Genomic DNA, 55290 nt, shown 5'->3' with positions numbered 1-55290 from the left:
ACCACGTGCACGGCTGCTGGACTCGCAGCGGTGACCGGGCCCGTTTCGAGAACGCGTTGAACGAAGCCAACACCGAACCGATCGCCGAGTTCGATTCCGGCTTCGACACCCAGCTGGGGTTCGCCGTCCGCGCGCACTGCGCGCCGCTGCTGGGCTTGAGCGCGCATGTGGCTGCGGAAGAGTACTGGCAGCGCCGCAGCGAACTCAGCGAAGCGGACCTGGCCCGGGTTTTCCTGCCCCGCGCGGGAGTGTCGGATTGGCTTGTCGATACCGGACTTTCGGGTGACGTGACGGGCCTCGACGACCTGGCCGCGCTGTCCGGCGGCCGTGCTCACGAAGTGGTGCGGCTCGAAACGGTCGCCGAGGAAGCTCGGGCTGCCGGTGGCGGGTACGCCGACGCGTTCGACGAGCAGCTGCATCGGCGGGCGGCCGGCGCGATCGCGACCAAGTCGATCTTGGCGTATCGCGGCGGTTTCGACGGGGACCTGTCGGAGCCGTCCGCCGCCGAGGTCACCGACGCGGCCGCGCGGTGGCGAGACAGCGGCGGCCGGCTCACCGACCGCGTGCTCCTGCGGTTCGGGCTGCACCGCGCGCTGCGGCTGCGAAAGCCGTTGCAGCTTCACGCCGGTCTGGGCGACCGCGATTGCGACCTTCACAAGACGAATCCGCTGCTGCTGCTGGACTTCCTCCGCGCCAGTGGCGATACCCCGATCATGCTGTTGCATTGCTATCCGTACGAGCGGGAAGCGGGCTATCTGGCGCAGGCGTTCAACAACGTCTACGTCGACGGCGGCCTGTCGATCAACCACCTCGGGGCCCGTTGCCGCGGAGTGGTCGGCCGGCTGCTCGAACTTGCGCCGTTCCGTAAGATCCTGTACTCGTCGGACGGGTTCGGACCGGCCGAGCTGCACTATCTCGGAGCATCCCTGTGGCGCAACGCAATTCGCGATGCGCTGCAGGGCTTCGTCGACGCCGGGCAGTGGAGTCAAGCCGACGCGATCCGGGTGGCCGAGCTGATCGGCTTCCGCAACGCCGCCCGTGTCTACGGCTTGCAGCTCAATCGCGCAGGCGGCCCAATTGCTGGCTGAGCGCATCGGCGAGTCGCGGATGGCGGAACCGGTGCCCGACCTCGAGGAGGCGGCGCGCAGCGACGCGCTGGCTGGCTCCAGCCAGCTCGCGGGCGCCATCTGCGCCCAGTAGCAATCGCGGCCCGAACGCCGGGATCGGCAGCAGCGTGGGGCGGTGCATCACGCCGCCCAGCGTCCGGGTGTATTCGGAATTCCGAACGGGGTGTGGCGCAACGGCATTGACGGGTCCGGCTAGCCGGCCATCCCACAGGGCCCGGTGGTAGACGTCGGCCAGATCGTCGATGCCGATCCACGATACCCACTGCGTGCCGGCGCCCAGCCGGCCACCGAGGCCGCTGGCGAAGATCGGCCGTAGCAGCCGCAGGGTTCCGCCGCGGGCGGCTTGGACGATGCCGGTGCGCACCGTCACCACCCGCAGGCCGGCCGGTGCTGCCGCTGCGGCTGCGGCCTCCCAGTCCGCCACGACGTCGGCCAAGAAGCCCTCGCCGGGCTCGCTGTGTTCGGTGAGCACCTCGTCGCCGCGGTCGAAACCGTAGAACCCGATGGCCGAGGCGCTGACGAACACCGACGGTCCGTTGTCGGCTCTTTGGGCGGCTTCGGCGAGCAGCCGGGTGGGCTCGACGCGGCTCTCTCGGATCGCGCGCCGATGTTCAGCGGTGAACCGACCGGCGATCGATGCGCCCGCGAGGTGGACCACGGCATCCACACCGTCGAGCAGATCCGGCGCCGGATCGCCCGGGTCCCAGTAGCGCTCATCGCGGCCGGCGGCCGGGCGTCGTACGAGCCGGATGACGCGATGGCCGCCGCTGGTCAAAAACGCCGACAGCGCAGAGCCGACGAGGCCGGAGGCACCAGTGAGGGCGATGGTTCGTGCGGTGAAGCCGTGCTCGGCTGCGGTGCGGTGAGCGGTGAGGTCGTCGGCAAGTTGGCGGTGCCGGTAGACGAACATCGGACGCAACACCCGCGCCGGGACCGGCGTGTCGACCCGGTCGCGCATGAGCGTGTGGCCCGCGCTTGTTTCGCTGAACTGGTGGGTGTGCCGCCACCCGCCGATGGCCAGCGCGTCGACGAATTGTCGTTGCGGCACATAGCTTTTCGGGTCGTGGACAGCGACCCAGCGCAAACCACCGGGAAGACCGAGCACCGCCCGCCCGTCGGCCAGTGATTCCGCCTCAGACAGCGGAGTCAACGGTTGCCACGGCGGCATCAGCCGCGGCATTGCTCCGGGCCGGGCGTGCCACGAAAACACCTCCGGTAGCGGGTGAGCGATCACGCTCGTGTGCTCGATGCTCATCGATGGCCCTTCCGTGGCAAACCTGTGATTCTTATTCGACACCGCACGGGCTGCGGACGGTGACGGAATCGGTCCGGCCGCCAACGGGTTGTCGGCGCCGTCGCCTCGTTTCGTCGCCCAGGGTGCGGGTAGTCCCGTCCAGCGGAAAGGTGCAGCGATGAGCGGCGGGCAAGCGGTGTCGGAGAGCGCCGGGCTCGCGGCAGCCACGGCAAGCGCGTCGCTGACTGGCGGAGCGATACCCCTCGCCGTGCAGGCCGTAACGGTCGTCGCACTGTGGCACGCGATCGGATGGGGGCGACGGCGCAGCCGCGGTGTGCCGGCGGCGGTGGCGCTCGGTGTGCTGGCCGGGGCGGCGGCGCGCTGGTGGTTCGCCACAGCGGGCCTCGCCAGTGAGATGCCGCCCTGGTCGCTGTGGCTGTGGGTGTCACTGACCGGCATGGCAATGGCCGTCGCGGTATTCGGCTGGTCGGGCGCCGACTGGTGGCGCCGCAATGTCCTGGTGTTCGCCGTGTCGTTCTGCCTGCTGAGTGCCGGAGTGACCGTCAACGGCTGGATCGGCTACTTCCCGACGGTCGACGTCGCGTGGAATCAGCTGACTGGTGGGCCGCTGCCGCACCAGACCGACCTGACGACCGTGCGTGCGATGCGGGCGCGCGCCGCCGCGCCCCGCACGGGCGCCGTCGTCAGGGTCGACACGGGAACTGCCGGCTCTGGCTTCCGACACCGCGACGAGTGGGTGTATCTGCCGCCGGCCTGGTTCGACGGCAATCCGCAACAGTTGCCGGTGCTCGTGTTCGTCGGCGGTCAGTTCCACACTCCGGCCGATTGGCTACGCGCGGGAGATGCGGTCAGCACCCTCGACAGGTTCGCGGCGGCACACGACGGCGTTGCGCCGGTGGCGGCGTTCGTCGACACCGGCGGTGCGTTCACCGTGGACACCGAATGCGTCAACGGCCCGCGCGGCAGGGCCGCCGACCATGTCACCAAAGACGTTGTGCCACATGTGATCCAGACGTTCGGCGTGAGCAGTGACCCCGGTGCCTGGGGCATCGTCGGGTTCTCCGCCGGAGGCACCTGCGCGGTGGACCTGACCGTGATGCATCCCGATCTCTTCACCGCTTTCCTCGACGTCGCAGGCGATCTCGCCCCCAACGCGGGCAACCGGGCACAAACCATCGAGCGGCTGTTCGGCGGCGACGCTGACGCGTGGGCCTCCTTCGATCCGACCACCGTCATCACCCGGCACGGGCCGTACCGGGGGGTGGCCGGAATCTTCGCCGTTCCCGACAACGAAGGACCCACCGTCGCACACGGTTCCGACGCGGGCGCCGCCGCAATGAGTCCAGGAATGGCCGCTGATTCGCTCTGTGCAACAGGCGCCGCGAACGGCATCTCGTGTGCGGTGGCCCGATTGCCGGGCAAGCATGACTGGCCTTTCGCCGCGCGCGCATTCGCCGCGGCGTTACCGTGGCTGGCCGCCCGACCGCGCGACGATGCCCGGAACGTCACTTCCGTGCGTTGCGGAACGTCGCCCCGATAGCGGGCAGGGTATCCCGCTACACCGCACGGCTGCAGTCGCGCACTGCGGCCGCCAGGGCGTCGGCGATCGCATCGAAGGCGTTGTAGGCCCGCAGTTCGCGGGAGAGTTCTTGTGCGGCAAGTCGATACGAGTCGCGGCTGAGCAGCCGATGCACGGCGTGGGCGATTGCGGCGGGTTCGGGGCGTGCAGTGCCCAGGTCGATCCCTGCCCCGGTATAGGCCACCCGCGCCGCCACTTCGGGTTTGTCGGCGGTGGCGCCCGCGACGATCAACGGGATCCCGTGCACCAGCGCATGATGCACACCGCCGTACCCACCGTTGGTGATCATCGCATCGACGTGCGGAAGCAGCTGATGGTACGGCGCGAAGTCGGTGAGGTAGGCGTTGCGAGGGATGGGTCGGCGAACCGTCGAGGACCCTGGGCGTCCTGTGGTCGCAACCACGACGAGGTCGTCGCGATCGGCGAACGCGTCGAGAGTGGGATGTATCAGTTCGCTCAAATCGCTGTTGTCCCAGGTGCCTTGAGTGACGTGGACGACGTTGCGGCCACTGCGCGCCAGCTTGGACCACGGCGGGTCCCATGGGCGGTGTCGGCGGGTGGCGGGCGTGATCACCGGGCCGGTGAACGTCACCGACGACGGCAGATCGCTGCGCGGATACTCCGTGCGCGGCACGGTGAATTGCAGAACGCGCTCAGCCAGCAAGGGCCAGTCGGTCAGAAACACCGGCGAGCCACTCAGTCCGATGGTGCGCAGCGCCGCGTCGAGGTGCGCCTGGATGTCGGCGAACAGGATGTGCTGTACGACCCAGGTCATCGCCCGGTAGTTCGTCTTCGGCCGGGGGTGCCAGCCGATGCCGAACGGTGGGGTGTCGACACTGGAAAGTGTCAACGGCCCGACCCCGCCGACCAACACCGGCGGACGCGCTCGCCGGTCCACCAGCAGTGGCAATGCGCCGGTGAAGGCCACGTCGCACAGCACCGCGTCGACGCGTTCGTCGTCGAGTGCTCGCTGCAGCGCCCGGTACTGCGCGATCAGCGGGTCGATGAAGATCGCGCGCATTTCCGTACGCCCGCAGTTCCAGCGGTCCACGATGCGGGGGACGGGAAGCGAAGAGGTACGTCGGTGGTGCCGGCGGGGATGGGCGCGAGCGGGCAGGGCGACGGCACGCATGCCGTGCGCCTCGATGGCCTCGCGGTAGTGCGCTGCGGTGAGCATGCTGACCCGGTGACCGCGGCGGCGCAAATCGGCGCCGATCTGCAGGAGGGGGCTGACATGCCCGGGAATCGGGCTGGCAGCCAACAAGTATCTGGCCATCGGCGCTCACCCGTCAGCCTATAAGAGCGGTTAGGTAACTCGCAGGGCCCAGAAGGTACACAACGGTGAGCCGTGGGTACCCGCGCCGGGTGACCGCTTCCCGTGCGCCCGCTGTGCTGTTCGACATCGACGGCACGCTCGTCGACTCCAATTACCTTCACGTGCACGCGTGGACGCGTGCGTTCCACGACGTCGGTATCGCAGCCGATGCGTGGCGAATCCACCGCTCGATCGGGATGGACGGCTCGACCTTGATCGGCACGCTGGCCGGAGACGTCGACGACGAGGTGAAGCAGCGGCTCAAAGAGCTGCATTCGCGCTATTACAAAGAGCTGACTCCGCTGCTGCGGGTGTTGCCGGGCGGGCAGGAGATCCTCGAGCGGGTCGCGGCGATGGGTCTGCAGGTGGTGCTGGCGACGTCGGCGCCCGACGACGAGCTGGCGATCCTGCGCAAGGTGCTCGACCGCGACCACCTGGTGTCTGAGATGACGTCGTCGGCCGACGTCGACACCGCCAAGCCCAAGCCCGACATCATCGAGGTCGCGCTCGAGCGCGCCGGCGTCACCGCCGAGCAGGCGGTGTTCCTCGGCGACTCGGTGTGGGACGTCGAAGCATGCCGGCGCGCCGGGGTGCCCAGCATCGGTGTGCTCAGCGGCGGTGTCTCTCGCGACGAGCTGACCGCCGGCGGCGCAGAGGTGGTGTTCGAAGACGCCCGCGAACTCGTCGAGCACATCGCCGACACCCGCATCGCCAAGCTGGGCTGACCGCAGGGTTTCAACACCCAGCGCCCCGGGCACGCTCTTGCCTACCGACGTCTACGTCAATTAAGGAGCGGTCATGAATGCCGTGGGCTGGCTAATCATTGCTGTCGTCGTGGCGATTGTGCTGATCGTCGCCGTGGTGCTGATCGCGCGGCAGAACCGCATGAAGCGGCGCCGCGTGGAGGCGGAGCGCATCCGCGGTGAGGTCCGCGAGCAGACCGCAAAAGTGCAACGCCGCGAAGCGCTGGCCGAAGAGACCGCCGCCAAGGCGCGCGCCGCGCAGGCCGAAGCCGAGGCCAAGGCCGCCGAGGCAGCCCGGCTGCAAGAGCGAGCCGCCGCGCATCAGAGCGACGTCGCGTCAGCGCGCGACGACCTGAACAAGCGCGCCGAGCACGCCGACCGCCTCGACCCCACGGCCCGCGAAGAACAGGCCACCCATGAGCAGCGGGCGCAGGGCCAGCGGACCGAGGGCCAGCGGACCGCCGAGCAAGGGCAAGGCACGGCCACCTGATCGGTGGCCCGACGGTCAGAACAACGCCTTCTGAACCTGGTCGGGGCCGCTGAATTCCTTGTCGGGCAAGCGGTTCAGCTCGTCGAGCAGACCCTTGTCTGCGCCGTTGCGCTTGGCAGCGGCGATCACGTCGTCGCGGCGCGCCGGATAGTTCACGCCGGCCAAATGCTTCTGCACGTCGATCGGGTTGGCCATGCCGGTCCTCCTCGTTGAGGCTCTTGTGGGTTCGCCGACGATTACCCCGCGCTCTGATTACGCATTCGTTTCACGGGCTGCCATTGTGATTCGGATGCGCTGATCCTGGGAATGACGCGACTATGGCAACGTATCGAGTGCTGGATCCCAAGGGCGAGGTCGTCGAGACCCGCGACATCGCGAGCGCCGACGACGCGCACGCCTGGTTCGTGGACAAGGCTTCGCACAACGACGAACTGGGCTGGCGCATGGAGGTCAAGGTCGACGACGAGTGGCGGTTCTTCGACAACACCGACGGCACGCCCGCCTGATCCGACGACGCGGTGAACCTTTCGCCTGCGGTGTCGTGTCTCTTGTATGACGACACGAATCGGACTGGCTGCTTTGTCATGCGCGACGGCGATCGCCGTCGCCGCCTGCGGGCACTCGAACGTCACCCAGGACAGTGCCCCTGAACCGACCAGCACGCCTGCGCCTGCATCGTCGCCGGCCGCGGCGGCGGCGATCACCATCGAAGGGATGCGGTACACCGATTTGACGGTGCCGGCGGGCGCGCAGGTGACTGTTGTCAACAAGGACGCCGCAGAACACACCGTCACCGCCGACACCGCCAACGCGTTCGACGTGGAAGTCGGTGGAGAAGCGACGGCGACGTTCACGGCACCGGCACAGCCGGGCAGTTATCCGTTCCACTGCACCTACCACCCGGGCATGCACGGCGTGCTCACAGTGCAGTAGCCACACCGGTCATACGGCTCAGGTGCTCATGTCCGGGGGGCGTACCCCGCCGCCACAGCGGGTATGCGCCCCGCATGACCAGTACCGACCACCGATCACCGGATGTTCGAGAACAAGCCCAGCAGTTCGCCGACCAGGCACGCGAGCAGATGGATCGCCGGCGTGCGAAGCAGGAGGGCGGGGTCAGCGGCTGGGTGGCCCAGCGTGCCGGCGAATGGGAGCTCAGCGGGCCCGATGAAGCCACGATGCAGCGCCAGAAGTACCTGTGGAATTCCCTCGTGGACTATTGGTTCCGGATGGAGATGGACGGCTGGGAGAACCTGCCGGAGCCACCGGTGCTTCTCATCGGCATCCACTCGGGCGCGCCGTTTGTCTGGGACGCGTGGACCGTCGGCGTGCAGTGGTGGCGCCGGTTCGGCCAGGACCGGCTTCTGCACGGCACAGCGCACGACGCGCTGATGGCGATTCCGGTCATCGGCCGCTACTTCCGAGCGATGGGAGTGCTGCCGGCCGCGCCCGACTCGATCGCCACGGCATTGGCCGAAGGACGCGACGTCGCGTTGTGGCCCGGGGGAGAAGTGGACTCGCTGCGGCCCTGGCGCGAGCGGGACCGGGCCAACCTCGCCGGCCGCACCGGATTCGTCAAGATGGCGATCCGCGCCGGCGTGCCGATTGTGCCGATCGCGACCGTCGGTGGTGCCGACGCCATGCCGGTATTGATTCGCGGCGACCAGTTGTCGCGCACGTTGCGGCTGGACAAGATCTTGCGGCTCAAAGTTTTTCCGCTCGCGGTGTCGTTGCCGTGGGGTATCGCGCCGGCCGCACTGCCGCAGTTCCCCTTGCCGGCCAAGATCCGGACACGCCTGATGCCGCCGGTCGAAGTGGATCACGACCCGTCGCTGGCAGAGGACGACGAGTACGTGCAGCGCAAGTACCAGGAGGTGCAGGACACCATTCAGGCCGGCATGAACGCGCTGGCCCGCAAGCGCGCGCTGCCGCTGTTCGGCTAAGCCCCGCAGTAGGAGCGAGTGGCGAACCCGAGCGCCTGCCGATACAGCGCGTCGAGGTGATGCGCGTCGGCGACCTCGCCGACGGCTTGCTCGCGGGCGGCGCCGCAGTCCGGCGACTGCAGCAGCAGCCACTGTGCGGCGATCTCGCCGACAATCGTGTGGTTGAGCGAGTCGATCGCCGATCGCGTCGCCGAAAGGTCGGGGGCAGAGGCTGGCGCTGCGCTGGGATCGAGCTTCCACTGGGAGAACCGTCCGTACTCGACGCCTTCTGTGGCGGCGATCTGGTCGGCGAAGAGGCGCTGCACGTAGTCGGCGTCGATGCCGGCCGCAGCCGCGTCGGCTGCCACCGCAGCCAGCACCTGTTCCGCCCGAGCGGAGTCTTCGACGCTTCCTTTCGTCAGCCATTTCGCCCCAGCCACCGCATCGGCGGTCTGCAGCCGGGCCGTGGCGGCCTCCACCAACGGACTCAACGGGCTGAGCCTGGCCGCATCAGCGGCGGACGCCGGCAGCACCGCGCATGCGGTGACGACAACGCCGATCAGTCCCAGACGTAATTGCAGCACCGAACAGTTTTAACAGCAGCAACAAATTGGCGCGGTGTGTAACCGCGGACTCGCGACAGCCGATAACTCGGTAAGACAACTGCAGGGGTGGGAATCATGCACACATTTCGAGCAATGCCCTGGCCGCGCCGGTTGGCGGCGGCCTTCCTCGCGTCGGTGTTCGCGATCGCGATGATCGGTGTCGCGGGCAAACCAGCGACCGCCAGAGCCGACGCACCTGAGACCGTGATGGTGCCGTCCGCCGCGATGGGACGCGACATTCCGGTGCAGTTCCAGGGCGGCGGCCCGAAGGCCGTCTACCTGCTCGACGGCTTGCGCGCCCGCGACGACCGCAACGGTTGGGACATCGAGACCGGGGCGTTCTCGTGGTTCAACGGCTCGGGGCTGTCGGTCGTCATGCCCGTCGGTGGAATGTCGAGCTTCTACACCGACTGGTACCGGCCGGCGGTGGGCAACGGCCAGACCTACATCTACAAGTGGGAGACGTTTCTGACCTCAGAGCTGCCGGCCTGGCTGGCGGCGAACCGGGGGATCAGCAGCAGCGGCAACGCCGTGGTGGGGCTGTCGATGTCGGGCAGCTCGGCGCTGATCCTCGCCGCGTTCCACCCGAACCAGTTCATCTACGCCGGCTCCCTGTCGGGTTTCCTCAACTTGTCGGCCGGTCTGTGGCCGGTGCTGGTGGGCGTCGCAATGGCCGACGCCGGTGGCTTCAACGCGCTCGACATGTGGGGTCCCTACGGTGGCGCGGCCTGGCAGCGCAACGACCCGATGAACCAGATCGGCCGGCTCGTCGCCAACAACACGCGGATCTGGGTGTACAGCGGCAACGGCAACCCGACTGACCTGGACGCCGGTCTTGGCAACGCACAGATCCCCGCGCAGTTCTTGGAGGGACTGACGATCCGCACCAACAAGGAGTTCCAGCAGCGCTACCTCGCGGCCGGGGGCAGTAACGGTGTGTTCAACTTCCCGCCCAACGGCACGCACAGCTGGGGCTACTGGGGTGGTCAGCTGCAGGCGATGAAGCCCGACATGCAGCGGGTGTTGGGCGCCAACCCGACCGCTTGACACACGGTGGTTTGGTCTGTACCGGTTCGGGGCAGTCCGTGCAGAACACCGTGTGACGCGATGTCGAAATTGGAGTTCATCATGAGCGAACAAGGCAGCTCCCAGCAGACCGACCGCGAGCAAAACACCGACCGCGAACAGGGCGGCGAGCAGGAGGCCACCGGCGACGGCGAGGATGTCGAACGCTACGAGTCCGGTCAGATCGCCGAGAAGCCGGAACCCACCGACAAGCACAAGGAACACGCCAAAGAGATGGCGAAGTCCTATACGGAGGAGCGCCCGACGACCGTGCTGCCCGGATCCGACGCGACCGTTACGGGAACGGCAGTCAACGACTGGATCGACGATGAGGGCAACCCGGTGCACGGCGAGATCAGCGACGAGCGCAGCGAAGCAGCTGAGCGCGACCGCGAACGCAACGAGCGCGCCCAGGCCCAACACGACGACGACCAGAAGCGCGACGACGACGAGGGCGGCGGCGACGGTTCCCAGGTGCCCGAAGAAGAGAAGAAGGCACAGGACGGCTGACCGCCCTCCGCAAACTCGTTCGGTCGCCGATCTCGTACCATCGGTGACGACCATCCGCAACATCTCCCGGGTCGGCTCCGACATGGGAGTCGGCTAGCAGCCGCTGAACAGGATCGACATTGCCAGAAACGCCAGCTGACCTGACGCCCCACTTCGAGGACGTCCAGCACCACTACGACCTGTCCGACGACTTCTATCGCCTGTTCCTGGATCCCACGCAGACCTACAGCTGCGCGTATTTCGAGCGCGACGACATGACGCTGCAAGAGGCGCAGATCGCCAAGATCGACCTGGCGCTGGGCAAGCTGGGTCTGCAGCCCGGCATGACGCTCCTGGACGTCGGCTGCGGCTGGGGCGGCACCATGATGCGCGCACTCGAGAAGTACGACGTCAACGTCGTCGGGCTGACGCTGTCGAAGAACCAGCAGGCGCACGTGCAGAAGTTGTTCGACAATTCGCCGAGCCCCCGGTCCAAGCGTGTTCTGCTGCAGGGCTGGGAGCAGTTCGACGAGCCCGTCGACCGCATCGTGTCCATCGGCGCCTTCGAGCACTTCGGCCGCGACCGCTACGACGCCTTCTTCAAGATGGCCTACGAGGCGCTACCCGCCGACGGGGTGATGCTGCTGCACACCATCGTGAAACCCGACGACGAGGAGTTTGCGGCCCGCAATCTGCCGGTCACCATGCGGCATCTGCGGTTCTTCAAATTCATCATGGACGAGATCTTCCCGGGCGGCGATTTGCCGCAGCCGGCGACGGTCAAACGCCACGCGACCCAAGCCGGCTTCAACGTCTCGCGCGTACAGCCGCTGCGGTTGCACTACGCACGCACGCTGGACACCTGGGCGGCCAACCTGGAGGCCAACAAGGAGCAGGCGATCGCGATCCAGTCGCAAGAGGTGTACGACCGGTACATGAAGTACCTGACCGGCTGCGCGGATCTGTTCCGCGAGGGCTACACCGACGTCTGTCAGTTCACCTGCGAGAAGCGCTGAGCATCAGCGACCCGGGATCGCTGGTATCTGCGGGATAGCCGGTGGCGCCGGGATCGCCGGCGGCGAGGGAATCTCGGGAACCGGCGGCACGATGGTCACCGTCGTGTCGCCCGGTGCCGGCGACACGGTCACTGTGGAGTTCGTGGGCGCACAGCACGGCGTAGGCGTCAACACGGTGGTGCTCGTCGGCGACGTCGTGGTGCTGCTTGTGGTGGTGCTGGTTGTGGTCTTGTTGTCCGAACTGCTTCCGCCACAAGCGGTTAGCAGCGGTAGAAGGACGGCAGTCGCGGCCGCGGCGACAGCGGCGGGCCGGATAAGCGCGCAGTGAGTCATGTCGGGTCTCCCTTCGGCGCACGCATAGCCATTTGGCAGACCCGCCAAACGGAGTCGCCGATCATGGCCACGTCCGTGCGCTAGCCCGCGTCGCCGACAGTTCCCGAATCCCTCTCAATCTCAACGGCTTTGGCGCTGAGCGTTAGCAATCAGCGCGCCTCCACCACGGTCTTTATCCGCTCGAGCGTCTTACGCATGTCGCGAAGATTGCGCCGTCTGCGAAGCCGGCCGATGCTCGCGGTGTAGATCCGAAGCAGCGGCGAGGGCTGCAGCCGAAACGACTCGGTCACGTCGGTGCCGTCGCCGCTGGGTGCCATCTCATAGCGCCAGTGGTTGGCAGGCTTGTCGCCGATCAACACGTCGAATGCGAACACCCGGCCGGGTTCGCAGTCGGTGACCCGGCACGTCGTCCAGTACACGGGGCCGATCTCGTTGCGGCGGACATGTCCGCGGAATCGGGCTCCCACAGCCGGGCCGGTGGCGCCGTCGAGCCATTCGGCCTCGAACGTCTCCGGCGAGAACTGGCCGATGTTGCGTACGTCGGCCACGAGCTCCCAGATTTTCATCGCGGGTGCGGACATGTGCACCGTCACTGAGCCGTCCATGCCGCGATTCAACCAGAATGGGTGGTGTGGCAGGCCCGAGGTGCGCGACATCGTGACCGGCACGAGAAGCCGAGGCCTGCTGCTGCTCGTTGCCGTGCTCGCAGCATTGGGGATCGTGGGCGCGGGTCTTTTCGTGCTCCGCATGCATGACCGCACGACCGACCATCCCGTCGATGCGCTCACCGACGAGCAGAGCAAAGCCCAAGTGCTCGCCGCTGCGAAGGAGATCGTCGGCACCGCAAGGCTGCGCAACCCGACCGGCGGCTACCTGCTGATGTCATGCGAGAACCAGACTGACCCGCCCTACCAGGGCGCGATCTATCTGACCTTCGACCTACCCTCGAGCGGCTTCTTCGACCAGGTGGCCGACGCAATGACTGCGCGCGGCTGGCAGAAGGGCTTGCCGCCGAACCAATATCTGTACGGCACCACGCTCTTCAAGAACGACGTCACCGCGGTTTTGTACCGCGACCCCGACCGCAACAGCGTCGGTGTCATGCGGATCTACGGCGAATGCCGCAACGTGACCGACCACCGGCGCGACGCCACCGGCTGGGTCGAGATCACCGACCAACTCCGTTAACGTGTGCGCGATGATCACGCCTGAGCGCCCGGCCTGGGTACCCACCCGGCTGTACCCGTTCCAGGATCGCTACCTCGACGTCGACGGCTCGACGGTGCACTACGTGGACGAGGGCAACGGGCCCACATTGCTTTTGCTGCACGGCAATCCGACGTGGTCGTTTCTGTACCGCGAGATCATCGTCGGGCTGCGAAGTCAATACCGCTGCGTGGCAATCGATTACCCGGGTTTCGGGCTTTCGACTGCAGCGGCGGGCTACCGGTTCACCCCGGTCGAGCATGCCGGTGTGGTGCAGCGTGCCGTGCAGCAGCTGGATCTCACCGACGTGACCCTGATGGTGCAGGACTGGGGCGGACCGATCGGCTTCGCCGTGGCCACTCGGCAACCGGACCGATTCACCCGGTTCGTCATCGGCAATACCTGGGCGTGGCCGAAGACCGATCTGGGCACACAGGCGTTTTCGCGTACGCTCGGCAGCCCTGTGGGCCGGTACTTGATCGAGCACCGCAACTTCTTCGTGGAGCGGATCCTGCCTGCAGGGGTGCGCCGCCGTCGACTCACCGATGTCGAGATGGGCGCTTACCGCGGGCCGTTTCCCACCGCAGAGTCACGACGGCCCCTTTCGGTGTTCCCGCGCGAAATACTGGGCAGCAAGAGCTTTTTGGCGGAGGTGGCCGCTGGTCTGCCACGATTGTCCGAGAAGCCCGCACTGGTGTTGTGGCCCACCAAGGATGTGGCGTTTCGCGCGCCGGAGCGGGCCCAATGGCAAGCGTTGTTCCCCACGCATCGCACCGTGCTGCTCGAGGGCGCCGGCCATTACATGCAAGAAGACGCCGCCGACGAAATCGTCTCCGCCATAAGGGATTTCGTTCCGCATTAGCGGACTGTCGTGGCACTCTCGACGATCGCGCCGATGACCGGCGCCAGCGTTTGGGCGTACTCGATGGTGACGTGGTTGTCGTCGCGATAGACCAGGTTGTCGCCGACGATCACCGGGCAGCGCTCGGCGGTGCAGAACACCGCGGTGAGGTCGTTGTACTGTCCGCCCGCCGCGGTCGTCGCCGCCGCCTCGGCCGCGATGCCGGCGTCCCGCACCGCGTCAGAGCGTCGCGGCGCACACGCCTGCGCGTCGTCGAGGTGAGCCGATACGCACGTCGGCACGGTGCTGCGCGGATCGGGAATCGGGCCGAGTACCACCACCATGGCCCCGGTCGCCCGCAACCGGCTCACCAAGCGGCTCAGGCTGTCCACCCACTGGGGATCGTAGGAAGTGAAGCCGAAGTCTGCGCCGTAGCGGCGGGACATGCCGACGACGACGAGCCGCGGGTGCTCGACCTGCAGCCGGCTCATTACGTCAGTTCGCCATTGCTCGCATTCGGTGTAGCGCCGGCCGAGATACGGGCTGGTGATGGGCAACTGCAGCAGCGGACAGGTGACCTTGCCCAGCGTCTCCAGCCGCCAATGGCGTTGCTGCGCAACGGTTTCCAGTGCGGGGCTCCACATGGCAGCGTGGGAATCACCGACCAGTGCCACCGTGGTGGGCGATGCGGTGTCCCCGGATGCGCACTCGGGCTGGCCCACCTCCCGCCACGACCGCACGCAGCCGTTGAGGAAGACCGTGGGTTTGTCGCCGGCGGCATCGGCCAGCGATGGTTTGAGGTTCGCGGGTACGGCGCGCACCGCAGTGGCGGCTTGCACGGCGGCCGCGACGTGTGCGGTCAGCTGGGCGAGCGGGTCGTCGTGACCGGCGGGCTGCGTCGGCGCGGGTTGGTCGTACGTCACCGCGGCCGCGGCCGCCCCGTGGCCGACGGGAGCCGGGCGCACCGCCAGCAGCATCGTGGCGGCGGTCGCGGCCACTGCGGTGACGGCTGCGCCGAGCAGCAGACTACGCGCCTCTGACCGCCGAACCGCTGCCGCAAAGCGGATCGGGTTCTCGACGAGTCCCAACGTCAGCACCGCCAGCACGAACGACACTGCGGCGGCGACCAGGCGGCCGGCCAGACCCAGCGGGTGGCCGAGCAGCGCAGGCGCGAGCAGCAGCACGGGCCAGTGCCACAGGTACCACGAATACGACGCTCGGCCGATCATCCGCATCGGCGGCCGCGACAGCGCTCGGCCCACCCCGCTGTCTGCTGTCGCACAGCCGGCACCGATCACCAGTGCGGTGCCCAGCACCGGGAGCAGCGCGGCGGTGCCGGGGTACGGCGTCGCACGGTGCAAATCCACACAAGTGACGAGGATCAGCACCAGACCGCCCCATCCTGCGGCCGCGGCGGCGCGGTCGCTCAACGCGCGCCACCGGCTGGCGGTCAGCGCCACCAAGCCGCCGACCGCCAGCTCCCAGGCACGCGACGGCAACGAGAAGAACGCCCACGACGGCAGCGTGTACGTCCACGCCAGCGAGACGACAAACGACGCGGCGGCCAACCCCGCGAGGACCGAAATGTACGGCAGCACCGAGCTGCCGGCATCGGCTCGGCGGCGCGCGCGCAGGAGCACCCAGGCGGTACCGATGATCAACGCCGGCCAGACGAGGTAGAACTGCTCCTCGACGCCCAGCGACCAGTAGTGCTGCACCGGCGACGGCGCGGCATCGGCGCTCAGGTAGTCGGTGCCTTCGATCGCGAACCGGTAGTTGCCGGTGTAGAGCGCCGATGCGATGACGTCGCCGAGCACGCTGCGCGCCTGCAGCGGCGGCAACAGCAGACACGCCGCGACGCCAGTGACGACGAGCACCGCCCCGGCCGCCGGCAGCAGTCGTCGCGCCCGGGCGCCGTAGAACCTGACCAGCCGGATGCCGCCGCGCTGCCTGACCTCTCGCCACAGCAGCCCGGTGATCAGAAATCCCGAGATCACGAAGAACACGTCGACTCCGACGAAGCCGCCTGGGAATGCGGGAAATCCGGCGTGGAAGAGCACCACGGTCAGCACCGCGACCGCCCGCAGACCTTCGATGTCGGCGCGGAACTCACGGCGTCTGCCGGCGCGGGGTGTGGTGCCGCGTCGGGGGGCAGCGGTGGGCGCAACGGTGTTCACTCGAGCGCCGATCTTGCCACGCGCGGCTGCATGCACCCAGCAGGTGAACGGCAGGTCGCCTAGGCAATGACTAGGCAATGCAATGACTAGGACGCCAGCCAGGCCAATTCGTCGGGGAGTTGTCCCCGCCAGAACGACTCGTCGTGGCCACCGGGGGAGAAGCTGCCCGCGACCGGTCGGCGCAGCTGCGCGACGAACTGGCGGGCGGCGGCATAGAACCGGTCTGACACACCACAGTCCACCCGGATCGGAATCGACGCCAGCGCAGGCTGACCGAAGACGGTGTTGCGTTGCCAGTCGCTGTAGCTGTCGAATGCCCCGTCGTCGGTGGCCATATAGGACGTCCACAGCGCAGGACTCACCGCGCAGATTCCCGCGGTCCGGGCAGGGCCGAGCCGGGCGCCCAGCAGCAGCGCGCCATAGCCGCCCATCGACCAGCCGAGAAACCCGACCCGTGACGTGTCGAGGCCTTGGGTGGCCAGCATCGGCAGCAGCTCGGTGAGCACCATCGCGCCGGAGTCGGCACCGGTGGCACGCCTGTGCCAGTACGTGTTGCCGCCGTCGACGCTCACCACCGCGAACGGCGGCAGGCCGGCACTCACCACTCGCGCGAGCCCGTCGGCCACGCCCAAGTCCATCACGCTGGCCGCGTCGCCGTCGCGGCCGTGCAGCGCAATGACCGGCCGAAGCGGTCGGGTTTGACCGGGTGGGCGCGCGATCACCCACTTCGTCTCGACGCCACCCCTGGCCGCCGAAAGGAAGGAGCCGGTGAGAAAGGTGGGTGCCGTCGCTGTCGCCGGCGCGGGTTCGCCTCGAGAAACGGCCGGTCCCAACAGGTTTGCCAGCGCGTAGGTTCCTGCGGCCAGTCCCGCGGCATGCAAGGCCGCTCGACGTGTCACCGGCGCCATGCGGGCAATCATGGCAGCGTGAAGCGATGCATCATGAAACGTGCTGACACCGAACCGATCACAGTACGGTCACCGGTGCCCAGAGCGCTCCGTTTGGGACCGCACAATCGCGCGGCACGGCGCGCGGGCGCAGAGATCAGGCGGGTAAGCGGTGGGCGTGCAGGTTCTTCGCCGTGGGCGATGTGGCCACGGTGGCCGGGTCCGGAGACGTGCGTAGCACGCGGTCGGCCGTGCCCGCGCTGGTGACGGTGAACCAGTAGTGCTCGTTCTTGAAGTGGTGCAACCGGTGGTGACGCCAGATAGCCCGGTACACACCGGTTTTGGGCTTGTAGTCACTGTGGATCAGAAAATGCGTCCACTCGTAGGCCAGCCCGAGCACGGTGAGGAAGACAAGGTAGCTCAACCCCAATGCCAAGCGCGGGAACGCCAGCACCGCAATCGCGATTGCCAACGGCAGCACCCACAGCAGCGACTGCCACGGAATGAAAACCAGCGGCACATCGCGGGGATCGACGTGGTGTTCGCGGTGCTTGCGCGCCAGCAACGGGTCCACAGTGACTGCGCCGACGCGTCGCGGCCGCCAATGCAGGATGCCCACGTGAACGATCCACTCGAAGAAAGGGAAGACGGCAAGCATCACCACCGGTACCAGCGCGTCGGTGACGCGCCACTCACCGACGGCGGCCCGCGCAGCGCCCGCGGCGAGCAGGGCGGCGGCAATCATCAGCGGCGACGGATGCTTCCAGAACTCGCGCGCGGCGTCAGTGAGCGTGAATGTGCGGCGCGTGCGCGTCATCGTTGTTTCTCCAAGCCGTCCAGCGCGTCGAGCAGCGCAGTGGTCGCGGGCTCGAGCAGGTCACGCGCGGCCCGCAGCGCACGTTTCGCGTCGCCTGCCGTAATGGCGTCGGCAAGTCGCCGATACAGGTCGGGGCGGCCGACTTCGGCCTGCATCACCGTCGCGAGCGCACCCAGCGCTGGCTCGTAGGCAGCGCGCAAAGTGTTGTACATCAACCGGAACACGATCGACTCGGCACCGTCCACGACGTGGTCCCAGAACGCCAGCGCGCACCGCTGACGCTCGACCGGATCCGCCTCGTCCTCGATCCGGCGAATCGAATCCTCAAGTGCCACAGCAAGTTTCGAACCAGCACGGAGTGCAGCCAACTCCGCAACCTTGGGTCCGTTGTGTAACCGGGTCTCGAGAACGCTTCGCACGACGGCAACGTCGAGCTCACCCGCACGCATCAGCAAGCTCGGCAGAAGATCCAGGCCGGCATGGCGCTTGAAGTCGCGAATCGTCGTCGAATCGCCTTGGCGAACCTCGACGAGACCGGCTGCAGAAAGCCTTTTGAGCGCCTCCCGGACCGCGGGCCGGGACACCCCGAGCACCTCGGCAAGGCGGCGCTCGCTCGGCAGCGCCTGGCCAGGCCGCATCTCACCGCTGAGGACGTCGGCGACGATCTGTCGGAACACATCCTCGGGTACCGAGCGTCGGTTCACCGGCTGAAGGGCCATGTCCGCCAGCATTGCCGAAATGTCGCCAGACGTCAAGTGGTCAGACCAACTGCGGCACAGGCCGGTGAGAGGGTTCACAGAACGGCTTGGGTAGGCTCGGCCGACGTAACTGGAGGCCCGACCCTGTCTGCGCGTGTCGAGCATCGGCGACGCCGGACATGAGGAGTGCGAACTGGATACGGTACTCGGACTCTCGATGACCCCGACCGCGGTCGGACTGGTGCTTGTCGAAGGCGAAGGCGCCGACGGCGAGATCATGGACCACGACGCGTTCGACGTCCCGACCCGACGAGGCGCCGCCGCGATCAGCACCTCCGAATACGTGGCCGGCGCGATGTCTCTGACCGCGGCCATGGCCGGCGGCCATCGCCCGCATGCCATCGGCGTGACGTTCAGCGATGACTCCGAACTGCACGCCTCACTGTTTTTGAAGTCGCTGTCTGAAGCCGGATTCGACAACGTCGTCGCAGTGCCCTGCGCGGAGGCCGGCGAGGCCCTGGCCCGCGGGATCGGCCGCACCGCAGGCTACGACGAGACCGCGGTCTGCCTGCTCGAGCCGCAGTCCGTGGTCGTGTCCATGGTCGACACCTACGACGGCGCCGTGCAAACCATCTCGCATCGCGCTCACGACACCGATGCGCAGCTGATCGACTGGCTGATCCGGGTCTTCGACGTGAACGACTGGCACCCCGAATGTCTGGTGCTCGTCGGCCCTGACAGCGAACTCTCCACGCTGGCAACGCAACTCGAGCAGGCCCTCGATCTCCCAGTGTTCGCGCCACCGGAGGCTGACCTTGCGCTTGCCCGCGGTGCCGCGCTCGCCTCCGCGCAGCCGCCGGAGGTGCAGCTCGACGACGACGCAGCGGCTCGGGAAGGCACCCGACGGTCCTGGCCGCTGTCGCACGCCGCGGCGCTGGCCATGCTGGGCATCGGGCTGCTGACGTTCATCGTGTCGATCTCGCTGGCTGCCGGCCTGCGGCTGACGTCGAACAGCGACACCACCCCACCCGCGCAGCAGCCGTCGGCCAATCCGCCAGCAGCGGCGCCGGCGGTACCGCCACCCGCAATGCCGCCTGTCGTGGTGCCCTCACCGGCCCCAGCCGCGCTGCCACCAGAGCCCAGCGCAGTCGCGCCGGCCGAACCGTCGTCGGTCACCGACGAGGTCGCGGCCACGGTGCCCGACGAGCCAACCGATGGCGCCGGGCCGTGGGCGGGCGAGGAGGTCCCGCCGGTTTTCGGTCCGCCGCCGCCGGCACCCGACGCGCCGCCACCGACCGAGTCGGCGGAGAAGCCGCCTCTGCTCACCCGGATCCTCTCGCACGTCCCGGGCTTGCACGGCGATCCCAAGCCGCCGGCCGCCCCGGTCCAGCCGCCGGCTCAGCCGTCGCCCTGACAGTTGAGGCAGATGCCTCACGCGCGCAAGCAGCACCCGGCGCGAGCATCGGCCCATGACCACTTCAGCAGCACCGCTCAAGCCCGCCTTTGACCAGCTCGCGCCGCGCGGCGGACGCGTCGACGCCACTGCCGTCACCCGCCATGTCGGCAGGCATCAGATCCTCCAGTCGCTTTCCCTGACCGTGGAAGAGGGCGAGCTGGTCGCCATTGCCGGGGGCAGCGGCGCCGGTAAGAGCACGCTGCTGGAAGTTCTCGCGGGATTGCAGCCGCCGTCTTCCGGCCAGGTCCGACACGACGGCTGCGTGCTGGCGACGGCGGCCGACCGCAGCATCGGCTATGTGCCCCAGGACGACATCATCCACCTGGAGATGCCGTTGCGGCGGACGCTGCGCTACGCAGCACGGCTGCGGTTGCCGGAGGGCACGTCGGCGGCCGAGGCCGACCGGGTCGTCGAGGAGACGATGCACGAACTCGACCTGACCGATCGGGCCGACGTGCCGGTGCGGTCGCTGTCGGGCGGGCAACGCAAGCGGGCCAGCATCGCGGTGGAGCTGCTGACCCGGCCACGCCTGTTCTTCCTCGACGAACCGACCTCGGGGCTCGACCCGTCGACGGCCGCCGACGTGATGCGGCTGCTGCGCCGGCTCAGCCGCCACGGCGTAACCGTCGTCTTGACCACGCATGAGCCGGCCGGCATCGACGTGTGTGACCGGGTGGTGTTTTTGGCACGCGACGGCCATCTGGCCTTCAGCGGCAGTCCCGCAGAAGCTCGGCGGTACTTCGGGGTAGGTGACCTCGCGCACGTCTACGACAGGCTGGCCGAGCACACACCCGAGACATGGGCGAACCGGTTCGCGGCACACCGGGCCGTCGGACCGGCAGCCGGTGCTCAGCCGCCCATGCCGACCCCGCGCCTACAGGTCAAACGCACCGGCGCGATGCGGCAATGGTGGCTGCTGACCCGGCGCAATGTCGACGTCCTGGTACGCAACCGGCTGACCCTCGCGATCCTTCTCGGCTCACCGGTGCTGGTCACCGCGATGATGGCGACGCTGTTCAGGCGTGGCACCTCCGACCCGCACACCGCAGCTGACGTCGGGCCTGCCCAGATCGCGTTCTGGATTGCGTTCGACGGGTTCTTCTTCGGTCTGACCTACGGTCTGCTGCAGATCGTCGGGGAGATGGCCGTGTTCCGGCGGGAACGCCTGGCCGGGCTGAGCGTGGCGGCGTACGTGGCTTCCAAGGTGACCGCACTGCTTCCGGTGCTGGCCGCCGTAAGCGCCGTGCTGCTCGGTGCATTGCGGCTGCTCGGCCGGCTGCCCGAGGCGGGATGGGACGTCTACGCGGTGCTGTTCGTGACGGTCGTGATCGAGGCGACGTCCGCCCTGGCGCTCGGCCTGCTCGCGTCGGCTGCGGTCTCCAACGCCGCGCAGGCCGCGCTCGCCCTGCCGATGCTGTGCTTCCCGCAGGTGTTGTTCGGCGGCGCGATCGTGCCCGTCGACCAAATGGCCACCCCCGGGCGGTTGATGAGCTATGGGCTGGCCAACCGCCACGCGTTCGAGGCGCTGGGCCGCGAGCTGGATCTCGACCGGTACACCCCGGCACTGCCGGCCATGTCCGCCTACCGCGACAGCTTTCACGGCGGCACAGGTGCGAGTCTGATCGCACTGGCCACATTCGCCGTCGCGCTCATGCTCGCGACCGTGTGGTTGCTGCAGCGCCGGTCCCGGCCCGGCTGCGCCCGGCGATGACGCCAACCCTCGCGGTTCAGAGCGCCCCGCCCACGACCGATCTGCGCCAGAATCGGCAGATGACCTCGCCGGTCGGGCGCTCACCCGAGTTACCCACCCGCGCCGAACTGCTCGCCGCGCTGTCGGTGGCGATCGATCTCGGCCTCGGGCAGCCGGCCGAGCACATGCTGCGGTCCGCGCTCATTGCGACGCGAATCGCCGATCGCCTGGGCCTGCCTCGAAGCGAGCGCGACACCATCTACTACGCGACGTTGATCATGTGGATCGGCTGCCACGCCGATTCCCACGAATACGCACGCTGGTTCGGCGACGACATCGCCGTGCGCCACGACGCATATTTGGTTGACTGGTCGGGCTTACCGTACTGGAACTTCGTGCTGCGCAACGTGGCTCGGGGAGAGCCGCTGATCCGTCGGCTCACCGTCATGGCCGCGCTCGTGCGCAACGCCCGCGGCCATCTCTCCAAATTGATCCATTCGCACTGTATGTCGGCGGGACTGCTGGCCGAGCGGTTGGGCGTTGGTCCGGATGTGCAAGCCGCGCTTGCGTTTACGTTCGAGCGTTACGACGGCGGCGGACTGCCCGGCGGTGTGCGAGGTGACCAGATCCCCATCGCGATCCGGGTTGCACAGCTGGCCGACATGGCCGAGGTGCACCAGCGCAGCTACGGCACCGAAGGCGCGGTCGCGATGGCACAGAGCCGCCGCGGCGGCCAATTCGACCCGCAGGTGGTCGACGTCTTCGTGCGCGATGCGGACCGCATTCTGAGCGGTCCGCCGGCCGGGGACGTCTGGCGTGCGGCCCTGCGGGAGGCGCCGGATCGCCACCAGCAGCTCGACGCGCGGACCCTCGACGGTCTGTTGTCCGCTTTGGGTGACTTCGTCGACCTGAAATGCCCGTTCACAGTTGGTCATTCAGGTGCGGTGGCGCGGCTCGCCGCGGATGCGGCGCACGCAGTGGGGCTCGATGCCGACACCGTGGCGTTGATCAAGCGTGCCGGCCACGTCCACGATCTCGGCCGGATTGGGATCTCGAACCACATCTGGTCCAAGCCCGGACCGCTGACTTCCGCGGAGTTCGAACGCGTCCGGTTGCACCCGTATCTGACGGTGCGGATCCTCAGTCAGGTGCCGGGCCTGCGCCAAGAGGCGCAACTGGCCGGCAATCACCACGAGCACGTCGATAGCTCCGGCTATCCGCGCGGGCTCGGCGGGGCAGCGTTGACCATGCCGGATCGTCTTCTGGCGGCTGCGGTGTGTTATCAGTCGGCTCGCGAGCCGCGGCCGTACCGAGAGCAACTCGGGCCGGACGCGGCGGGGCGGCGGTTACGGGAACGCCTGCGCGACCGCGCATTTGATCCGGTGGCTGTCGATGCGGTGCTGCACGCGGCCGGCCTGAAATCGGAGCGGCCGAACCCGCGCCCGCACGGCTTGACGCCGCGCGAGATCCAGGTGCTCACGCTGGTGGCGCAAGGTGCATCCGACAGGCAGATTGCGGCGGCGCTGGTGATCAGCCAGAAAACCGCACGCAATCACGTCGAGCGGATCTACAGCAAGATCGGCGTGTCCAACCGGATCGGCGCGAGCATGTACGCGCTGCGTCAGGGGTTGATCGCGAACGCGAACGCCTAGCGGCCGTTTAGACTTGGGCAGCCGTCTTACCGGTGTAGTCCACGTGCCAGTGTTTGATTCCGTTGAGCCAGCCGGACCGCAGCCGCTCGGGCTTCGAGATGGGTTTGAGGTCGGGCATGTGGTCGGCGATTGCGTTGAACATCAGATCGATGGTCATCCGGGCCAGGTTGGCGCCGATGCAATAGTGCGCGCCGGTGCCACCGAAACCCACGTGCGGGTTGGGATCGCGCAGAATGTTGAAGGTGTAGGGGTCGTCGAAGACATCTTCGTCGAAGTTGGCCGACCGGTAGAACATGACCACCCGTTGGCCCTTCTTGATCTTCACGCCGCCCAGTTCGGTGTCGGTAAGCGCAGTGCGCTGAAAAGACGTGACGGGCGTGGCCCACCGGACGATCTCGTCGACCGCGGTCGTCGGGCGCTGCTGTTTGAACAACTCCCATTGGTCGGGGAAGTCGGTGAACGCCATCATGCCCTGGGTGATCGAGTTGCGGGTGGTCTCGTTGCCCGCCACGGCCAGCAGGATCACGAAGAAACCCAGTTCGTCGTCGGAGAGCTTGTGCCCTTCGACGTCGGCCTGCACCAACTTGGTGACCAGGTCTTCGCCGGGTTTGTCGGCGCGTTCGGCGGCCAGTTGCATGCCGTAGCTGATGAGTTCGACCGATGCCGTCACGGCGTCATTGTTGGCGAACTCCGGGTCCATGTCGCCCACCATCTCGTTGGACCAGTGGAACAGCTTCATCCGGTCTTCCTGCGGCACGCCCATCAGCCCGGCGATGGCCTGCAGCGGCAGCTCGCACGACACCTGCTCGACGAAGTCGCCACGGCCTTGCGCCGCAGCGGTCTTGACGATGTCCTGGGCCCGTTCGCTCAGCTCTTCGCGCAGCCGTTCGACCGCGCGAGGTGTGAACGCGCGGGAGATGATGTGACGCAGGTGGGTGTGATGCGGTGCGTCCATGTTGAGCAGCACGAACTTTCCGCGGTCGATCTGGTCGCCGACGGCGCCGTCCTGGTAGCGCGGCAGCGCAGTCTTCTTCTCGCTGGAGAACACGTCACTGCGCCGCGAGATCTCCTTGACGTCTTTGTGCTTGGTCACCACCCAGAAGCCGCCGTCGTCGAACCCGCCTTTGCCGATCGGCTGCTCGTTCCACCAAATAGGCGCGGTGCGGCGCATTTCGGCGAGTTCTTCGACGGGCAGGCGCTCGGCATAGATGTCCGGATCGGTGAAGTCGAATCCAGGCGGGAGGTTCGGTGTCGGCCCCGAATTACCCATGACGCGCATCCTCGCTACTTGTGTGACGCTTATCGCATTGCTACACCACGTTGCGGGGTCTCGTCACGGCCTTGAGGCAAGGTGGCAGAGCCTGTCGGGTCAGCGACCCTGCGGCTCGCGGTATTCGACCACCGATTCCCGGCGGATGACGGTGTCGCCCTGACTGATCACCAACTGCTGCGACGACAGCGAATAGGTGACGCCGTTATTGCGTGCGACGAACTCACGCTCGGCGATGTTTTGGGCGGCCACATTCAGCGCTGCGCCGTCAGTGAGCCGGACCGCACGGTACTGGTCGTCGCCATGCTGATCGGAGCAGATCGCCACGAGAGAGCCCTGAGTACGCGCGAACGCGACGCCGGTCCACGGGCCGTCGCATCGGGCAGGGCTGTTGAGGAACCCCCTGGCGTCAGACGGATACGGCGAATCTGTCTGAGGCACTGCGGATTTCGGTGGCGTCGGCGCGGCGGAAGACGGCAGCGAACGAGCCGTCCATGACTTCTTCACCACTGCGTTCACGAACGCCAACGTGGCCACCAGCGCCGCGACTGCGGCCAGCAGCAGAAGCGTCGACACCGCGCGAGATCGCCAGCGACGCACCGACCATTCCCTCCGCGTACGTGGGTTCCTGCGGCCGTGAAGCCTTTACCGGTACGTGGATACCGCGCGGGTGTGCGCGTTCGATCACGAACACGACACGAGTTGGTGCCGGTCTCAGACGCAGCCGCTCACGCTGATCCGGCGCCCGACGTTCGCGCAGACGTTGACGTCCGGTGCGGGCGGAGGCGGAGGTGGAGCGGCGTAGTCAGGCGGCGGTTCGTCCTCGGGCATCGGCGCGTAGTACGGCGGCGGCGGGACGAAGTCCGCAACGGTGTCAGCGATGTTGGCGCACCCGCTGACCGAGACTCGCCGTCCCACGCTGGCACAGACGTCGGCTCCCGCGACTGCGGGAGAGCTGACCACGATCACGCCCGGAATCGCTGCGGCGCCCAGCACGGCGGCGACGGCGGTTTTCCATGAGCGGTTCCACCACGCCATCGCAACTCCTCACCCGCCACCACACCGGAAGCCGGAGTATATCGGGATCAGCCCGCGGGCAGAGCTCTTTCGAGACGATGCCGCGAAAGTCGTTGCAGTGCAATCGAATCGGATGAGTAATTCAGACTGCCGCTGCCTCGTTGAGCTCGTTGAGCCGGTTCGTCGCCTCGAGGTATTCCCGCACCCACCGCTCGATGACCGCCGAGGTCTTCTCGACCTTCGTGAACTGCCCGACAACCTGCCCGACTGGGTTGAATGCGACGTCTACGGTCTCGTTGGGGTACTTGTGGGTGGCGGCGACGGCCATGCCGGACACCATGAACTGCAACGGCATGCCGAGCGGTTTGGGGTTCTCCGGCTTCTCCCACGCCTCGGTCCAGTCGTTGCGCAACATCCGGGCCGGCTTGCCGGTGAACGACCGGCTGCGCACGGTGTCGCGGCTGGACGCCTTCGCGTAGGCGGCCTGTTGCACGGGCGTGTTCTCGGCTTCCTCCACCATCAGCCACTGCGAACCGGTCCACGCGCCCTGCGCGCCCAATGCCAGTGCGGCCGCGATCTGCTGGCCGCTGCCGATGCCGCCGGCCGCGAGCACCGGAAGCGGCGCAACCTCCTTGACCACCTGCGGCCACAGCACGATCGAGCCGATCTCGCCGCAGTGGCCACCGGCCTCGCCGCCTTGCGCGATGATGATGTCGACGCCCGCGTCGGCGTGCTTGCGGGCCTGCGACGGCGAGCCGCACAGCGCGGCGACCTTGCGCCCCTCGTCGTGGATGTGCTTGATCATGTCGACGGGGGGAGTGCCGAGCGCGTTGGCGATCAACGTCATCTTCGGGTGCCGCAGCGCGACCTCGACCTGGGGCGTCGCGGTGGCCTCGGTCCAGCCCAGCAGCCGCAGCGCGTCCTCGTCGCTGTGGTCGGTCGGCACCCCGTGGTCCTTGAGAATCTTCTTCGCGAAGTCGATGTGCTCCTGGGGCACCATCGACTGCAGCATCTTGGTGAGCTCTTCGGCCGACAGGTTGGCATCCATCCCCTCGTACTTGTTGGGGATCACGATGTCGACGCCGTAGCTGTGATCGCCGATGTGCTCGTCGATCCAGTTGAGCTCGATTTCGAGCTGTTCAGGCGTGAAGCCGACGGCACCCAGCACGCCGAAGCCGCCCGCTTTGCTCACCGCGACGACCACGTCGCGACAGTGCGTGAATGCGAATATCGGAAATTCGATGCCCAACTCGTCACAGATGGCGGTGTGCATTACCTGCTCCTTTGGCCGCGGCCGGCGAACTGAAACGTGTTCTAGTTTAGTACCCGGCTCTCCGCATGTCGCCAGTAGGGCGCAGCTGGGCCGTCGTGGGCGCGTCACCAGGTCAGCGGACCGATCCCATAACCGCCGCGCGTCGGCCTCATATCGGTTCGGTAATGGTCACAAGTGTCACTTGAGCACCATCAGTAACACACCTAGCTTCGGGGTCAGGTCTTGACATCAACCGGAATAGGGAAAACACATGGCACGGATCGGCACTCGCACCGCCACCATCGCAGCAGCAGCCGGAGGATTCCTCGCGGCGTTCGTTGCGTTCAGTCCAACCGCCGCGGCCGATCCGGCTCCGGCAGCACCCGGAGTTCCCGGGATCGACATGATGTCGCAGCTCGCCAACGCCCCGGCGATGGCATCACAGTTCCTGCAGAGCGCGGCGTCGATGCTGTCCCCGAAGCCGGCCACCAGCCAGCCGAGCATCAGCCAACCGGCCTCCGCCCCCACGCCGGGAGCGCCGACCGCCAGCGCGTCGCTCACTCTGCCGCAGCAGCCGGCGGCGCCGATCTCGGCGCCCATGAATTCGCTTGTCGGCACCGTGCCGCAGGGCCAGCTCAACATGCCGGCCAACCTTCCGGTGGCGCCGCTGCTCAACCAGCTCGGCCTGCCCGGCAACCTGAACGGGCTCGGGATGCCGAACCTGGGCGCCAACCCCGGCGCACCCGCCGCGGCGCCCGCACCGGCGCCGGGGGCGCCTGCGCTGCCGCCGAACCTCAACCCCTTCTCGGCTCTGCCCTGATCGGCACGCTGCACGCCCGCCAATGTGGCGGGCGTGCAGTGCGTTTGCGCTAGGTTCGCCACCGTGGAGGAGCGAGAGTACACGCAGCTCGACGGGTTGGGTCTGGCGTCACTGGTCGCGGCCGGTGACATCCAGCCGGGGGAGCTCCTGGAGGTTGCCCGAGCGCGGGCGGACCGGTTCAACCCGAAGATCAACGCCATCTGCACGCGCCTGGATCAGCGGGCGCAGCAGCGCGCGAGCGGACCGCTGCACGGTCCGTTCGCCGGCGTGCCGTTCCTGATCAAAGACCTGCGCCAAGACCTCGCCGGCACGACAACGACGGACGGCTGCCGAGCGCTGGCCAACCGCACGGTGTTCGACACCAGCACGGTGGTGCAGCGCTGGCTCGACGCGGGGCTTCTTGTCTTCGGCAAGACCACAACCCCGGAGTTCGGCGCGAAGGGGGTCACCGAGGCCGAACTGTTCGGCCCGACCCGCAACCCGTGGGACCTGGACCGCACCCCGGGAGGCTCGTCGGGCGGGTCCGCGGCAGCGGTCGCCGCGGGCATCGTCCCGGTAGCCGGCGCCAGCGACGGCGGCGGCTCGATCCGCATTCCCGCCGCGTGTACCGGGCTGGTAGGCCTAAAAGCCGGTCGCGGGCTGATCCCGCACGGCCCCAATGCCAGCGATCCGCTCAACGGACAGGCCACCCACGGGGTGATCTCACGGTCGGTGCGCGACACCGCCGCGATGCTCGATGTGCTGGCCGGCCCCGACGCGGTGTCGGCCTTCGCGCCGGCCATCCCCGAGCGCCCGTTCCTCGACGACCTCGATCGCCCGCCTGAGCCGCTGCGAGTCGGTTTCACCACCCACTCGGTGATCCGCGGGTCGGCCCACCCGGAAGCCGTGCGCGCCGTGGAGAGCGCGGCGAATCTGCTCACTGAGCTCGGACACCACGTCGAAGAGGTCCGGCCCACGTGGGATGACGGCCAGCTCGCCCGCGACTTCTTGACCGTCTGGTTCGTCAACCAGGCGATCGAGGTGGCCCGGATCAAACGCGACACCGGTGCCGGCGATGACGGCTTCGAACAAGACACCCGGGTGATGGCCGCCCTCGGTCGCGCGGTCAGCAGCGTCGATCTGCAGCAGGCACAGGAGCGCCGCCACCAGCACATCGCCGGTCTGGCGCAGCTGCACGACACCCACGATCTGCTGATGACGCCAACCCTGGGCGAGCCGCCGATCCGCATCGGCGCCCTGGATCTGCCCGCCGTGCTGCGCACGATGGCCGACGCGCTGCTGCGGACCAGAACCGTGCGGGTGCTGCAGATGACCGGCATCGCCGACCAGATCATCCAGCGCAACTTGGGCTGGGTCCCGTACACGCAGCTGGCCAACATCACCGGACGCCCGGCCATCAGCCTGCCGCTGTACTGGACGGGTGCGGGGCTGCCACTGGGGGTGCAGTTCGTGGCACCGCTGGGCGGAGAGCGGCTGTTGCTGCGGCTGGCTCGCCAGCTCGAGCTCGCCGCTCCGTGGGCGCAGCGGCGCCCAGCGCAGTTCGCCTAGCCGCTAAGTGGTTGCGCGACAGCTGATTTCCATGCTGTCGACGTCGCGGGCGCGGAAGCCGACGCTCACGTAACCGTGGGCGGGATCGCGCACGTAATTCAGATACGGCTTGGTGTCGGCCATGTCGGTGTTGTCGGCGACAATCAACGCTCCGGGCGTCAAGAGTGGTTCGAGGAGTTCGAGCACCGGCAGGTACATCTCTTTCCACCCGTCGAGCAACACGAACTCCACCGACCCCGTCAGCGTGCGCAGCGTTGCCAGCGCATCACCTTCGAGGACGGTGATCACCTCGTCCAATCCCGTCTCGGCGAACGTCCTCTTGGCGGCGGCCACCTTTGCGGCACTGAGTTCGGTGGTGACGACGCGCCCGTGGCCGTTGTCGCGCACCGCCGAAGCCAGATGGATCGCGGAAATGCCCAGGGACATACCGAATTCGACGACGGTGCCGGGCCGCGAGGCACGCACCAGCGCATAGAGCAGCCGTCCCGCCTCGGGTGTCACGGGCATGTAGATCTCGCTGAGCGCGTCAGCGCGCTGCTGGGGGCTCGCCGCTGCCAACTGCTGCCATTCGGTGTGCCGTTGGCGCAACATCTCCGACTGCTGGGCGGCCTCGCGGTACATGCGGTCGAGGGCGCGCGCGACCTTGGGATCATCGAGCGTATTCGTCACACGCTCGAGACTAGAGCCAGAGACGCGTGCCGGCCGCTCTCACTGCCTGCGCGTGGTGGCGCTGACGGCGTACCGCATCAGCGCCGCCCAGCCGAGGCTGGCCACCGCGCGCAGGGACCGCGCGCGCGAGCGTCCCTCGGCGCCGGTGACACGCAGCACCGGCCATCCACGCTGCGCCGCCGTCGCGGCAAGCCGGGGCCGCGGATTGACCGGGCGGGGGTGTCCCACCAGCGACATCAGCGCAATGTCCTCGTCGCCGTCGGCGTAGAAGTAACTGTGTTGCAGCTCAATGCCTTTCGCGTCGGACAGCTGCTGCACCGCGGCGGCCTTCTGCTCGCCCCACACCACCGGCCTGACGATTCTGCCCGTCAGCGCGCCGCGCTCGTCGACTTCGAAGTGGTTGCATACCACCGACGTGATGCCCAGATACCGCGCGACCGGCAGGGCGTGGATGGTCAGGGCCGACGAACTCATCACCACGGTGTGGCCGCGATCTTGGTGCGCCGCAACGATGTCGCGCATATGCGGGTAGACCCGTGCGGCGACGTGGCGGGCGAACAGCTGCTCGCCGAGTTGGTCGAGCTCGTCGAGCAGTTCACCGCGCAGGTAACCCGCCGCCCGGACGAGCAAGCGCTCGAACTGCATCCGGCCGAATCGGTATCGCAGCGATGCCTCGAGGATGCCCAGCACTTCGCCGATCCGGGCCTGGCCGCGCCGGATGCGATCACTGGCGTGAACGGTCGCCGTAAAACCGGAGACGAGAGTCCCGTCGAGGTCGAAGAACGCACCGACGCGCGGGCCGTGAAGGCCTGCGGCGATCTCCGCGACCGGGTCTGACAACCGAACATCCACTACTAGCACGGTAGCCGCTGTCGGCTTGTTACGGTGCCGGGCATGGCCATCCGCGTCGCACACATCGGAACCGGAAACGTCGGTCGTCTGGCGCTCACCGGGATCCTCACCAATCCTGCGCTGGAACTGACCGGGCTGTGGGTGTCATCGGACGCGAAGGTCGGCAAGGACGCCGGTGAACTGGCCGGCCTGGACACCGCCACCGGCATCACGGCGACCACCGACCTCGACGCGGTGCTCGCCGCCAAGCCGGACTGCGCGGTGTACTGCGCAATGGGCGACAACCGGCTGCCGCAGGCGATGGAGGACGTGCGACGCATCCTCGCGGCCGGGATCAACGTCGTCGGCTCGGCGCCGGTGGTGATGCAGTACCCGTGGCAGGTCATGCCGGACCAGTACATCAAGCCACTGGAAGACGCTGCGCTGCACAACAATTCGAGCTTGTTCATCAACGGTGTCGACCCGGGATTCGTCACCGACCTCATCCCGCTTGCGTTCGCCCAGACCTGCCAGCGCATCGAGCAGGTGCGCTGCATGGAGATCGCCGACTACGCCACCTACGACGGCGCCATCGTCATGTTCGACGTGATGGGTTTCGGCAAACCGCTCGACGACGTCCCGATCCTGTTCCAGCCCGGCGTGCTGTCCATGGCGTGGGGCTGCGGCATCCGTCAGCTGGCCGCGGGTCTGGGCGTCGAGATCGACGAGATCACCGATTCGTGCATCCGGGAGCCGGCGCCTGAGGCGTTCGACGTCGCGGCGGGGCACATCGCCAAGGGCACGGTCGCCGCGCTGCGCTTCGAAATCCGCGGGATCGTCGGCGGCCGACCGGCAATCGTCGTCGAACACGTCACCCGGCTACGCGAAGACCTGCGGCCGGACTGGCCGCAGCCCGCGCAGCCCGGCGGCTCCTACCGGGTGGAGATTGCCGGCGAGCCCTCCTACAAAGTCGACATCTGTCCGTCGAGCACGCGCGGCGACCACAACCACGCCGCGATCGTCGCCGCGGCGGGCCGAATCGTGAACGCGATCCCCGCGGTCGTCGCCGCACCGCCCGGCATCAGGACGACGCTGGACCTGCCGCTCGTCACGGGCAAGGCGGTGTTCTCCGACCGAATTGCAACAGGTTCTATTTCCTGAGGTACCGTGACGCGTCATGGGACGCGTGGACGACAAGGTTGCACTGATCAGTGGCGGCGCGCGGGGCATGGGCGCGACGCACGCACGGATGCTGGTGGGCGAAGGCGCCAAGGTGGTGATCGGCGACATCCTCGACGACGAAGGCAAGGCGCTGGCCGACGAGCTCGGCGATGCAGCACGCTACGTCCACCTCGACGTCACCGACCCCGAACAGTGGAAGGCTGCGGTGGCCACGGCCGTCGACGAGTTCGGCAAGCTCAACGTGCTCGTCAACAACGCGGGCACGGTCGCGCTGGGCCCGCTCAAGACCCACGATCTCAAGAAGTGGCAGCAGGTGCTCGACGTTAACCTCACCGGCACGTTCCTGGGCATGCAAGCCGTCGTCGAGCCGATGGAAAACGCCGGTGGCGGCTCGATCATCAACATCTCCTCGATCGAGGGCCTGCGCGGCGCACCCTGGGTGCACGGCTACGTCGCGTCGAAGTGGGGAGTACGCGGGCTGACCAAGTCCGCGGCGCTCGAGCTGGCCCCGCAGAAGATTCGCGTGAACTCGATCCATCCCGGGTTCATCCGCACGCCGATGACCAAGCATCTGCCCGACGACATGGTGCAAGCCCCGCTGGGCCGGCCCGGTACCCCGGAGGAGGTGGCGACGTTCGTCGTCTTCCTGGCCTCCGACGAGTCGTCGTTCGCCACGGGCGCCGAGTTCGTCATGGACGGCGGCCTGGTCGCCGACGTGCCGCACAAACAGTTCTGAACCGCCCCCCTTGCCCCGCGAACGTGCGCGTTTGCACGCCGACACGCCGGCGAGCGCTGTACAGGTGTGCACGGTCACGGCGCCTGCGGTAAGCGTTTAACCGCATCGCCAGGCAGGTATCACTGCGCCATGACCGACCTCACCTCGACGGGCGTGGCGTTGATGACGCCAGCGGAGGTGAACGCACGCCTCGACGCCGACGACGGGGCATGGGCCGCGTTCGGCCGGCATTGGGACGAACTCGCGCCCGACCCCTATGCGGCCGAACTCGGCACCCAGCGGCTCCGGCGTTACGGCCACTTCACGTTTCGTGACGGCGCCGCCGAGCTGCTGAGTCACAGCACTTTCGTGCAGCCCGAAGGCTCCAACCCGCTCTACGTCGACCACGCCCGGTGGTTCGAGCCGCTGACCGACGCATTCGCGAAGGATCCGCTGCTGCACGCGGTGCTGGACATGTTGCGGGAGTTCGCAAATACCCTCGAAGACCGTTGCGAGTGGAGCGCGAAAGTGACGCCGTTCCGGGTGCTCGCGACGACGGACGACGCAGGTCAGCCGACGCCCGAGGGCTTGCACCGTGACGGCGTGACCCTGGTGACGTCATTGCTCATCTGCCGGCGCAACGCGGTCGGCGGCCAAAGCTCGGTCTACGACGCCGACGGCAATCACCTTCTGACGACCACCCTTTCGCAACCCGGCACGCTGCTTCTGGGCGACGATCGCCGTACGGTCCACGGTGTCACGCCGATTCGCCCGACCGACCCGGGCCAGCCCGCGCAGCGCGACGTGCTGGTGATCACGTTCGCTCCGCCGTCCGATCGATGAGCTCGGGCAGCGCACGCCGGTGTGACGTGCTGAAGGCCCGGGTATCCGCGGCCGGTGCAGACGTTCCTGCCATATCCCGGTTTCGACGACACCGCGCATGTGCTCGACCAGCGACGGCTGGGTAAGCAGCGCGTCGAAACGATCCAGGTGCTGCGCGCGCTGACAGTGCCGGGATATGGGTGGCGTCGTCATCCGGCCGCGGCGATGTGGGCGGGCTACGAAGAGGCGCTGGTGCGCTACGGCCTGACAATCTGCGACGTCTGGTGCCAGCGTGGTCATGGCGACACATGTGCGGCCACTCTTGCAGCCGATTTGCGGGAGGCGACCGGTCTTTCGGCGGTTCGCAGTCAGGACCATCTGCGCGCTGCCGGCGAGCTGCCGCCCTGGCTCGGCGATCCGGCATTCCACCGAAGCCACCAGTCGGCGCTGCTGCGCAAGGATCCCGCGCACTACCGGCGCTTCTTCGGCGACGTCGCGTCGGACCTGCCGTATGTGTGGCCGGTATCCGACCGGCAACGCCGAATACCGGTGTGACCGTGCACGCCTGCAGCGCAGGAACAGCTCAATGCACACCTTGCATGCGGCGGCTCACCCACGGTGTCATCGCGAAGACCGCCGCGCCGGCCGCCACGGCGACCGCCCCGATGATCCCGAAGTAAGCGAATTCGTGCTCGGAGCTGTAGTAGCGCGCCAGCACCCCGGACATCGACGTGCCCATGCCGACGGAAAGGAAGAACAGCGCCATCATTTGTGCTCGGAATGCTTGCGGCGCAAGCTTTGTCGTGACGGAAAGGCCGATCGGCGAAATCAGCAGCTCTGATACCGCGAACACCGCCATGATCGCCATTATCAGAAGGGCCGGGACAGCCTTGCCCGACGAGCCGGCCGGCACGAGAAACAGCAAGAACGCCAACCCCATCCCGATCACGCCGTAGGCGAATTTGCGCGGGGTGCTGGGCGCGCGGGTGCCCACCCGGGTCCAAATGGCCGCGAAAACGGGCGACAGCACGATCACCCACACGGGTTCGATCGAGCCGATCCAATTCGACGGCGCGGTCCAGCCGAAGATCGACCAGTTGATCCGCTCGTCGGAATACACCGCCAACACGGTGAAGATCTGTTGGAACAGCGACCAGAACACCACGTTGGCCACGAACAGCGGAATGAAAGCCCGGACCCGCGAGCGCTCGGTCGGTCCGACGCGCGAGCTCGTCAGCATCGTCACGAAATATGCCGCCGACGCCGCGACGATCACCCCGGTGGTCACTTGGGACAGGTTCGACAACCGCACCAGCCCGGTCAGCAGCGCCACCGCCAGTGCTGCCCCCGCGGCACCGACAATCCCGATCAGGGGGCCAATTGCGCTGCGTCGCATAGGGTTCGGTACGTCCCGGCCGTGACTGCCCAGATTGCGGCGAAACACCAGATACTGCGTGAGGCCCGCCGCCATCCCCACGGCAGCGGCCCCGAAGCCGTAATGAAAGCCGACGTGAGTCTGCAGAAGGCCAGTCATCAACGGCCCGACGAACGCACCGAGGTTGACCCCAAGATAGAACAGCGTGAAACCGCCGTCGCCGCGGGCGTCGCCTTTCTCGTAGAGCGTGCCCAACAGTGACGACGCGTTGGCCTTCAGCGCACCAGAACCGAACGCCACCAAAACCAATCCCGTTGCGACACCGGCTAATCCGGGCACAACCGCGAGTGCGATGTGTCCGGTCATCACCACGACGCCGCCGTAGAACACCGTGCGTTCCATTCCGAGCAGCCGATCGGCGATCCAGCCGCCGAAAACCGTCGACAGATACACCAGTCCGCCGTAGGCGCCGACGATCCCCGTCGCTGTGTCTTTCGGCAGCCCCAACCCGCCGACGGTCACCGAGTAGTACAGGTAGTAGCCCAGGATCGTGAGCATGCCGTAGAACGAAAAACGTTCCCACAGTTCGACTCCGAACAGGTTGGCCAGCCCGATCGGGTGACCGAACAGTGTCCGTTCGCGACGCTCGGCGACCGTCATTGTGCAGATCGCCGATCGGTGCGGCTGCGGGCAACCCGGTACAGCCCTGGTGCCCGCGTCACCGCCACAGGCTATCCCGGTAGCATCCCGAGGTGGCCAAACTCGAGTTATCCCGGGAGTTGTCGCTGACCCCGCAGCAGGCGTGGGAACACGCGTCGAACCTCTCCGAACTCGGCGACTGGCTGGTGATGCACGAGGGCTGGCGCAGCGAGTTGCCGGACGAACTCACTGTCGGCACCACAGTCGTCGGCGTCGCCCGCGCCAAGGGATTGCGCAACCGCGTCACGTGGACGATACAGAAGATCGAGCCGCCCGCCTTGCTCGAAATCACCGGCAACGGCGTGGGCGGCACCAAGTATGCGTTGACCATGACCGTGTCTGAAACCCCGTCGGGGTGTTCGTTCAAGGTGAGGATCGACCTCGGCGGAAAGCCGTTGTTCGGACCGATCGGGGCGGCGGCGGCGCGCGCGGTCAAAGGTGACATCGAGCGCTCGATACAGCGATTCGAAGACCTGTACGGCTGACGCAACGCCCACTGATTGCGCTGCGACAGCCACGATCGTTGCCCGATTGTCGCGCAGGTAAGTTTGTCCGGTGACCGCTCGCGCAGGAATCGTCGTCACGGGCACCGAGGTTCTGACCGGCCGGGTGCAGGACCGCAACGGGCCGTGGATCGCCGACCGGCTGCTGGAATTGGGCGTCGAGCTTGCCCACATCACCCTCTGCGGTGACCGCGCTGCCGACATCGAGGCGCAGCTGCGCTTTCTCGCCGACGAGCGGGTGGACCTGATCGTCACCAGCGGGGGACTGGGTCCCACGGCCGACGACATGACCGTCGCGACGGTGGCCCGCTTCTGCGGCCGGGAGCTGGTGCTCGACGAAGCGCTGGAGCAAAAGATCACTGACATCCTCAAGCGGCTGATGGCGCGGTTGGACAATGTCGACCTCGAGGCGGTCCGAGCCGCGAACCGCAAGCAGGCCCTGATACCCGCCGGATCGCACGTGATCGACCCGGTGGGAACGGCGCCCGGCGTGGTGGTCCCCGGCACGCCGACGATCGTGGTGCTGCCCGGCCCGCCGCGCGAGCTTCAGCCCATGTGGCCCAAAGCCATTGCGACAGAAGCGGTTCAGCACGCACTGGCCGGCCGGACGGTGTACCGGCAGGAAACCGTGCGGATGTTCGGGCTGCCCGAGTCGGCACTTGCCGAGACCCTGCGCGAGGCCGAACACACGGTGGCCGGTTTCGACAGGCTGGAGATCACCACCTGCCTGCGGCGCGGCGAAATCGAGATGGTCACCCGCTACGAGCCTGACGCCGCGTCGGTGTACAGCGAGCTGATGGAGGTGTTGAGAAGCCGCCACGGCCGCGAGGTCTTCTCCGAAGACGGCTCTCAGGTGGACGACCAGGTGGCCGAGCTGCTCACCGGGCGCCGGATCGCGACGGCGGAATCATGCACGGCAGGCCTGATGGCTGCCCGGCTGACCGAGCGCGCCGGGTCCTCGGACTACGTGGCGGGCGGGGTGGTGGCCTACGCGAACGAGGCCAAGGCCGACGTGCTCGGGGTTGACCCCCGGCTGATCGAGAAGCACGGCGCAGTGTCGGAGCCCGTGGCGCACGCGATGGCGCAAGGTGCGCTGCGACGCTTCGGCGCCGACACCGCGATCGCGATCACCGGGATCGCCGGACCGGGCGGGGGATCCCCGGAAAAGCCCGTTGGCACAGTGTGTTTCAGCGTGATGCTGGCGGACGGCCCTACGGTCACGCGGACCCTTCGACTACCGGGCAACCGCTCAGACGTTCGCGAACGATCGACCACCGTCGCGATGCATCTGCTGCGCCGTGCGCTGCTCGACCGCTCGCCGGTCAGGTCCGCGACAGGTGGGTGAGGCTGGATTGGTCGCGGTCCCACACCTCGAGCATCGTGCGCAGAATTTCTTCAGCGCGGCCTAGGCCGCCGAGGTGGCTCTCGCCCGGCATCGGATAGAACTCGGCGTCGGGCAGCCGGCTCACCACGTGCTGCCCGTGCGAGAACGGGATGATGTGGTCGGCGTCGCCGTGCCACCAGCGCACGGGAACCTTGACCTCCTCCAGCCGGAATCCCCAGTCGCGGGCGAACACCACGATGTCGTAGAACGGCGCGGCGAGCTGTTTGCGGCTGCCGTTGAGCAGGTCGTCGAGGAACATCGCCTTGATCTCGGGCCGGGCCAGCAGCCGCCTGTCCGCGGGCGGCGACATCAGGCCGTAGATATCGGCCGCCGGCCCCGCGACGGGGCGGATCAGCCGAATCAGCGCGCTTGCGGTCAACCGGACCGGGCCACCCGCCACCTCCAGCAGCGGAGCGACGCGGGAGCCCAGGGCCATCAGGCCGCCGCCGATCCGATCCGGCCCAGTCGTCGGCGCGACACCGCCGACCACACCGGCGACCACGACGCGCTCCGGCATCGCGGCGGCGCACGCCAGCGTGTACGGGCCACCGCCGGAAAGGCCGACGACGGCCATCTTGTCGATGCCGAGCGTGTCGGCGATCGTGCGCATGTCGTCGGCGAACTGGGCGACGGTCTCGTACTGATAGGGCGTCGACGACCCGATGCCCGGCCGGTCGAGGCCGATCAGCCGGATGTTCTCGCGCTCCGCGAAGACCCTGGCTTCGGTGGGTATTTGCCGGCGAGCGCCCGGTGTGCCGTGCAGCCAGAAGATCGCACGTCCTTGCGCGGCACCGAACTCGGCGAATCCGATCTGGCGATCTTCACCGACGGCGATGTTGCCTTCGAGCTTGGGCCGAGCGATTGCGACAACCATGCCCCGAGTGTCGCATGCGCTGGGTGCTACCCCGGCAGGACTGCCTCGATGGCGGCGATCACTTCGGGAGCGTCCGGCTCGGTGCGCGGCCGGAACCGGTTGACCACGCGCCCGCCCGGGGCGAGCAGGAACTTCTCGAAGTTCCACTGGACGTCGCCGGCGGTGCCGTCGGCATCCGGGGTCTTCGTCAGCTCGGCGTACAGCGGATGGCGATGCTCGCCGTTCACGTCGGTCTTCTCCAGCAGCGGGAACGTCACGCCGTAGGTGGTGGAACAGAACGTCTTGATTTCTTCAGCGCTGCCCGGTTCCTGACCCATGAATTGATTGCACGGCACGCCAAGCACGGTCAGACCCCGATCGGCGTAGTCACTGGCCAGCTTCTGCAGCGCGCTGTACTGCGGCGTCAGGCCGCACTTGGAGGCCACGTTCACCACCAGCACCGCGCGATCTGCGAACTGGGACAGCGAGATTGACTCGCCGTCGATAGTCGTGAGGGGGATGTCCTGAATCGGCGTAGCGGTCATGTGTGGAAACGTTACCGGGGCGCGTTGCGGCGTAGAGTCCGCCGGGTGGACTTCGACCTGAGCCTGCCCTCCGGGCGTATCCGGGCCCGCCGATGGGGTGCCGAAGACGCACCGCTGCTGCTCTGCATCCACGGCCTGTCCGCCAACCTGACCGCGTTCGACTGGCTGGCGGAGCGGCTGGCCGGCCCGCACCGGCAGGTCGTCGCCATCGACCTGCGCGGCCGGGGGCGCAGTGAGATCACGCCGCCGGGCACCTACGGACTGGAAAGCCACGCCCGTGATGTCCTGGCGGTCGCCGGTGCGCTCGGCGTCGGTGAATTCGACATCGCCGGCTGGTCGCTCGGCGCGCTGATCTCGATGCGGGTGGCCTTACACGACCGCAGCCGGTTGCGCAGCGTGACGCTGATCGACCACGCCGGGCCGACGGATCCGGCGGCGCTGGCCCCGATCCGGTCAGGGCTGGGACGCCTCGATGCGGTGATGCCGACGCCGCAGGCGTACGTGGAGCTCATTCGCGCGGCCGGGGTGATCGAGCCGTGGTCGCCGTTCTGGGACAGCTATTACACCTACGAACTCCAGCAACGCGACGACGGCTCGTGGAGTCCGTCGACGTCGCGCGCCGCGGCCGAGGAGGATCTCTACCAGCCGTGGCCGCGCGACTGGACGGAGCACTGGCGCGCCCTCACGATGCCGACCGTGCTGGTGCGTGCGAAGAAGCCACTCAACGGTGCGCTCATCGTCGGAGACAACGCGGTCGACGCGCTGCGGGCGGCGAACCCTGCGGTGCGCGTCGTCGAGACTCCGCAGGCCAACCACTTCACGTGCATCGTGGACCCGCTGACAGCACAGGCGATCGAAATGGTTCTGCGGTAACCGCAAGACTCAGCCGTAGGCCAGCAACAGCGGAACGCGCTGCTCGGCGGCGGTCAGTGAGCCGTGCTGGCCGATCAGCGCCGACTCGGCAGGCTCGGCCGTACACCGGACTACGGCCGCCGAGCCGCGCGCCGCGGCCACCACATCGCCGATACGCGGGCGGACCGCGTCGGTGACTCGCGCACCGAACCAGCCCGCGGCGATTGCCTCGTCCCGCGACACCACCCAGGCCTTCTCCGCGAGCGTCTCCCGCCACGCAGCCAGCACAGAGTCGGCGGCGCCGTCCTCGACGTAAACGTGCCGGGCCCGCGGCTCCCCGCCGATGGCCTGCACTCCGTCGAGCAGGGGTGGGCAGGTGTCGGCGTCGACGATGTCGGAGTGCTCGACAGTCACCATGCCGTGGTCGGCGACGACCGCGAGCAGCCCGCCGGGCGGCAAGGCCTCGACCACCGATTCGACGAGCCGGTCCACCTGCCGCAACTGCATCCGCCACGCTTCCGAGCCGGGACCGTACAGATGTCCGACCAGGTCGAGGTGTCCGTGGTAGCCGTAGCAGAACCCGCCACCGGCGACCGCCTCACGCACGCGGGCGACGAGATCGCCTATGGCCAGGACACCGACGTAGCGGCCGCCGCGCAGCACTGCGCGGGTCAACCCCGAGTCGGTGAAATCCGCGCCGGATATCACGCGCACGTCGACGCCCGCCGATGCCGCCCGCTCGAACGTCGTCGGCATCGGCTGCACCTGCTCGGGCGGCGCGTCGGCGCGAAGGTCACCGCCCCCTGGGTGGCCGCGCCACCGCAGCGCGCTCATCATCCCGGTACCGGGCAACCGGAACGACAGGCCAACCATGCCGTGCTCGCCGGACCGGCAACCGGTGCCCAGCGCGGCGAGTCCGGCCACCGTGGTGGACGGGAACCCCACCTGCAGCGTCGGCCCTCGCATCTCTGCCAGCACCGGCGCATCGGCCGTGTACGCGTCCAGGAGTTCGGCGCCGAGACCGTCGATGAGCAGCACGCACGCGCCAGAAATGTTGCCTCGCAGCGGGATTCGGCCTTCAAAGCCGCTCGCACCCATTGCGGCCAACACCGACGGATTCACGTCGGCCAGGTGCGGCAGGTCCGCGTCCGGCCGCGGGAGCTGCGCACTCAACGCCCCAGCACCGCTGCAATCCGTGCAGCGACGCCGCCGGCGACCGCCATCGTTTCGGTGTCGTCGGCAGGGCCATAGCGGTCGGCGACGGGGTCATACCGCGCGCCGGCAATCGCGGCGTGGTCGGTAGGCAGCTCGACGAGCTCGACCGGCCACTGGTGCTGCCGCAGCGTCGCCGCGAAGTCCCGGCTCGCCTGCACGGGCACCACGTCGTCGGCGTCGCCGTGCAGCAGCGTGAACGGCGTCCGATGCCGGCCGGCACGCAGGTCGGTGCCGGGCTGCTTGCCGGAGATCGGGTCGGCGGCCATGAAGGCACCGGCCAGGCAGACCGTATGGGCGAGGGACACGCCGAAGTCATCGGCGTGCAGCGTGAATCCCGCCGCGGCAGCCCCGCCCATCGACCAGCCGACGAGCGCCACGGGTTCTGCATCGTGAACACGTTGACGCAAAAAGGCGACAGATCCCAGCAGATCGGCGCGCCCACCATCGTCGGCATGCGAATTCCAGTCCGGGACAACCACTTTCAGGCCATGGCCGGCGATCAATTCGGCGAGCGGTCGAACCGCCTCGCGGGCGTCGGTTTGCATCCCGTGCCAGACCAGGACGGTGCCGTGGGCGGCGTCGCCGTACAGGTCGACCAGACGGCCGGGGGCGTACTCGTCGGTGTGCATCCGCCAATTGTGCCCGAACAGGCGGACCGGGCAACGGGCGATCGAAAGATCAACGCCCGCAGGGGCTTTCGGTCTAGCTGCCCGGTGGCCGACCAGCGCGGGCAGTGATGTCGCCGAGGATGCCCTGCAGCTGCGCGCCGGCGACAGCCGGTGGGACGGCAGCGGGCGGCGCCGCGTCGGTGAGCTGCCAGGCCTGACAGCCGCTGGTCTTGAAGGTTTGATCGCCCTGATCGATGTGAACGACTTGCGGCTTCTTGCTCAACGCGTTGTCGATGATGCTGCCATCAGCGCCGAGTCGCTTCCAGTAGCAGGTGCCGTTGGCGACCGGGCCGGCAGATGCGTAATTGCCGGGCATGATGTCGGTTCCGACGGCATAGCTGCCGTCGTGGTTAATTACTGTCTTGGGACCGGCGGGTGCCTCTGGGGCTGCCCCTGCCGACGGGGCGGCCCCTGCCGGCGGTGCCGCGGCTGCCGACGGGGCGACCTCTGGCGGAGGTCCCGGCAGCGGGCCTGGCGGCGGTCCAGGCAGCGGGCCGGTCGGGTCTGCGCCCGCCAGACCAGCAGAAAGGCACCACGCCATAAGCGCGGCGGCGACCATCGATGGCTTTGTCCACCCCATAACGCAACAGGGTACGCGTCGGGCCGCCTTCAGCGAGATCGACGCTCCCTGGCGTCCTGAGCTCACAGCCAGTCGCGGCGCCGGAACATGACGTACAGCACCGTCATGAGCACGACGATCAACACGCTGCTGGCAATGAATCCCGAGATCACACCAAAGCCGGGGTAGGGGACGTTTTGACCGTAGAAACCGGTGATCGCGGTAGGCACCGCGATGATGGCCGCCCACCCCGTCAACTTCTTCATGATCGTGTTGAGCCTCGCGTCTTGCAGCGACAGATTCGTCTCGAAGATCGTCGTGATCATGTCGCGCAGCGACTCGGTCCATTCCGACACTCTCAGGACGTGGTCGTACAAGTCGGCGTAGAGCGGATCGAGTTCATGGCCGGCCTGCACGTCGACACGCCGATGCTGGATGGAGTTGACCACCTCCCGCATCGGTAGGGCCACCCGGCGCAGGTTGACCAGATCGCGGCGCATCTGGAAGGTCCGGCGCTGGAAGTTGCTCTTGCGAGCCCTGTCGTCGAACAGTTCGTCCTCGATGCCCTCGATGCAGTCGTCGAGCGCCTCGACCGCGTCGAAATGGCTGTCGACCACCACATCCAGCAATCCGTGCACCAGAGCGCCGACACCGTATTGCTGGCCACCGATCTCGTCCCACCGGCGGATCACCGGCTCCATGTCGAAGTCGGGTGTCAAACGCACCGTGATCAATCCCTGCGGCAGCACGAACGCGGAAATCCGGTGCATCGACAACATCTGCGGCCGGTCGTTTGAGCGTGCGACGACTTGGACCGCGTAGACGGTGAAGAACGTGTGCGAGCCGTAGACCGTGGTTTTCACCCGCTCCGCGGCCGCTACGGCGTCTTCCACGGCCCAGCTGTTGAGGCCCAGTTCCTCCGCCAGCTCACACAACGCGGGATGGTCTGGATCGCAGAGGTCGGCCCATACCAGTGTGTCGGTCTCGTCGAGGTATTCGGAGATCTTGTCGAACTCGAAAGCGTCCTGGGGTTTACCCGAACGCCACACGCGACCTTGGATGTGGGGTGCTGTCTGCACCAAGCCATTTTCGCAGCCGGCCAGCTCGGCTGCCGCAGGCCGGGGGATGTGTGGCTACGCCGATTTCTTGATCAGCGGCAGCATCATCTGACGTCGCGTTGCAATCGCGTCGGCGTAGAAGTGCAAAGCCTCGTGCACGGAGCCGGCCATCGGAAGCGGTGACTCGTCGTAGAAATCGCGGCGCGGGTCGGCGATCACGTCGCCGGGCACCAACGTGCATTCCACACCGGCCGCAAGGCAGTCAGCCGCAAGCGCCGACAGAAAGGAAATGCCTTCGGCCGCAAAGACCTTGACGTCGGTCAAATCCAGAACAAGCGGGTCTTTGGCCAATACGAAACGTCGGGTGTATTCCCACACGTCTTCGGCATTGGCGGCGTCGATGCGACCCTCGACCGACACCACCGTCGCGAGGTGACGGTAGTGGGCGCGAATGTACGCGCCGTTGCACTGGAACGCGGCATTGTCGAATGGCGACGTGTCGCCGAACGCCGACGTGATGATCGTGGCGGTCATCAGCGGACCCCATTCTCGATGCGGTTATTTGCCGCAACGCTAATGCGGAAAACTAAGGTGAGCAGCAGCAGCGTCTAACTGCTTGCTAAGAAAAGACTCCCGCGACAGCCCTCACCGCTGCGGCAGCCGGACGACCTGGACGAAGAACTCGTCGATCTGGCGCACCGCGTTCATGAATTGGTCGAGATCGACCGGCTTGGTGACGTAGGCGTTGGCGTGCAACTTGTAGCTGCGCAGGATGTCCTCTTCGGCCGACGACGTCGTCAGTACGACGACGGGGATGTGGCTGAGGTCAGGGTCGGACTTGATCTGCTCCAGCAGCTGACGCCCGTCGTACTTCGGCAGATTCAAGTCGAGCAGGATCAGGTCGGGCCGCGGCGCATCCTGGTAGGGACCGCGACGGTAGAGGAAGTCGAGACCTTCTTCACCATCGTGGGCCACATGAAGATTGTTCTTGATCTTGTTGTGCTCGAACGCTTCTCGGGTGATCAGCTCGTCACCGGGATCGTCTTCGACCAGCAACACGTCGATGGGTCGACCAGCCGTTGTCATTGCGATGTTCCTTCCGGGGCGGCCGCGGCCATCTGGTCCACGGTGTCGGTCATGGTGGGCAGGGTGAAGCGGAAGCGCGTTCCGGCGGTGTAGGACGTGTCGATCCAAATGTCGCCGCCGTGGTACTCGACGATCTTCTTACACAGCGCCAGCCCGATGCCGGTGCCCGCGTAGGCGTCACGGCCATGCAGCCGCTGGAAGATCACGAACACCTTGTCGGCGAACTCTTCAGCGATTCCGATGCCGTTGTCGGTCACGCTGAACAGCCATTCGCCGTCGCGTTGCTCGCATTCGACGACGATCCGGGGCGCGACGCTCTCGCGGCGGAATTTGGCGGCGTTGCCGATCAGGTTCTGCCACAGCATCGCGAGCAACGTCGGGTCTCCGGTGATGTGCGGCAGCCGGACCGAAGGGCGCACGATCTGCGCACCCGTCTCCTCGATCGTGGTCGCGAGATTGGCCAGGGCGGTGTCCAGAGAGGCGTTGAGGTCGACGTCCGTCTGCCGCGCGTTGAGACGGCCCACGCGTGAGAAGGTCAAGAGGTCGTTGATCAGCACCTGCATCCGTTTGGCGCCGTCCACGGCGAATTGGATGTATTCCTTGCCGCGCTCGTCGAGCTTGTCGCCGTAGCGCTTCTCCAGCAATTGGCAGAACGACGCGACTTTCCGCAGCGGCTCCTGCAGATCGTGCGATGCGACGTAGGCGAATTGCTCGAGCTCTGCGTTGGAGCGCCGAAGCTCCACAGCCTGCTCGTCTAGCGCTTCCTGGGCGGCCCGCGACGCCTCCAGTTCGTCGACGATCCGCTGACGCATGTTCTGCACGTCGATCGCGATGCTCCGGATGTCTCGGGGGCCACGGGGAGTGATCTTTTCGCCGAAGTTGCCCTCGGTGATCCGCCGGCACGCCGCCGCGAGCGCAGCCAACGGCTGGGTCACCGCCCGTCGCATCAACACCGCCAGCAGTACCGCCGTGAGCAGAAACGCGGCGACCAAGACCACCAAGACCCTGTCACGCCAGGCCCTTATCTGGTCCAGCTGGTGCACGCCGTCCGTGCGCACCGCGCCCAGATGGTCGTTTTGGGCGGCGAACATTGCACGCATGCGGTCGAATTCGGCCTTGCCACGCTCCGCGGCATCACTTTTGACCACCGTTGCTGTGCCCGGTGTCACCTGTGCGATGAGCGGTTCGGCGTAGCGGGCCCGCCACCCGGCGGAGGCTCGTTCGATCGCATCGAGATCGGCGATCAGCTCGGGGCGGTTTCCCACCTCCTGCCGAATCGCTTCGGCGGCCTCGGATTCCGCGCGTTGTCCCGCGTAATAGGGCTCGAGGAACTGCCGATCAGCGGCCAACAGATAGCCACGCACGGCGGTCTCTTGATCACGCAAAGCCGCTTGCAGTTGATAGGCGGCCACCCGTGCCGGCTGGATGTCGTCGATCAGCTCTCTGGAGACCTGGTCGGTGCGATGCAGCAACAGGGCGACGGCGACGATGCCCGCGATGACGACGACGCCCATCGCCGACAGCACGATGTTCTGCCACGTCTGCACGGTGAGCTGGGATCTGCGCCTGGCGGGCATATCGGACGCCGTGCCGGGCACCGACGAGGGGGCGGTCACGCGGTCGTCCGCTCCACCCGTACCACCGCAATGTCGTCGGTCAGCCCGCCGTGCCCCTGCGCACGCTGCTCGGCCTCGTCGATGAGCGCCTCGACGAACTCGGGGCCGGGCAGCGCCGCGAGGGAGCGGGCGAGTTCGAGTAGTCCCTCCTCGCCGAGACGTTCGTTGCCTTCCCCGGAGTGGCCTTCGAAGAGTCCGTCGGTCAGCAACACAAGTCCCTTGCCGGGTGGCAGTTCGACCTGTTGGGGCTGCCAGTCGCCGGTATGCAGGCCAAGAGCCGGGCCGCCGGGCGGCTCCACCCATTCCACGGTTCCGCCGCCATGCAGCAGCATCCCGGGGTGACCGGCGCGCACCGCGGTGATCGTCGGGCTCTCGGGTGGGATGGCCAAGCTCAACACGGTCGCAAAGGTGCCTCTTCCGGCTCGTTCTGCGTGCAGGATCCGTTCCAACTGCCGCATCCGGTCGGCTCCTCGCAACCCGGTGAATGTCAATGTGCGCCAAGCGATTCGCAGTGCGACTCCGAGCGCCGCCTCGTCGGGCCCGTGGCCGGCCACGTCGCCGATCATCACGTGCACGGTGCGGTCGGGAGTCTGGACGAAGTCGTAGAAGTCGCCGCCCAGTAGCGCGTTCTCGCGGCTGGGCCGGTATTTGGCGACGATGTTCACGCCGGGGTCGTCGAGCAGCAGGGGAGAGGGCAGCAGCCCGCGTTCCAGCCGCGCGTTCTCCCGGGCGCGAAGCTGGCTGGCGTGCAAGTCAACCGCGGTCAGCTCGGCGCGCTTGCGCTCGATCGCATACAGCAGCGACCGTCGCAGCATCTCCGGTTCGACCCGGCCTTTGACGAGGTAGTCCTGGGCGCCTGAGGCCACCGCCGAGACGCCGAAGTGTTCGTCGATCAGCCCGGTGAGCACGACGATCGGCAAGGTGGCGTCCTGTTCGCAAATGCGGTCCAGCGCGGTGATGCCGTCGGCATCGGGCAGGTTCAGGTCCAACAGCACGCAATCGGGGCGAGTGCGTTGAAGCTCCCGACTGGCATCCGCCATGGATTTCGCCCATGACACGCGGATGTCTGCGCCGGCGTCGGCGATCAACTCCTCGACGAGCAACGCGTCGGCCCGGTCGTCCTCGACCAACAACACCGACAACGGTGAGGAAGGGTCGGCCGGATTGGCCACTGGCACCGGTTCCGGGTCATGCAGCGCGCGCATACATCATGTCCTTTACGTCCACGTCGCGGGGCCGCGCTTTGACCACTCTTCGGCTGACAACGTCAGACAATACCGGCGCCGGCAAGCTTCGACGGCCAGAGGTCGTGATGTCGCCTCGCCTTACCGCAAAGACACGGCACCCCGCGAGCCGTACAGCCCGCGGGGTGCCGAGAGTCGCCCGGGTCAGCGGAGATCGAACCGATCGTTGTTCATCACCTTGACCCACGCCTTGACGAAGTCGCGCACGAATTTCTCCTTCGAGTCCTCCTGTGCGTAGACCTCAGCCAGCGCGCGCAGTTGCGAGTGCGAACCGAACACCAGGTCGTTGGCGGTGGCGGTCCACTTGACCTGACCCGACGCTCGGTCGCGGCCTTCGTAGACGTTCTCCGCGTGACCGCCCTTCCACTCGGTGGCCATGTCGAGCAGGTTGACGAAGAAGTCGTTGCTCAACACGCCCGGGCGGTCGGTGAACACACCGTGCTTGGTGCCGGCGTAGTTGGCACCGAGAACCCGCAGACCGCCGATCAGAACCGTCAGCTCCGGAGCGGTCAGGTTCAGCATGTACGCGCGGTCCACCAGCAGCCGCTCCACCTGCGTCTTCTCATCCGGGCGGATGTAGTTGCGGAAACCGTCGGCGCGCGGCTCCAGGATCGCGAACGACTCCACGTCGGTCTGCTCCTGGGTGGCGTCGGTGCGGCCCGGCGCGAACGGCACTGTGACGTCGAACCCGGCGTCCTTCGCGGCCTTCTCCACCGCGGCGGAGCCGGCGAGCACGATCAGATCGGCCAGCGAGACCTTCTTGCCGCCCTCGGCGGAACCGTTGAAGTCCTGCTGGATCTTCTCGAGCACAGGCAGCACCTTGGCGAGCTCGGCCGGCTCGTTGACCTCCCAATTCTTTTGCGGCTCAAGGCGAATGCGCGCCCCGTTGGCACCGCCGCGCTTGTCGGTTCCGCGGAAGCTCGCGGCCGCCGCCCATGCCGTCTTGACCAACTGCGCCACCGACAGGCCTGACTCCAGAACCTTGGTCTTCAGCTCGGCGATGTCCTGCTCGTCGATCAACGGGTGATCGACGGCGGGCACCGGGTCCTGCCAGACGTAGGTCTCCTGTGGCACCCACGGGCCCAGGTAACGCGAGACCGGCCCCATGTCGCGGTGGAGCAGCTTGAACCACGCCTTGGCGAACGCATCGGCGAGTTCCTCGGGGTGGTCGAGCCAGCGCCGCGTGATGTCGGCGTAAATCGGGCTGAATCGCATCGACAGGTCGGTGACCAGCATGGTCGGCTTGCGCTTCTTCGACGGGTCGAAGGGATCGGGAATGATCTCCTCGGCGTCCTTGGCGACGTACTGCCACGCGCCTGCCGGGCTCTTGGTGAGCTCCCACTCGTAGCCGTACAGCGTCTCCAGGAAGCTGTTGTCCCACTTCGTCGGGGTGGGGGTCCAGACAACTTCCAGACCGCTGGTGATCGCGTCCTTGCCTACACCGGTGCCGTAGGCGCTCTTCCAGCCGAGCTGTTGCTGCTCGATCGGCGCAGCTTCCGGCTCAGGCCCGACCAGGTCGGCGTCACCGGCGCCGTGGGTCTTGCCGAACGTGTGGCCACCGACGATCAGCGCGGCGGTCTCCTCGTCGTTCATCGCCATCCGGCCGAATGTCTCGCGGATGTCGTAGGCCGCCTTGATCGGATCCGGCTCGCCTTCCGGGCCCTCCGGGTTCACGTAGATCAGGCCCATCGTGGTCGCGCCGAACGGCTCGGCGAGCTCGCGGTCACCGGAGTACCGCTTGTCGGTGCCCAACCAGGTGTCCTCGAAGCCCCACAGTGTTTCCTCGGGCTCCCAGATGTCTTCACGGCCGAAGGCGAAGCCGGCGGTCTTGAATCCCATGGACTCCAGGGCCACGTTGCCGGCCAGCACCAGCAGGTCCGCCCAGGAGATCTTGTTGCCGTACTTCTGCTTGATGGGCCACAGCAGCCTGCGCGCCTTGTCGAGGTTGGCGTTGTCGGGCCAGCTGTTGAGTGGCGCAAAGCGCTGCGCACCCTGGCCGCCGCCGCCGCGGCCGTCGTGAATGCGGTACGTGCCCGCGGCGTGCCAGCTCATGCGGATGAACAGGCCGCCGTAGTGGCCGTAGTCGGCGGGCCACCAGTCCTGCGAGGTGGTCATCACCTCGATGAGGTCACGCTTGAGCGCCTCGACGTCGAGCTTCTTGAACTCCTCCTTGTAGTCGAAGTCCGCGCCCAACGGATTGGCCTTCTCAGTCTGCGCGTGCAGCACCGAGACGTCGACCTGATTGGGCCACCAGTCCTGATTCTTCAGCGGCGCATGAGCTTTGGGCTCAGGCGAGCTGATCATCGGGTTTTCGCTCTCGCTCTTGTCGTGCGAATCGCCCTTCGAGTACGGCGGGCGGGCGTCGGATGTGTCGGACACAGCGTTCCTTTCGGGGTTAGGTGGATCGGGCTGTGATCACGGGTGTGATCCGGGTGATGCGGAGGTCGAGCAGTCGGGGCACAGGCCCCAGTAGATGACCTCGGCCTCGTCGAGGACGAAGCCGTTGTCGTCTGAGGCGGTGAGGCACGGCGCCTCGCCGACGGCACAGTCGACGTCTGCGATGACCCCGCAGGATCGGCAGACGACGTGGTGGTGGTTGTCACCGACGCGGGACTCATAGCGGGCGACGGAGCCGGACGGCTGGATTCGCCGAATCAGGCCTGCGCTGGTGAGGGCGTGCAGCACGTCGTAGACGGCCTGCCGGGACACCTCCGGCAGCGCGCCGCGCACCGCGGAGAAGATCGTTTCCGTGTCGGCATGAGGGTGGGCGTGCACAGCTTCCAGCACGGCGAGGCGCGGACGGGTCACCCGCAGCTCTGCCATGCGCAGCTGCTCCGTGTAATCCGGTGTCGGGGACACGCAGACAATATTGCCCCTTTTCTGGAATCAGTCAAGACTAAGTCTGACGCCGTGTCGGGCGAAGGCGCACCGAGTCAGCTGCGCCGCGCGTAGCGCTGGACGAATCTGCGCAAGATGGCCGGCGGATGCTTGATATCACGTTGGCGCGCTTGGACTTTCAGCGCCTCGGCCGCATCTGGATCGAAGTAGCCGTAATTCTTGTAGACGTCGATTCGCGTGCACATCCCGCCGAAGTCGAGTTCCGGGTGGAACTGCGTGGCGTACACATTCCTGCCCACGCGGAAGGCCTGCACCGGGCAATCGGGCGAATAGGCCAGGCATTCCGCTCGAGAGGGGAGTGATGTGGCCGCTTCCTTGTGACCCCCGAAGGCGTCGAATGCGTCGGGCACGTCCTCGAACAGCGGATCGCGCCGACCGGCGGGTGTCAGCCTGACGGTCACCGCTCCGACGGGTTCGGTGTAGGTGCGGTCGACAGTCGCGCCGATAACCGACCCCAGCGTGCCGACGCCGTAACAGCATCCCAAGAACGGGAAGTCGCGATCCACGGCTTCGGCAATGAGCGGCAGTAGTTCGGATTCGACGCGTCGTTGCGTCGGGGTTTTCGCCTCAGGCGGATCGCTGACGTTGTAGGGACCGCCGCCGAGGATGATGCCCGACCACTGGTCGAGTTCGATCTGTCCTAGCGATTGATGGGTCAGGCGGATCCGGTGCAAACCCCGTTGGTCGAGTCCGGTGAAGCGCATGATCGCGTGGTATTCGTCCTCTGCTGCTTCGTCTTCCCCGCGGATCGACAACAGCAGAAACGGGGCGTGGTCACTGTCTGGTGGCATCAACTTCGCTCGTGAACTCGTCGTCTTCGCCCAACCTATCGACAGTCGGACGTTGTGTTGATCATTCCGGCATGGGGTAAACGAACGCGTGCCGCAGACGATGGAAGTCACAGTCCTCGACCCACGCACCGGCGACACCGTGGCCCGGGTGCCGATCGCCGACGCCGCGACGTGTGACAAGGCCGTCGCGCGCGCCCGCACTGCGTTCGACGGGTGGGCACGCACGTCGCCGGCTGAGAGGGCATCCGCGGTCGCCGAGGCTGCCGCGGCCGTCCGGGCCGCCGCCGAAGAGCTCGCGGAGCTCAACGAGCGCGAGACCGGCAAGCTGCGCGAAGATGCGCTCGGCGGGGTAGAGGCCGGCGCAGGCACCCTGTTGCAGTACTCCGAATTGGGGCCCTTGCACCGTGGACACACGCTGCAAGGCGCCTGGGCCGCAACCGACCTCATGATCCCCGAACCGCGTGGCGTCGTGGCTGTCTTGACACCGTGGAACGACCCGGTGGCCGTCGCGGCTGGGCTTTTGGGCGCCGCTCTAGTAACCGGAAACACGGTGGTGCACAAGCCAAGTGAGCGGTGTCCGCGTACCGGCCGACGTTTTGCCGAGTTGCTTGCCGCCCACCTGCCCGACGGCGTGCTGGAAATCGTCGACGGCGACGGAACCGTCGGCGCCCGGTTGGCCGCCGACGAGCGAGTCGACGTCGTGGCGCATGTGGGCAGCAGCGCCACCGGGCGGGATATCGCCCGGGCGTGCGCGGAACGCGGTGCGAAGGCGCTGCTGGAGAATGGCGGCAATGACCCACTGATTGTCGACGCCGGCGTCCAACCGCGGTGGGCCGCACAGCAAGCCGCGTTGGGTGCGTTCGCCAACGCAGGGCAGATCTGCGTCTCAGTGGAACGCATCTATGTGGTGGCGAGCGCCGCGGATGCGTTCATCGACGCACTCGTCGCCGAGGCGCGAGCGTGGTCAGATCGGATCGGGCCACTGGTAGACGAACGCCAGCGTGATCTCGTGCATCGGCACGTCACCGATGCGGTTGACCGGGGCGCGCGAGTGCTGGTCGGAGGCGAACCACGCCCGGGCCCTGGATCGTTCTATCCGCCAACGGTATTGGTGGACTGCAGGCCGGACATGCTCGTGTTCCAGGAGGAGACGTTCGGCCCTGTCGCGCCGGTCCGAGTGGTCCAGAATTTCGACGACGCGTTGACCGAAGCCGCGCACGACCGGTACGGGCTGGCCGCCACCGTGCTGACGGCGGACATGGCCCATGCGCAGACCGCTTGGCGCAGCCTGCCGGTGGGCACGGTGAAGATCAACGCTGTTTTCGGCGGGGCACCCGGTGGCGCATCGGAACCCAGACGCGCCAGCGGCAGCGGATTCGGGTTCGGGCCTGAACTCCTCGACGAGATGACCGCGATGAAGGTGGTGCACTGGTCACCGCCGGGCAGCTGACGAACTCACGCTGAATTTCGCGCCGACTGCGTATTCGGTTACACCTCGTGTTTGCTCACTATGCAAAGCTGAATTCGGCACTCCGGCTGGTCTGCCGTTGTCCGCGTTTCGGAAACGGATTTGCCGGTTTGCTGAACCAGCTCTCGCGAAGCGACAAACGTTTGCTAGCGTGCCGACTGCAAGTATGAAGCCGGACCCCTCCTGTCGTCGGCGACAGTCGGAGTCCGGCTTCGTGCTCGGTCTGAAGCTGCCGAGTTATCCGGCGCCAGCGCACCAGCCGCTGATGCAGACGTTGGCGCCGCCCGGGCCGGCGTTCGCGTCGGCACCCGGCACACTCGCATTGGCGCCTTCAGGACCGGCGCTCACTTCGGAACCCGGGGCGTTGGCGTTCACGCCACCCGGCCCAGCACTCGCATCGGCACCCGGCACACTCGCATTGGCACCGTCAGGACCGGCGCTCACTTCGGAACCCGGCGCGTTGGCGTTCACGCCACCCGGCCCAGCACTCGCATCGGCACCCGGCACGTCGGCGTTGGCGCCAGCGGGTCCGGCATTAGCGTTCGCACCAGGCACATTCGCGTTCACCCCGGGTCCGCAGGGGACGCCCGCGGCGTCATTGCAGCCAGGTGGATCCAGAACGAAGCTGCTGGTGGCCAGGCCCGAGGTAGTGATCGCTGGATCAGCCCAGGCGACGGCCGCCATGGGCATGCCGGCAACCGCGGTGACGGCGGCGCCGGCGACGAACATCCGCGTAACTGACGTTTTCTTTGCTGACATGCGGTTCGGGTAACCCAGGGAACAACGGCTGAAACCGAACAGCGCCATTTTCTCGCCGTTTCCGAAAAATCCGCAATGAGATCGACGCGTGTCGGAGAGTTTCGTTTCTCATCAATAAGACTGACAGGCGTTGGATCTGTCGAGCCACTGTTGCGCATTCGCTTCGTACTCGGCGGCGAGTTCGCGATCACGTCGTGCGGCGCTGCGGTGCACTTCAGCAACGTGTATGTGCGAGATGAACTCTAGGTGATTGACAGCGTTTTCGGCGGCGACATCATGCGCACGCGCCGCAGACTCATGGGCGTTCGCCGATCGCTCGAGCTGCCGGGCTGCTGCCAAGTGCGCTGCCGCTGCATGCCGCCGGGCCTCTTTCAACTGCTGACGCGCCGCTTTCGCATCGCTGGCATCGACGTGCCGGGTGGCTAGTTCATGGCGCAATTGGCGTAGTTGCTCAAGGCGTTGTTGGGCCGCCTCGATTCTCATCTTCACCCGGAGCCGCTGCGCCTCCCAGTCCGTCATCCGGTCCTCCCTGTGTCAAGCGGAGCGCCCGATAGCCCACAGCAAACACTACGATACTTTTCTCGAGTATCACGCCGCGAAAAGAGCAAATGTGGTCGGGCCGAAGGAAAGCCAGGCGGGCGGCAGAGGACCACTGGCTGGAATTGCGTTTGCTGACTGCCTCGGTCTCGATGATCATGGTTCCGCCCACGAGAAATCGGGTCACACGACTGCCACGTGAAGGGATGAAGGTTGTGAAGTTGGCGGAGGCGTTGTCGCTGCGGGCGAATGCGGTGCGCCGTATCGAACAGTTGCGCGCACGAATTGTGGGAAGCGCGCGTTATCAAGAGGGCGAAGAACCGGCCGAGGATGCGGCGGCCTTACTCGCCGAAGTCGATGGCGTGCTGAACGAGTACGAAACGCTGATCCGGCGAATCAACCGCACGAACGCGGCCACGACGATAGGGGAGGACGAAACGCTGACCGACGCGTTGGCTCGCCGGGACGCGCTGCGTTGGCGTCACCATGTTCTCAACGCAGCCGCGGACGCGGCCTCCGGCAACAATCAGCAGGGTTATTCGCGGCAGTTGCGGTCAGAGTTGAAGATGCTGTCGGCGTTGCCGGTTGCCGAGTTGCGGGCCCAAGCCGATCAGGTGGCCCGGGAACTTCGTGAACTGGACGTGCGGATTCAACGCTCGAACTGGGAGGTGGATCTACTGGATTGAGCATGCGAGGTCGCAGCAGGTAGTCGTCGCGGAGGCGTGCACAAGCCTCTGACCGGCGGGCCAAGCCGGTCTTCAGGTGCACGGAGGGCAGTGCAGAGGGTTCAACTCCCTCGTCACACCGCAGCCCCGCATCGCGCACAGGTGACAGAGCACGACACACAGCACATCACCACGTGCAGATCCGCGAAGACGAGGGCGGGCACGGGGCACGCACCTCGCGGCAGTCAAGGATGGTCATGACGTCTTGCCAGAACTCTTCTCGAAGCTGCTAAGCCTCTGTGTGCGGATCGGTGGTAGGGGCGTGTCGGAACCCACCGCCATCAGTTCACGGCTGGGCCATCGGGCTTCTCGCCCTTGACCGCTCTGACAAGTGAATTGGAGCGAATCATTTGAGCGGCTTCCGATTCGGGTCCTGGCAAGGCACGGCCGGCCTGCTGCAACAACTCACTGAGCGGTGTGGTAATAGCCTTCCATCCCCGCGCACCGAACCACTGCTCGGCGGGTGCACACTGCTCGTTGTAGATCAAGGTGAAGAAGGTTCCGTCCTCGCCAGCGGCTCGCTCGGCGGCCTTGGCTGCTTCGAATGCCTGCTCGGGCATCGGCTCGCCTTCTTCGACCGCGACATAGCTGCCTGGGGCGGACGACGCGTCCACGCCCGCGAAAAGCCGCTCCTGCGCAGTCGCGGGTAGGTAGATCAGCAATCCCTCAGCCAAGAACGCTGACGGTGCAGAAGCGTCGAAGCCGTTGGCACGCAATGCGTTCGGCCAGTCTCGGCGCAAGTCCACCGCAACCTCGCGTCGCTCGGCGTTCGGTGATGCACCGAGCTCGGCGAGCACCTCACGTTTGAAATCCAGCACCGGCGGCTGATCCAATTCGAAGATCACTGTCCCTTCCGGCCAGCTCAACCGGTAAGCCCGCGAGTCCAAGCCGGCCGCGAGAATCACCACCTGCCGCGCCCCGTCGGCGGCCGCTTCGGCGAGATAGCGATCGAAGTAGCGGGTCCGC

General features: G+C 67.2%; 59 protein-coding genes (2 of these 59 running past the window's edge). 27 read left to right on the top strand and 32 right to left on the bottom strand.

Annotation, left to right across the window (positions count from 1 at the left end; translation table 11 throughout):
* On the top strand, positions 1 to 1088 hold the 3' portion of the coding sequence (locus AC5Y4N_RS18110) for an amidohydrolase family protein (protein ID WP_499908342.1). 52 nt of this gene lie to the left of the window's left edge; only the last 1088 of its 1140 coding nucleotides appear in the window; the start codon falls outside the window, past its left edge; its stop codon occupies positions 1086 to 1088.
* On the opposite strand, the gene AC5Y4N_RS18105 is transcribed toward AC5Y4N_RS18110, so the two are convergent.
* Complete coding sequence (locus tag AC5Y4N_RS18105; protein WP_499908340.1) at positions 1057 to 2382, bottom strand: TIGR01777 family oxidoreductase; 1326 nt, start codon at positions 2380 to 2382, stop codon at positions 1057 to 1059. The two genes, AC5Y4N_RS18110 and AC5Y4N_RS18105, sit on opposite strands and share 32 nt — an antisense overlap.
* Positions 2383 to 2539: 157 nt before the next feature.
* Between AC5Y4N_RS18105 and AC5Y4N_RS18100 the strand changes: the two genes are divergently transcribed.
* Positions 2540 to 3922, top strand: coding sequence for an alpha/beta hydrolase (locus tag AC5Y4N_RS18100; protein ID WP_499908337.1), 1383 nt, complete (start codon positions 2540 to 2542; stop codon positions 3920 to 3922).
* 16 nt (positions 3923 to 3938) lie between these two features.
* On the opposite strand, the gene AC5Y4N_RS18095 is transcribed toward AC5Y4N_RS18100, so the two are convergent.
* Entirely contained in the window at positions 3939 to 5237 is a 1299-nt protein-coding gene (locus tag AC5Y4N_RS18095; protein ID WP_499908335.1) for a glycosyltransferase, read from the bottom strand.
* A gap of 89 nt (positions 5238 to 5326) precedes the next feature.
* Here AC5Y4N_RS18095 and AC5Y4N_RS18090 point away from each other — a divergent pair, with 89 nt between their 5' ends.
* Both AC5Y4N_RS18090 and AC5Y4N_RS18085 read left to right on the top strand, forming a co-directional pair.
* Complete coding sequence (locus AC5Y4N_RS18090) at positions 5327 to 6001, top strand: HAD family hydrolase (RefSeq protein ID WP_499908333.1); 675 nt, start codon at positions 5327 to 5329, stop codon at positions 5999 to 6001.
* A 73-nt stretch (positions 6002 to 6074) separates the two neighbouring features.
* Positions 6075 to 6509, top strand: coding sequence for a hypothetical protein (locus AC5Y4N_RS18085; protein ID WP_499908331.1), 435 nt, complete (start codon positions 6075 to 6077; stop codon positions 6507 to 6509).
* A gap of 15 nt (positions 6510 to 6524) precedes the next feature.
* Here AC5Y4N_RS18085 and AC5Y4N_RS18080 read toward each other — a convergent pair whose 3' ends face one another.
* Positions 6525 to 6704: a DUF2795 domain-containing protein gene (locus AC5Y4N_RS18080; RefSeq protein ID WP_499908329.1), complete on the bottom strand. Its 180-nt coding sequence runs from the start codon at positions 6702 to 6704 to the stop codon at positions 6525 to 6527.
* Between the two features lie 122 nt (positions 6705 to 6826).
* On the opposite strand from AC5Y4N_RS18080, the gene AC5Y4N_RS18075 reads away from it, so the two are divergent.
* The 3 genes from AC5Y4N_RS18075 (at position 6827) to AC5Y4N_RS18065 (ending at position 8452) form a co-directional block, all read left to right on the top strand.
* Positions 6827 to 7015, top strand: coding sequence for a hypothetical protein (locus AC5Y4N_RS18075; RefSeq protein ID WP_499908327.1), 189 nt, complete (start codon positions 6827 to 6829; stop codon positions 7013 to 7015).
* Positions 7016 to 7061: 46 nt separating this feature from the next.
* Entirely contained in the window at positions 7062 to 7442 is a 381-nt protein-coding gene (locus tag AC5Y4N_RS18070; protein ID WP_499908325.1) for a cupredoxin domain-containing protein, read from the top strand.
* 74 nt (positions 7443 to 7516) lie between these two features.
* The gene (locus AC5Y4N_RS18065; RefSeq protein WP_499908323.1) at positions 7517 to 8452 is read left to right on the top strand and encodes a lysophospholipid acyltransferase family protein; all 936 of its coding nucleotides are present in this window, start codon (positions 7517 to 7519) and stop codon (positions 8450 to 8452) included.
* Here the strand turns inward: AC5Y4N_RS18065 and AC5Y4N_RS18060 are convergent.
* Positions 8449 to 9015 (bottom strand): chorismate mutase, encoded by a 567-nt coding sequence (locus AC5Y4N_RS18060; protein WP_499908321.1) that lies wholly within the window; start codon positions 9013 to 9015, stop codon positions 8449 to 8451. The two genes, AC5Y4N_RS18065 and AC5Y4N_RS18060, sit on opposite strands and share 4 nt — an antisense overlap.
* Before the next feature lie 114 nt (positions 9016 to 9129).
* Here AC5Y4N_RS18060 and AC5Y4N_RS18055 point away from each other — a divergent pair, with 114 nt between their 5' ends.
* From AC5Y4N_RS18055 to AC5Y4N_RS18040, 4 genes are all read left to right on the top strand, one after another.
* The gene (locus AC5Y4N_RS18055) at positions 9130 to 10083 is read left to right on the top strand and encodes an esterase family protein (protein ID WP_499908319.1); all 954 of its coding nucleotides are present in this window, start codon (positions 9130 to 9132) and stop codon (positions 10081 to 10083) included.
* An 81-nt stretch (positions 10084 to 10164) separates the two neighbouring features.
* Positions 10165 to 10611, top strand: a complete 447-nt coding sequence (locus AC5Y4N_RS18050; RefSeq protein ID WP_499908317.1) for a hypothetical protein — start codon at positions 10165 to 10167, stop codon at positions 10609 to 10611.
* Between the two features lie 119 nt (positions 10612 to 10730).
* Positions 10731 to 11606 carry a cyclopropane mycolic acid synthase family methyltransferase gene (locus AC5Y4N_RS18045; protein ID WP_499908315.1) on the top strand — a complete coding sequence of 292 codons (876 nt, stop codon included), beginning with the start codon at positions 10731 to 10733 and terminating at the stop codon, positions 11604 to 11606.
* Positions 11607 to 11697: 91 nt separating this feature from the next.
* The gene (locus tag AC5Y4N_RS18040) at positions 11698 to 11934 is read left to right on the top strand and encodes a hypothetical protein (protein ID WP_499908313.1); all 237 of its coding nucleotides are present in this window, start codon (positions 11698 to 11700) and stop codon (positions 11932 to 11934) included.
* Positions 11935 to 12088: 154 nt separating this feature from the next.
* On the opposite strand, the gene AC5Y4N_RS18035 is transcribed toward AC5Y4N_RS18040, so the two are convergent.
* Positions 12089 to 12544 carry an SRPBCC family protein gene (locus AC5Y4N_RS18035; RefSeq protein WP_499908311.1) on the bottom strand — a complete coding sequence of 152 codons (456 nt, stop codon included), beginning with the start codon at positions 12542 to 12544 and terminating at the stop codon, positions 12089 to 12091.
* 52 nt (positions 12545 to 12596) lie between these two features.
* Here AC5Y4N_RS18035 and AC5Y4N_RS18030 point away from each other — a divergent pair, with 52 nt between their 5' ends.
* Both AC5Y4N_RS18030 and AC5Y4N_RS18025 read left to right on the top strand, forming a co-directional pair.
* Positions 12597 to 13127 (top strand): lipoprotein LppJ family protein, encoded by a 531-nt coding sequence (locus AC5Y4N_RS18030; RefSeq protein WP_499908309.1) that lies wholly within the window; start codon positions 12597 to 12599, stop codon positions 13125 to 13127.
* Positions 13128 to 13137: 10 nt separating this feature from the next.
* Positions 13138 to 14007, top strand: a complete 870-nt coding sequence (locus AC5Y4N_RS18025; protein ID WP_499908307.1) for an alpha/beta fold hydrolase — start codon at positions 13138 to 13140, stop codon at positions 14005 to 14007.
* On the opposite strand, the gene AC5Y4N_RS18020 is transcribed toward AC5Y4N_RS18025, so the two are convergent.
* The 4 genes from AC5Y4N_RS18020 to AC5Y4N_RS18005 form a co-directional block, all read right to left on the bottom strand.
* Entirely contained in the window at positions 14004 to 16163 is a 2160-nt protein-coding gene (locus tag AC5Y4N_RS18020) for an acyltransferase family protein (RefSeq protein ID WP_499908305.1), read from the bottom strand. The genes AC5Y4N_RS18025 and AC5Y4N_RS18020 overlap by 4 nt on opposite strands.
* An 86-nt stretch (positions 16164 to 16249) precedes the next feature.
* Positions 16250 to 17083: an alpha/beta hydrolase gene (locus AC5Y4N_RS18015; RefSeq protein WP_499908302.1), complete on the bottom strand. Its 834-nt coding sequence runs from the start codon at positions 17081 to 17083 to the stop codon at positions 16250 to 16252.
* 124 nt (positions 17084 to 17207) lie between these two features.
* Positions 17208 to 17867, bottom strand: a complete 660-nt coding sequence (locus AC5Y4N_RS18010; protein WP_499908300.1) for a sterol desaturase family protein — start codon at positions 17865 to 17867, stop codon at positions 17208 to 17210.
* Positions 17864 to 18586: a FadR/GntR family transcriptional regulator gene (locus AC5Y4N_RS18005; RefSeq protein WP_499908297.1), complete on the bottom strand. Its 723-nt coding sequence runs from the start codon at positions 18584 to 18586 to the stop codon at positions 17864 to 17866. Before AC5Y4N_RS18005 ends, AC5Y4N_RS18010 begins: the two co-directional genes overlap by 4 nt.
* A gap of 133 nt (positions 18587 to 18719) precedes the next feature.
* Here AC5Y4N_RS18005 and AC5Y4N_RS18000 point away from each other — a divergent pair, with 133 nt between their 5' ends.
* From AC5Y4N_RS18000 to AC5Y4N_RS17990, 3 genes are read left to right on the top strand one after another with little or no spacing between them, the layout of a single operon-like run.
* Positions 18720 to 19979, top strand: coding sequence for a DUF7159 family protein (locus tag AC5Y4N_RS18000; protein WP_499908295.1), 1260 nt, complete (start codon positions 18720 to 18722; stop codon positions 19977 to 19979).
* Between the two features lie 55 nt (positions 19980 to 20034).
* Complete coding sequence (locus AC5Y4N_RS17995; RefSeq protein ID WP_499908293.1) at positions 20035 to 21732, top strand: ATP-binding cassette domain-containing protein; 1698 nt, start codon at positions 20035 to 20037, stop codon at positions 21730 to 21732.
* A gap of 59 nt (positions 21733 to 21791) precedes the next feature.
* The gene (locus tag AC5Y4N_RS17990; RefSeq protein WP_499908290.1) at positions 21792 to 23363 is read left to right on the top strand and encodes an HD domain-containing phosphohydrolase; all 1572 of its coding nucleotides are present in this window, start codon (positions 21792 to 21794) and stop codon (positions 23361 to 23363) included.
* Positions 23364 to 23370: 7 nt separating this feature from the next.
* Here AC5Y4N_RS17990 and AC5Y4N_RS17985 read toward each other — a convergent pair whose 3' ends face one another.
* The 4 genes from AC5Y4N_RS17985 to AC5Y4N_RS17970 all read right to left on the bottom strand — a co-directional run bounded on the left by AC5Y4N_RS17985 (position 23371) and on the right by AC5Y4N_RS17970 (position 26923).
* Positions 23371 to 24633 carry a cytochrome P450 gene (locus AC5Y4N_RS17985; RefSeq protein ID WP_499908288.1) on the bottom strand — a complete coding sequence of 421 codons (1263 nt, stop codon included), beginning with the start codon at positions 24631 to 24633 and terminating at the stop codon, positions 23371 to 23373.
* A gap of 99 nt (positions 24634 to 24732) precedes the next feature.
* Positions 24733 to 25233 carry a hypothetical protein gene (locus tag AC5Y4N_RS17980; protein ID WP_499908286.1) on the bottom strand — a complete coding sequence of 167 codons (501 nt, stop codon included), beginning with the start codon at positions 25231 to 25233 and terminating at the stop codon, positions 24733 to 24735.
* A gap of 114 nt (positions 25234 to 25347) precedes the next feature.
* Positions 25348 to 25671, bottom strand: a complete 324-nt coding sequence (locus AC5Y4N_RS17975; RefSeq protein ID WP_499908283.1) for a hypothetical protein — start codon at positions 25669 to 25671, stop codon at positions 25348 to 25350.
* Between the two features lie 121 nt (positions 25672 to 25792).
* The gene (locus tag AC5Y4N_RS17970) at positions 25793 to 26923 is read right to left on the bottom strand and encodes a nitronate monooxygenase (RefSeq protein WP_499908281.1); all 1131 of its coding nucleotides are present in this window, start codon (positions 26921 to 26923) and stop codon (positions 25793 to 25795) included.
* Positions 26924 to 27173: 250 nt separating this feature from the next.
* Between AC5Y4N_RS17970 and AC5Y4N_RS17965 the strand changes: the two genes are divergently transcribed.
* Positions 27174 to 27722 carry a hypothetical protein gene (locus AC5Y4N_RS17965; RefSeq protein WP_499908279.1) on the top strand — a complete coding sequence of 183 codons (549 nt, stop codon included), beginning with the start codon at positions 27174 to 27176 and terminating at the stop codon, positions 27720 to 27722.
* Between the two features lie 63 nt (positions 27723 to 27785).
* Complete coding sequence (locus tag AC5Y4N_RS17960; protein ID WP_499908275.1) at positions 27786 to 29270, top strand: amidase; 1485 nt, start codon at positions 27786 to 27788, stop codon at positions 29268 to 29270.
* A 3-nt stretch (positions 29271 to 29273) separates the two neighbouring features.
* On the opposite strand, the gene AC5Y4N_RS17955 is transcribed toward AC5Y4N_RS17960, so the two are convergent.
* Complete coding sequence (locus AC5Y4N_RS17955; RefSeq protein ID WP_499908272.1) at positions 29274 to 29939, bottom strand: O-methyltransferase; 666 nt, start codon at positions 29937 to 29939, stop codon at positions 29274 to 29276.
* A 39-nt stretch (positions 29940 to 29978) separates the two neighbouring features.
* Positions 29979 to 30791, bottom strand: coding sequence for an HAD family hydrolase (locus AC5Y4N_RS17950; protein ID WP_499908269.1), 813 nt, complete (start codon positions 30789 to 30791; stop codon positions 29979 to 29981).
* Positions 30792 to 30833: 42 nt separating this feature from the next.
* Between AC5Y4N_RS17950 and AC5Y4N_RS17945 the strand changes: the two genes are divergently transcribed.
* From AC5Y4N_RS17945 to AC5Y4N_RS17930, 4 genes are all read left to right on the top strand, one after another.
* On the top strand, positions 30834 to 31931 hold the full coding sequence (locus AC5Y4N_RS17945; RefSeq protein ID WP_499908267.1) for an NAD(P)H-dependent amine dehydrogenase family protein: 1098 nt from the start codon (positions 30834 to 30836) through the stop codon (positions 31929 to 31931).
* Positions 31932 to 31947: 16 nt separating this feature from the next.
* On the top strand, positions 31948 to 32688 hold the full coding sequence (locus AC5Y4N_RS17940) for a glucose 1-dehydrogenase (RefSeq protein ID WP_499908265.1): 741 nt from the start codon (positions 31948 to 31950) through the stop codon (positions 32686 to 32688).
* Between the two features lie 129 nt (positions 32689 to 32817).
* The gene (locus AC5Y4N_RS17935) at positions 32818 to 33510 is read left to right on the top strand and encodes a 2OG-Fe dioxygenase family protein (protein WP_499908263.1); all 693 of its coding nucleotides are present in this window, start codon (positions 32818 to 32820) and stop codon (positions 33508 to 33510) included.
* 54 nt (positions 33511 to 33564) lie between these two features.
* On the top strand, positions 33565 to 34044 hold the full coding sequence (locus tag AC5Y4N_RS17930) for an MSMEG_6728 family protein (protein WP_499908261.1): 480 nt from the start codon (positions 33565 to 33567) through the stop codon (positions 34042 to 34044).
* Positions 34045 to 34072: 28 nt separating this feature from the next.
* Here AC5Y4N_RS17930 and AC5Y4N_RS17925 read toward each other — a convergent pair whose 3' ends face one another.
* Positions 34073 to 35524 (bottom strand): peptide MFS transporter, encoded by a 1452-nt coding sequence (locus AC5Y4N_RS17925; protein ID WP_499908258.1) that lies wholly within the window; start codon positions 35522 to 35524, stop codon positions 34073 to 34075.
* Between the two features lie 92 nt (positions 35525 to 35616).
* Here AC5Y4N_RS17925 and AC5Y4N_RS17920 point away from each other — a divergent pair, with 92 nt between their 5' ends.
* The gene (locus tag AC5Y4N_RS17920; protein ID WP_499908256.1) at positions 35617 to 36048 is read left to right on the top strand and encodes a type II toxin-antitoxin system Rv0910 family toxin; all 432 of its coding nucleotides are present in this window, start codon (positions 35617 to 35619) and stop codon (positions 36046 to 36048) included.
* Positions 36049 to 36118: 70 nt separating this feature from the next.
* Entirely contained in the window at positions 36119 to 37411 is a 1293-nt protein-coding gene (locus AC5Y4N_RS17915) for a competence/damage-inducible protein A (protein ID WP_499908254.1), read from the top strand.
* Here the strand turns inward: AC5Y4N_RS17915 and AC5Y4N_RS17910 are convergent.
* Together AC5Y4N_RS17910 and AC5Y4N_RS17905 are read right to left on the bottom strand one after the other, a co-directional pair.
* Positions 37389 to 38324 (bottom strand): alpha/beta fold hydrolase, encoded by a 936-nt coding sequence (locus AC5Y4N_RS17910; RefSeq protein WP_499908252.1) that lies wholly within the window; start codon positions 38322 to 38324, stop codon positions 37389 to 37391. The two genes, AC5Y4N_RS17915 and AC5Y4N_RS17910, sit on opposite strands and share 23 nt — an antisense overlap.
* A gap of 26 nt (positions 38325 to 38350) precedes the next feature.
* The gene (locus AC5Y4N_RS17905) at positions 38351 to 38848 is read right to left on the bottom strand and encodes a glutathione peroxidase (RefSeq protein ID WP_499908249.1); all 498 of its coding nucleotides are present in this window, start codon (positions 38846 to 38848) and stop codon (positions 38351 to 38353) included.
* Positions 38849 to 38893: 45 nt separating this feature from the next.
* Between AC5Y4N_RS17905 and AC5Y4N_RS17900 the strand changes: the two genes are divergently transcribed.
* Positions 38894 to 39721, top strand: coding sequence for an alpha/beta fold hydrolase (locus AC5Y4N_RS17900; RefSeq protein WP_499908246.1), 828 nt, complete (start codon positions 38894 to 38896; stop codon positions 39719 to 39721).
* Positions 39722 to 39730: 9 nt separating this feature from the next.
* Here AC5Y4N_RS17900 and AC5Y4N_RS17895 read toward each other — a convergent pair whose 3' ends face one another.
* The 11 genes from AC5Y4N_RS17895 to AC5Y4N_RS17845 form a co-directional block, all read right to left on the bottom strand.
* Positions 39731 to 40873, bottom strand: coding sequence for an alkaline phosphatase family protein (locus AC5Y4N_RS17895; protein ID WP_499908244.1), 1143 nt, complete (start codon positions 40871 to 40873; stop codon positions 39731 to 39733).
* Entirely contained in the window at positions 40870 to 41544 is a 675-nt protein-coding gene (locus tag AC5Y4N_RS17890) for an alpha/beta hydrolase family protein (RefSeq protein ID WP_499908241.1), read from the bottom strand. Before AC5Y4N_RS17890 ends, AC5Y4N_RS17895 begins: the two co-directional genes overlap by 4 nt.
* Positions 41545 to 41617: 73 nt before the next feature.
* A complete protein-coding gene (locus AC5Y4N_RS17885) occupies positions 41618 to 42163 on the bottom strand; it encodes an Rv1352/Rv1906c domain-containing protein (RefSeq protein WP_499908239.1) in 546 nt (181 codons plus the stop codon).
* Between the two features lie 62 nt (positions 42164 to 42225).
* A complete protein-coding gene (locus AC5Y4N_RS17880; RefSeq protein WP_499908237.1) occupies positions 42226 to 43221 on the bottom strand; it encodes a magnesium transporter CorA family protein in 996 nt (331 codons plus the stop codon).
* 54 nt (positions 43222 to 43275) lie between these two features.
* Positions 43276 to 43734 (bottom strand): STAS domain-containing protein, encoded by a 459-nt coding sequence (locus AC5Y4N_RS17875; protein WP_499908234.1) that lies wholly within the window; start codon positions 43732 to 43734, stop codon positions 43276 to 43278.
* Positions 43735 to 43845: 111 nt separating this feature from the next.
* The gene (locus AC5Y4N_RS17870) at positions 43846 to 44286 is read right to left on the bottom strand and encodes a response regulator (RefSeq protein WP_499908230.1); all 441 of its coding nucleotides are present in this window, start codon (positions 44284 to 44286) and stop codon (positions 43846 to 43848) included.
* Positions 44283 to 45863 carry a sensor histidine kinase gene (locus AC5Y4N_RS17865; protein WP_499908699.1) on the bottom strand — a complete coding sequence of 527 codons (1581 nt, stop codon included), beginning with the start codon at positions 45861 to 45863 and terminating at the stop codon, positions 44283 to 44285. Before AC5Y4N_RS17865 ends, AC5Y4N_RS17870 begins: the two co-directional genes overlap by 4 nt.
* A 35-nt stretch (positions 45864 to 45898) precedes the next feature.
* A complete protein-coding gene (locus AC5Y4N_RS17860) occupies positions 45899 to 47107 on the bottom strand; it encodes a PP2C family protein-serine/threonine phosphatase (protein WP_499908226.1) in 1209 nt (402 codons plus the stop codon).
* A gap of 183 nt (positions 47108 to 47290) precedes the next feature.
* Positions 47291 to 49525, bottom strand: coding sequence for a catalase/peroxidase HPI (gene katG, locus AC5Y4N_RS17855; RefSeq protein WP_499908224.1), 2235 nt, complete (start codon positions 49523 to 49525; stop codon positions 47291 to 47293).
* A 36-nt stretch (positions 49526 to 49561) separates the two neighbouring features.
* The gene (locus AC5Y4N_RS17850; RefSeq protein ID WP_499908222.1) at positions 49562 to 50005 is read right to left on the bottom strand and encodes a Fur family transcriptional regulator; all 444 of its coding nucleotides are present in this window, start codon (positions 50003 to 50005) and stop codon (positions 49562 to 49564) included.
* Between the two features lie 74 nt (positions 50006 to 50079).
* Positions 50080 to 50835, bottom strand: a complete 756-nt coding sequence (locus tag AC5Y4N_RS17845; RefSeq protein WP_499908219.1) for a glutamine amidotransferase — start codon at positions 50833 to 50835, stop codon at positions 50080 to 50082.
* 100 nt (positions 50836 to 50935) lie between these two features.
* Here AC5Y4N_RS17845 and AC5Y4N_RS17840 point away from each other — a divergent pair, with 100 nt between their 5' ends.
* Positions 50936 to 52285: an aldehyde dehydrogenase family protein gene (locus tag AC5Y4N_RS17840; RefSeq protein WP_499940538.1), complete on the top strand. Its 1350-nt coding sequence runs from the start codon at positions 50936 to 50938 to the stop codon at positions 52283 to 52285.
* A 255-nt stretch (positions 52286 to 52540) separates the two neighbouring features.
* Here AC5Y4N_RS17840 and AC5Y4N_RS17835 read toward each other — a convergent pair whose 3' ends face one another.
* Positions 52541 to 53062 carry a hypothetical protein gene (locus AC5Y4N_RS17835; protein WP_499908214.1) on the bottom strand — a complete coding sequence of 174 codons (522 nt, stop codon included), beginning with the start codon at positions 53060 to 53062 and terminating at the stop codon, positions 52541 to 52543.
* Between the two features lie 111 nt (positions 53063 to 53173).
* The gene (locus tag AC5Y4N_RS17830; protein ID WP_499908212.1) at positions 53174 to 53581 is read right to left on the bottom strand and encodes a hypothetical protein; all 408 of its coding nucleotides are present in this window, start codon (positions 53579 to 53581) and stop codon (positions 53174 to 53176) included.
* Positions 53582 to 53814: 233 nt separating this feature from the next.
* Between AC5Y4N_RS17830 and AC5Y4N_RS17825 the strand changes: the two genes are divergently transcribed.
* Positions 53815 to 54285 (top strand): DIP1984 family protein, encoded by a 471-nt coding sequence (locus tag AC5Y4N_RS17825; protein ID WP_499908697.1) that lies wholly within the window; start codon positions 53815 to 53817, stop codon positions 54283 to 54285.
* A gap of 320 nt (positions 54286 to 54605) precedes the next feature.
* Here AC5Y4N_RS17825 and AC5Y4N_RS17820 read toward each other — a convergent pair whose 3' ends face one another.
* Positions 54606 to 55290: the 3' portion of a class I SAM-dependent methyltransferase gene (locus AC5Y4N_RS17820; protein WP_499908210.1), read on the bottom strand. 233 nt of this gene lie beyond the right edge of the window; only the last 685 of its 918 coding nucleotides appear in the window; its start codon lies off the right edge, out of view; its stop codon occupies positions 54606 to 54608.

Source organism: Mycobacterium sp. NGS19 (assembly GCF_059813155.1).
The sequence above is the reverse complement of the archived record's forward strand: the minus strand, read 5'-3'. Positions and strand labels throughout refer to the sequence as shown.

Excerpts from the sequence above, each read along its gene's own strand:
- AC5Y4N_RS17845 (WP_499908219.1), bottom strand. The coding sequence starts at position 50,835 with ATGCCACCAGACAGTGACCACGCCCCGTTTCTGCTGTTGTCGATCCGC.
- AC5Y4N_RS17975 (WP_499908283.1), bottom strand. The coding sequence starts at position 25,671 with ATGGCGTGGTGGAACCGCTCATGGAAAACCGCCGTCGCCGCCGTGCTG.
- AC5Y4N_RS17985 (WP_499908288.1), bottom strand. The coding sequence starts at position 24,633 with ATGGGTAATTCGGGGCCGACACCGAACCTCCCGCCTGGATTCGACTTC.
- AC5Y4N_RS17995 (WP_499908293.1), top strand. The coding sequence starts at position 20,035 with ATGACCACTTCAGCAGCACCGCTCAAGCCCGCCTTTGACCAGCTCGCG.
- AC5Y4N_RS17905 (WP_499908249.1), bottom strand. The coding sequence starts at position 38,848 with ATGACCGCTACGCCGATTCAGGACATCCCCCTCACGACTATCGACGGC.
- AC5Y4N_RS18035 (WP_499908311.1), bottom strand. The coding sequence starts at position 12,544 with ATGGACGGCTCAGTGACGGTGCACATGTCCGCACCCGCGATGAAAATC.
- AC5Y4N_RS18010 (WP_499908300.1), bottom strand. The coding sequence starts at position 17,867 with ATGACGCGCACGCGCCGCACATTCACGCTCACTGACGCCGCGCGCGAG.
- AC5Y4N_RS18080 (WP_499908329.1), bottom strand. The coding sequence starts at position 6,704 with ATGGCCAACCCGATCGACGTGCAGAAGCATTTGGCCGGCGTGAACTAT.
- AC5Y4N_RS18025 (WP_499908307.1), top strand. The coding sequence starts at position 13,138 with ATGATCACGCCTGAGCGCCCGGCCTGGGTACCCACCCGGCTGTACCCG.
- AC5Y4N_RS18075 (WP_499908327.1), top strand. The coding sequence starts at position 6,827 with ATGGCAACGTATCGAGTGCTGGATCCCAAGGGCGAGGTCGTCGAGACC.
- AC5Y4N_RS18040 (WP_499908313.1), top strand. The coding sequence starts at position 11,698 with ATGGTCACCGTCGTGTCGCCCGGTGCCGGCGACACGGTCACTGTGGAG.
- AC5Y4N_RS18050 (WP_499908317.1), top strand. The coding sequence starts at position 10,165 with ATGAGCGAACAAGGCAGCTCCCAGCAGACCGACCGCGAGCAAAACACC.
- AC5Y4N_RS17910 (WP_499908252.1), bottom strand. The coding sequence starts at position 38,324 with ATGGTTGTCGCAATCGCTCGGCCCAAGCTCGAAGGCAACATCGCCGTC.
- AC5Y4N_RS17925 (WP_499908258.1), bottom strand. The coding sequence starts at position 35,524 with ATGACGGTCGCCGAGCGTCGCGAACGGACACTGTTCGGTCACCCGATC.
- AC5Y4N_RS17890 (WP_499908241.1), bottom strand. The coding sequence starts at position 41,544 with ATGCACACCGACGAGTACGCCCCCGGCCGTCTGGTCGACCTGTACGGC.
- AC5Y4N_RS17840 (WP_499940538.1), top strand. The coding sequence starts at position 50,936 with ATGGAAGTCACAGTCCTCGACCCACGCACCGGCGACACCGTGGCCCGG.
- AC5Y4N_RS17990 (WP_499908290.1), top strand. The coding sequence starts at position 21,792 with ATGACCTCGCCGGTCGGGCGCTCACCCGAGTTACCCACCCGCGCCGAA.
- AC5Y4N_RS18065 (WP_499908323.1), top strand. The coding sequence starts at position 7,517 with ATGACCAGTACCGACCACCGATCACCGGATGTTCGAGAACAAGCCCAG.
- AC5Y4N_RS18105 (WP_499908340.1), bottom strand. The coding sequence starts at position 2,382 with ATGAGCATCGAGCACACGAGCGTGATCGCTCACCCGCTACCGGAGGTG.
- AC5Y4N_RS18005 (WP_499908297.1), bottom strand. The coding sequence starts at position 18,586 with ATGGCCCTTCAGCCGGTGAACCGACGCTCGGTACCCGAGGATGTGTTC.
- AC5Y4N_RS17885 (WP_499908239.1), bottom strand. The coding sequence starts at position 42,163 with ATGGGGTGGACAAAGCCATCGATGGTCGCCGCCGCGCTTATGGCGTGG.
- AC5Y4N_RS17860 (WP_499908226.1), bottom strand. The coding sequence starts at position 47,107 with ATGCGCGCGCTGCATGACCCGGAACCGGTGCCAGTGGCCAATCCGGCC.
- AC5Y4N_RS18100 (WP_499908337.1), top strand. The coding sequence starts at position 2,540 with ATGAGCGGCGGGCAAGCGGTGTCGGAGAGCGCCGGGCTCGCGGCAGCC.
- AC5Y4N_RS18095 (WP_499908335.1), bottom strand. The coding sequence starts at position 5,237 with ATGGCCAGATACTTGTTGGCTGCCAGCCCGATTCCCGGGCATGTCAGC.
- AC5Y4N_RS18015 (WP_499908302.1), bottom strand. The coding sequence starts at position 17,083 with ATGATTGCCCGCATGGCGCCGGTGACACGTCGAGCGGCCTTGCATGCC.
- AC5Y4N_RS17830 (WP_499908212.1), bottom strand. The coding sequence starts at position 53,581 with ATGACGGACTGGGAGGCGCAGCGGCTCCGGGTGAAGATGAGAATCGAG.
- AC5Y4N_RS17870 (WP_499908230.1), bottom strand. The coding sequence starts at position 44,286 with ATGACAACGGCTGGTCGACCCATCGACGTGTTGCTGGTCGAAGACGAT.
- AC5Y4N_RS17965 (WP_499908279.1), top strand. The coding sequence starts at position 27,174 with ATGGCACGGATCGGCACTCGCACCGCCACCATCGCAGCAGCAGCCGGA.
- AC5Y4N_RS18055 (WP_499908319.1), top strand. The coding sequence starts at position 9,130 with ATGCCCTGGCCGCGCCGGTTGGCGGCGGCCTTCCTCGCGTCGGTGTTC.
- AC5Y4N_RS17945 (WP_499908267.1), top strand. The coding sequence starts at position 30,834 with ATGGCCATCCGCGTCGCACACATCGGAACCGGAAACGTCGGTCGTCTG.
- AC5Y4N_RS17865 (WP_499908699.1), bottom strand. The coding sequence starts at position 45,863 with ATGCCCGCCAGGCGCAGATCCCAGCTCACCGTGCAGACGTGGCAGAAC.
- AC5Y4N_RS17875 (WP_499908234.1), bottom strand. The coding sequence starts at position 43,734 with ATGACCGCCACGATCATCACGTCGGCGTTCGGCGACACGTCGCCATTC.
- AC5Y4N_RS17970 (WP_499908281.1), bottom strand. The coding sequence starts at position 26,923 with ATGCACACCGCCATCTGTGACGAGTTGGGCATCGAATTTCCGATATTC.
- AC5Y4N_RS18070 (WP_499908325.1), top strand. The coding sequence starts at position 7,062 with ATGACGACACGAATCGGACTGGCTGCTTTGTCATGCGCGACGGCGATC.
- AC5Y4N_RS17935 (WP_499908263.1), top strand. The coding sequence starts at position 32,818 with ATGACCGACCTCACCTCGACGGGCGTGGCGTTGATGACGCCAGCGGAG.
- AC5Y4N_RS17835 (WP_499908214.1), bottom strand. The coding sequence starts at position 53,062 with ATGTCAGCAAAGAAAACGTCAGTTACGCGGATGTTCGTCGCCGGCGCC.
- AC5Y4N_RS17940 (WP_499908265.1), top strand. The coding sequence starts at position 31,948 with ATGGGACGCGTGGACGACAAGGTTGCACTGATCAGTGGCGGCGCGCGG.
- AC5Y4N_RS18085 (WP_499908331.1), top strand. The coding sequence starts at position 6,075 with ATGAATGCCGTGGGCTGGCTAATCATTGCTGTCGTCGTGGCGATTGTG.